At 67.7% G+C, this 44,210-nt stretch carries 41 protein-coding genes, 2 tRNA genes, 4 pseudogenes and 1 other annotated feature; of the genes and pseudogenes, 25 read left to right on the top strand and 22 right to left on the bottom strand.

Annotated elements, in window-relative coordinates; all coding sequences use genetic code 11:
- Positions 1 to 90 precede the first annotated feature (90 nt).
- The 3 genes and pseudogenes from ACDP63_RS17675 to trpA all read right to left on the bottom strand — a co-directional run.
- Positions 91 to 1,272 (bottom strand): annotated as a pseudogene (locus ACDP63_RS17675) (VOC family protein); the annotation flags it as partial.
- A gap of 13 nt (positions 1,273 to 1,285) precedes the next feature.
- Positions 1,286 to 1,903 (bottom strand): glutathione S-transferase family protein, encoded by a 618-nt coding sequence (locus tag ACDP63_RS17670; RefSeq protein ID WP_024845431.1) that lies wholly within the window; start codon positions 1,901 to 1,903, stop codon positions 1,286 to 1,288.
- 113 nt (positions 1,904 to 2,016) lie between these two features.
- Entirely contained in the window at positions 2,017 to 2,814 is a 798-nt protein-coding gene (trpA, locus tag ACDP63_RS17665; RefSeq protein WP_024845430.1) for a tryptophan synthase subunit alpha, read from the bottom strand.
- Positions 2,815 to 2,940: 126 nt separating this feature from the next.
- Between trpA and ychF the strand changes: the two genes are divergently transcribed.
- From ychF to ACDP63_RS17645, 4 genes are all read left to right on the top strand, one after another.
- Entirely contained in the window at positions 2,941 to 4,038 is a 1,098-nt protein-coding gene (gene ychF, locus ACDP63_RS17660) for a redox-regulated ATPase YchF (RefSeq protein WP_024845429.1), read from the top strand.
- Between the two features lie 165 nt (positions 4,039 to 4,203).
- A tRNA-Ser gene (locus ACDP63_RS17655) sits at positions 4,204 to 4,293 on the top strand.
- Between the two features lie 636 nt (positions 4,294 to 4,929).
- Positions 4,930 to 5,190 carry a hypothetical protein gene (locus ACDP63_RS17650; protein WP_024845428.1) on the top strand — a complete coding sequence of 87 codons (261 nt, stop codon included), beginning with the start codon at positions 4,930 to 4,932 and terminating at the stop codon, positions 5,188 to 5,190.
- 136 nt (positions 5,191 to 5,326) lie between these two features.
- Positions 5,327 to 5,710 (top strand): DoxX family protein, encoded by a 384-nt coding sequence (locus tag ACDP63_RS17645; protein WP_024845427.1) that lies wholly within the window; start codon positions 5,327 to 5,329, stop codon positions 5,708 to 5,710.
- 111 nt (positions 5,711 to 5,821) lie between these two features.
- Here ACDP63_RS17645 and ACDP63_RS17640 read toward each other — a convergent pair whose 3' ends face one another.
- Positions 5,822 to 5,968 (bottom strand): hypothetical protein, encoded by a 147-nt coding sequence (locus tag ACDP63_RS17640; RefSeq protein ID WP_167521793.1) that lies wholly within the window; start codon positions 5,966 to 5,968, stop codon positions 5,822 to 5,824.
- Between the two features lie 50 nt (positions 5,969 to 6,018).
- Between ACDP63_RS17640 and ACDP63_RS17635 the strand changes: the two genes are divergently transcribed.
- Entirely contained in the window at positions 6,019 to 6,207 is a 189-nt protein-coding gene (locus ACDP63_RS17635) for a hypothetical protein (protein WP_024845426.1), read from the top strand.
- A gap of 278 nt (positions 6,208 to 6,485) precedes the next feature.
- Positions 6,486 to 6,585: a sequence feature (AL1L pseudoknot), on the bottom strand.
- Here ACDP63_RS17635 and ACDP63_RS17630 read toward each other — a convergent pair.
- A pseudogene (locus tag ACDP63_RS17630) lies at positions 6,498 to 6,797 on the bottom strand (transposase); the annotation flags it as partial. (Overlaps the previous feature by 88 nt.)
- 460 nt (positions 6,798 to 7,257) lie before the next feature.
- Between ACDP63_RS17630 and ACDP63_RS17625 the strand changes: the two are divergent.
- From ACDP63_RS17625 to tnpC, 4 genes and pseudogenes are all read left to right on the top strand, one after another.
- Positions 7,258 to 8,487 (top strand): tyrosine-type recombinase/integrase, encoded by a 1,230-nt coding sequence (locus ACDP63_RS17625; protein ID WP_028710450.1) that lies wholly within the window; start codon positions 7,258 to 7,260, stop codon positions 8,485 to 8,487.
- Positions 8,481 to 9,170, top strand: coding sequence for a tyrosine-type recombinase/integrase (locus ACDP63_RS17620; RefSeq protein WP_409928373.1), 690 nt, complete (start codon positions 8,481 to 8,483; stop codon positions 9,168 to 9,170). Before ACDP63_RS17625 ends, ACDP63_RS17620 begins: the two co-directional genes overlap by 7 nt.
- Positions 9,171 to 9,391: 221 nt before the next feature.
- Complete coding sequence (locus ACDP63_RS17615; RefSeq protein WP_024846203.1) at positions 9,392 to 10,381, top strand: tyrosine-type recombinase/integrase; 990 nt, start codon at positions 9,392 to 9,394, stop codon at positions 10,379 to 10,381.
- Between the two features lie 228 nt (positions 10,382 to 10,609).
- A pseudogene (gene tnpC / locus ACDP63_RS17610) lies at positions 10,610 to 11,794 on the top strand (IS66 family transposase); the annotation flags it as partial.
- Between the two features lie 259 nt (positions 11,795 to 12,053).
- On the opposite strand, the pseudogene ACDP63_RS17605 reads toward tnpC, so the two are convergent.
- Together ACDP63_RS17605 and ACDP63_RS17600 are read right to left on the bottom strand one after the other, a co-directional pair.
- Positions 12,054 to 12,158 (bottom strand): annotated as a pseudogene (locus tag ACDP63_RS17605) (integrase); the annotation flags it as partial.
- 557 nt (positions 12,159 to 12,715) lie between these two features.
- Positions 12,716 to 12,791, bottom strand: a tRNA-Lys gene (locus ACDP63_RS17600).
- A gap of 97 nt (positions 12,792 to 12,888) precedes the next feature.
- On the opposite strand from ACDP63_RS17600, the gene dapF reads away from it, so the two are divergent.
- From dapF to ACDP63_RS17565, 7 genes are all read left to right on the top strand, one after another.
- On the top strand, positions 12,889 to 13,716 hold the full coding sequence (gene dapF, locus ACDP63_RS17595) for a diaminopimelate epimerase (protein ID WP_024845361.1): 828 nt from the start codon (positions 12,889 to 12,891) through the stop codon (positions 13,714 to 13,716).
- Positions 13,717 to 13,721: 5 nt separating this feature from the next.
- Positions 13,722 to 14,975, top strand: a complete 1,254-nt coding sequence (gene mtaB, locus ACDP63_RS17590; protein ID WP_114669334.1) for a tRNA (N(6)-L-threonylcarbamoyladenosine(37)-C(2))-methylthiotransferase MtaB — start codon at positions 13,722 to 13,724, stop codon at positions 14,973 to 14,975.
- A 228-nt stretch (positions 14,976 to 15,203) separates the two neighbouring features.
- Positions 15,204 to 16,121, top strand: a complete 918-nt coding sequence (locus ACDP63_RS17585) for a histone deacetylase family protein (RefSeq protein WP_024845363.1) — start codon at positions 15,204 to 15,206, stop codon at positions 16,119 to 16,121.
- Positions 16,118 to 16,360, top strand: coding sequence for an exodeoxyribonuclease VII small subunit (locus tag ACDP63_RS17580; RefSeq protein WP_024845364.1), 243 nt, complete (start codon positions 16,118 to 16,120; stop codon positions 16,358 to 16,360). The genes ACDP63_RS17585 and ACDP63_RS17580 overlap by 4 nt, the downstream gene beginning before the upstream one ends.
- Positions 16,360 to 17,223 carry a polyprenyl synthetase family protein gene (locus tag ACDP63_RS17575; protein WP_024845365.1) on the top strand — a complete coding sequence of 288 codons (864 nt, stop codon included), beginning with the start codon at positions 16,360 to 16,362 and terminating at the stop codon, positions 17,221 to 17,223. Before ACDP63_RS17580 ends, ACDP63_RS17575 begins: the two co-directional genes overlap by 1 nt.
- Positions 17,224 to 17,248: 25 nt before the next feature.
- Entirely contained in the window at positions 17,249 to 19,171 is a 1,923-nt protein-coding gene (dxs, locus tag ACDP63_RS17570) for a 1-deoxy-D-xylulose-5-phosphate synthase (RefSeq protein ID WP_024845366.1), read from the top strand.
- 9 nt (positions 19,172 to 19,180) lie between these two features.
- Positions 19,181 to 19,801: a COG3650 family protein gene (locus ACDP63_RS17565; protein ID WP_024845367.1), complete on the top strand. Its 621-nt coding sequence runs from the start codon at positions 19,181 to 19,183 to the stop codon at positions 19,799 to 19,801.
- On the opposite strand, the gene ACDP63_RS17560 is transcribed toward ACDP63_RS17565, so the two are convergent.
- Together ACDP63_RS17560 and ACDP63_RS17555 are read right to left on the bottom strand one after the other, a co-directional pair.
- Positions 19,798 to 20,661: an SDR family oxidoreductase gene (locus ACDP63_RS17560; protein WP_024845368.1), complete on the bottom strand. Its 864-nt coding sequence runs from the start codon at positions 20,659 to 20,661 to the stop codon at positions 19,798 to 19,800. The two genes, ACDP63_RS17565 and ACDP63_RS17560, sit on opposite strands and share 4 nt — an antisense overlap.
- Positions 20,658 to 21,644 carry an LLM class flavin-dependent oxidoreductase gene (locus ACDP63_RS17555; RefSeq protein WP_024845369.1) on the bottom strand — a complete coding sequence of 329 codons (987 nt, stop codon included), beginning with the start codon at positions 21,642 to 21,644 and terminating at the stop codon, positions 20,658 to 20,660. The genes ACDP63_RS17560 and ACDP63_RS17555 overlap by 4 nt, the downstream gene beginning before the upstream one ends.
- A 97-nt stretch (positions 21,645 to 21,741) precedes the next feature.
- Here ACDP63_RS17555 and ACDP63_RS17550 point away from each other — a divergent pair, with 97 nt between their 5' ends.
- The 3 genes from ACDP63_RS17550 to ACDP63_RS17540 all read left to right on the top strand — a co-directional run bounded on the left by ACDP63_RS17550 (position 21,742) and on the right by ACDP63_RS17540 (position 24,732).
- On the top strand, positions 21,742 to 23,226 hold the full coding sequence (locus ACDP63_RS17550; protein ID WP_024845370.1) for an AMP nucleosidase: 1,485 nt from the start codon (positions 21,742 to 21,744) through the stop codon (positions 23,224 to 23,226).
- 151 nt (positions 23,227 to 23,377) lie between these two features.
- Entirely contained in the window at positions 23,378 to 23,677 is a 300-nt protein-coding gene (locus ACDP63_RS17545) for an HU family DNA-binding protein (protein ID WP_024845371.1), read from the top strand.
- 134 nt (positions 23,678 to 23,811) lie between these two features.
- Positions 23,812 to 24,732: a DMT family transporter gene (locus ACDP63_RS17540; RefSeq protein ID WP_024845372.1), complete on the top strand. Its 921-nt coding sequence runs from the start codon at positions 23,812 to 23,814 to the stop codon at positions 24,730 to 24,732.
- Here the strand turns inward: ACDP63_RS17540 and ACDP63_RS17535 are convergent.
- The gene (locus ACDP63_RS17535; RefSeq protein WP_409928372.1) at positions 24,687 to 25,280 is read right to left on the bottom strand and encodes a glutathione S-transferase family protein; all 594 of its coding nucleotides are present in this window, start codon (positions 25,278 to 25,280) and stop codon (positions 24,687 to 24,689) included. The genes ACDP63_RS17540 and ACDP63_RS17535 overlap by 46 nt on opposite strands.
- A 60-nt stretch (positions 25,281 to 25,340) precedes the next feature.
- Between ACDP63_RS17535 and ACDP63_RS17530 the strand changes: the two genes are divergently transcribed.
- A complete protein-coding gene (locus ACDP63_RS17530) occupies positions 25,341 to 26,042 on the top strand; it encodes a helix-turn-helix transcriptional regulator (RefSeq protein ID WP_024845374.1) in 702 nt (233 codons plus the stop codon).
- On the opposite strand, the gene ACDP63_RS17525 is transcribed toward ACDP63_RS17530, so the two are convergent.
- Positions 26,020 to 27,423: an aminotransferase class V-fold PLP-dependent enzyme gene (locus tag ACDP63_RS17525; RefSeq protein ID WP_036748060.1), complete on the bottom strand. Its 1,404-nt coding sequence runs from the start codon at positions 27,421 to 27,423 to the stop codon at positions 26,020 to 26,022. The genes ACDP63_RS17530 and ACDP63_RS17525 overlap by 23 nt on opposite strands.
- Before the next feature lie 91 nt (positions 27,424 to 27,514).
- Between ACDP63_RS17525 and ACDP63_RS17520 the strand changes: the two genes are divergently transcribed.
- Genes ACDP63_RS17520 through pdeM form a run of 5 tightly spaced genes read left to right on the top strand, consistent with a single transcriptional unit; the run spans position 27,515 to position 33,625 of the window.
- Positions 27,515 to 27,988 (top strand): Lrp/AsnC family transcriptional regulator, encoded by a 474-nt coding sequence (locus ACDP63_RS17520; RefSeq protein WP_024845376.1) that lies wholly within the window; start codon positions 27,515 to 27,517, stop codon positions 27,986 to 27,988.
- A gap of 30 nt (positions 27,989 to 28,018) precedes the next feature.
- Entirely contained in the window at positions 28,019 to 29,008 is a 990-nt protein-coding gene (locus ACDP63_RS17515) for a ligase-associated DNA damage response exonuclease (protein WP_409928371.1), read from the top strand.
- A complete protein-coding gene (locus ACDP63_RS17510; RefSeq protein ID WP_024845378.1) occupies positions 29,005 to 30,549 on the top strand; it encodes a cisplatin damage response ATP-dependent DNA ligase in 1,545 nt (514 codons plus the stop codon). Before ACDP63_RS17515 ends, ACDP63_RS17510 begins: the two co-directional genes overlap by 4 nt.
- A complete protein-coding gene (locus tag ACDP63_RS17505; RefSeq protein ID WP_024845379.1) occupies positions 30,546 to 32,975 on the top strand; it encodes a ligase-associated DNA damage response DEXH box helicase in 2,430 nt (809 codons plus the stop codon). The genes ACDP63_RS17510 and ACDP63_RS17505 overlap by 4 nt, the downstream gene beginning before the upstream one ends.
- The gene (gene pdeM / locus ACDP63_RS17500) at positions 32,972 to 33,625 is read left to right on the top strand and encodes a ligase-associated DNA damage response endonuclease PdeM (RefSeq protein ID WP_024845380.1); all 654 of its coding nucleotides are present in this window, start codon (positions 32,972 to 32,974) and stop codon (positions 33,623 to 33,625) included. Before ACDP63_RS17505 ends, pdeM begins: the two co-directional genes overlap by 4 nt.
- 65 nt (positions 33,626 to 33,690) lie before the next feature.
- Here pdeM and ACDP63_RS17495 read toward each other — a convergent pair whose 3' ends face one another.
- The 11 genes from ACDP63_RS17495 to ACDP63_RS17445 all read right to left on the bottom strand — a co-directional run.
- Complete coding sequence (locus ACDP63_RS17495; protein ID WP_024845381.1) at positions 33,691 to 34,395, bottom strand: outer membrane protein; 705 nt, start codon at positions 34,393 to 34,395, stop codon at positions 33,691 to 33,693.
- Between the two features lie 207 nt (positions 34,396 to 34,602).
- A complete protein-coding gene (gene gyrB, locus ACDP63_RS17490; RefSeq protein ID WP_024845382.1) occupies positions 34,603 to 37,041 on the bottom strand; it encodes a DNA topoisomerase (ATP-hydrolyzing) subunit B in 2,439 nt (812 codons plus the stop codon).
- A gap of 252 nt (positions 37,042 to 37,293) precedes the next feature.
- Positions 37,294 to 37,629, bottom strand: a complete 336-nt coding sequence (locus ACDP63_RS17485) for a DUF1491 family protein (RefSeq protein WP_024845383.1) — start codon at positions 37,627 to 37,629, stop codon at positions 37,294 to 37,296.
- Positions 37,622 to 38,533, bottom strand: coding sequence for a GTPase Era (era, locus tag ACDP63_RS17480; protein ID WP_024845384.1), 912 nt, complete (start codon positions 38,531 to 38,533; stop codon positions 37,622 to 37,624). Before era ends, ACDP63_RS17485 begins: the two co-directional genes overlap by 8 nt.
- Positions 38,530 to 39,219, bottom strand: coding sequence for a ribonuclease III (rnc, locus tag ACDP63_RS17475; protein ID WP_024845385.1), 690 nt, complete (start codon positions 39,217 to 39,219; stop codon positions 38,530 to 38,532). Before rnc ends, era begins: the two co-directional genes overlap by 4 nt.
- Before the next feature lie 44 nt (positions 39,220 to 39,263).
- Complete coding sequence (lepB, locus tag ACDP63_RS17470) at positions 39,264 to 40,055, bottom strand: signal peptidase I (RefSeq protein WP_374327285.1); 792 nt, start codon at positions 40,053 to 40,055, stop codon at positions 39,264 to 39,266.
- Positions 40,056 to 40,113: 58 nt separating this feature from the next.
- The gene (gene acpS / locus ACDP63_RS17465) at positions 40,114 to 40,533 is read right to left on the bottom strand and encodes a holo-ACP synthase (protein WP_024845387.1); all 420 of its coding nucleotides are present in this window, start codon (positions 40,531 to 40,533) and stop codon (positions 40,114 to 40,116) included.
- 48 nt (positions 40,534 to 40,581) lie between these two features.
- Positions 40,582 to 41,316, bottom strand: coding sequence for a pyridoxine 5'-phosphate synthase (locus ACDP63_RS17460; RefSeq protein WP_024845388.1), 735 nt, complete (start codon positions 41,314 to 41,316; stop codon positions 40,582 to 40,584).
- A gap of 29 nt (positions 41,317 to 41,345) precedes the next feature.
- Entirely contained in the window at positions 41,346 to 42,167 is an 822-nt protein-coding gene (locus ACDP63_RS17455; RefSeq protein WP_024845389.1) for a 4-(cytidine 5'-diphospho)-2-C-methyl-D-erythritol kinase, read from the bottom strand.
- Positions 42,168 to 42,170: 3 nt separating this feature from the next.
- Positions 42,171 to 44,009, bottom strand: a complete 1,839-nt coding sequence (locus ACDP63_RS17450) for a tetratricopeptide repeat protein (RefSeq protein WP_024845390.1) — start codon at positions 44,007 to 44,009, stop codon at positions 42,171 to 42,173.
- Positions 44,010 to 44,105: 96 nt separating this feature from the next.
- Positions 44,106 to 44,210: 4Fe-4S dicluster domain-containing protein (locus tag ACDP63_RS17445; RefSeq protein WP_409928016.1), on the bottom strand; the 105-nt coding region annotated here is incomplete at its 5' end.

Below are 44,210 nucleotides of genomic sequence, written 5' to 3'. Positions count from 1 at the left end.
GTTCCTGGTCTTGTATGCGGGGGGTGTGGGTCTGCTCATGCCCTCCAGCTACCATACTGGATTCACAAGATGAATCCCTCACAGGATTTGTGCAACAGAGCCGATGAAGCCGGCAAAGGCCTCGACCTCGGCGCGGATGTCCTCTTGGTCATAGGTCACCGCGTCATAGCGGCGGAACCAGCGATTGATGCCTTCCTCGGTCGAGCGGCCGCGGACGCCCAGCAGCGTGGCGTTCGGCGCGATCCGATGCGCCAGCGGCATCAGGTCGGATTCGTTGCCGCCGGTGCCGTGCAGCAGGACGATGGTGCTGCCGTCCGGGTTTTCCGGCCGGTGGAAGCGGTGGATGAAATGCAACTCGCGCATCGGGCTCCTTTCCTCGCCCGGCAGGGCGAATTGCGGCAGGATCACGCGCAGGTCCTCGGCGCGGGCCGCGTCATGGGGCGGGACGAACAGCGTCTCGCCCAGGTGCTCGGCCGCCTCGTCCACGGTGAACCCGGGGGCGTCGGTGGCATATTCCAGCAGCGTTCCCGCCGGCTCGCGCACATAGAGCGACAGGAAATATTTCCGGTCATGCACGCTGGTCGCGTCGGTATCCTTCAGCGCCAGCCGCATCCGGCGCACGGCATCGGCGTCCGGCGCCCGGAAGGCGACGTGATCCAGGATGCCGGTACCGGGAATGCCCGGAAAGAAGCCGGTCGCATCGCGGATGTCGACGACATCCGTGTCCGATTCCATGCGCTGCGCCGCGCCCTCGGTCGAGCCGGGGCGATAGCCGAAGCGGGTCAGGAAATCCCGCGTCGCTGCGGGCTGTTCGGTCAGGATGGTGACGCCGCGCAGCCGCGTCGGCGCGATCGGATCGGGCAAGGGGGCCGTGGCGGGCAGGTCCGCCCCCACCAGCTTGACGATCACGCCGTCGGGATCCTTCAGCCGCAGCACCGTCTCGCCCCGCTCGCGCAGCGGCCCCTCGACCGGCACGCGCGCGGTCATGGCGCGGGTCAGCCAGTCGCCGATGCTGGCGGGCGGCACGGCCAGCGCGATTTCCGCCACCTGGCCATGGCCGACCCGGCCCGGCGCCCCGTCCTCCCAGACCAGGAAGGTGACGAGCGAGCCGGGCGAGCCGAGCGCGTCGCCATAGAACAGGTGCAATTGCTCGGCATCCTCGAAGCCGCCGGTGCGCTTGACCAGGCGCAGGCCCAGGAAGCCGGCGTAGAAATCGACATTGGCCTGCACCCGGCGGGTAATGCCGGTGACGTGATGGATGCCGGTGGGCATGATTTTTTCCCCTTTATGCGCCCTCTTCGCGGGCAAGGACGGTCTGCACGGCCGGATCGGCCGCGATGCGGTCATGCAGGGCCTGCACATTGGCCCAGCCATCGGTTCCCTCGGGCAGCAGCTTCGCCGCCCAACGCAGCATCGGAAAGGCATAGGCGTCGATCACCGAGCGGCGGCCCAGGATCCAGTCGCGGCCATCCAGATGCGCGTCCAGCAGCGCCAGCCGCTTGCGGACCAGCTTGCGCGCGGCCTCCTGCACCGCCTCGCGGTCGGCCTCATCGCGGCGGGTGGTATAGCGTTGCGGCGTGAACAGCGGGAAGAAGGCCGGATGCAGGTCGCCGGTGAAGAAGCTCGACCAGCGGTCGAGTTCCGCCTGCGCCCGCAGGCCGTCGCCGCCGGCCAGGTCGGCCTCGGGATGCTTGCGCGCCAGGTGGTGCAGGATCGCGCCCGCCTGGGTCAGGGTCCAGCCGTCATCCTCGCGCAGCACCGGCACGGCGCCGGCCGGGTTCACCGCCAGCAGTTCGGCCGAGCCGAATTCGACCGCCACCGCCTGATAGGGCGCGCGGGTCCATTCCAGCACGATATGGGGCGCGAGCGAGCAGGCGCCGGCATGGTAGAACAGGGTGGGCATGAAATCCTCCGTCTTGCGATGCGTCCAAGATAGCGCCGCGCCGCGTTTCCCCCACCGGCAAAGGCGGGAACGCGGCGTTCTGCATCATCGAACGCGCCGGGCGGAGGATCGGTTCAGGCGCTGTGCGCGCCCCGCGCCAGGTCGGCGACGAAGGCCAGGATCTCGGGCACCGGCCGGCCCTCGCCGATCAGCTTGACGATGGCCGAACCCACGACGCAGCCATCGGCCACGCCCGCCACCGCCTGCGCAGCCTCGGGGGTCGAGATGCCGAAGCCGACGACGACCGGCAGTTTCGCGCTGGCGCGGATGCGGGCCACCTCGGGCGCGACCTCGGCCGCGTTCGCCGCAGGACCGCCGGTGATGCCGGTGACGCTGACGTAATAGACGAAGCCCGAGGTGTTCTGCACCACGGCGGGCAGGCGGCGGTCATCGGTGGTCGGCGTCGCCAGGCGGATGAAGTTCAGGCCGGCCTCGCGCGCCGGCAGGCACAGCTCGGCATCCTCCTCGGGCGGCAGGTCCACGACGATCAGCCCGTCCACGCCGGCCGCGGCGGCCTCGGACAGGAAGCGGTCGACACCGCCCGCGCGGGCATAGATCGGGTTGTAATAGCCCATCAGCACAATGGGGGTGGCGTCGTCCTGGGCGCGAAAGGCGCGCACCATGTCCAGCACGCGGCTGACGCTGCCGCCCGCCGCCAGCGCCCGCTGGCCCGCCGCCTGGATGGTGGCGCCGTCGGCCATCGGGTCGGTGAAGGGCATGCCCAGCTCGATGATGTCCACGCCGGCGCCGGGCAGGCCGCGCATGATCTGCAGCGAGGTGTCGAAATCCGGGTCGCAGCCCATCATATAGGCGACGAAGGCCTTGCCGTCCGTCTTGGCCAGCCGCGCGAAAGTGTCGTCGATTCTGCTCATGCGCCCCGTTCCCTCATGGTCCGCCCAGCCCTAGCCCGGCTTGAGGGGCAAGATCAACGGCCCGCCACTGGACTTGCGCGTCATCGCCCCATAATAAGCGCGGAAATCCGGGAAAAGGGGTGCATCATGGGCTTTCGCATGGGGATCGTCGGCCTGCCGAACGTGGGCAAATCGACGCTGTTCAACGCGCTGACGAAAACCGCCGCCGCGCAGGCTGCGAACTTTCCCTTCTGCACCATCGAGCCGAATGTGGGCGAGGTCGCGGTGCCCGATCCGAGGCTGGACAAGCTGGCCGGGATCGCGGGCAGCAAGCAGATCATCCCGACCCGCATCACCTTCGTCGACATTGCCGGGCTGGTGAAGGGCGCGAGCAAGGGCGAAGGCTTGGGCAACCAGTTCCTGGCCAATATCCGCGAAGTGGACGCCATCGCCCATGTCCTGCGCTGTTTCGAGGATGGCGATGTCACCCATGTCGAGGGCCGCGTCGATCCCATCGCCGATGCCGAGACCATCGAGACCGAGCTGATGATCGCCGACCTGGAATCCATCGAGCGCCGGCTGGCCAATATCCAGCGCAAGCTGAAGGGCGGCGACAAGGAGGCGGTGGCGCAGGAAAAGCTGCTCAAGGCCGCGCAGGCGGCGCTGGAATCCGGCCGCCCCGCCCGCACCGTCGAAGTCGCGGACGAGGACCGGAAAGCCTGGGACATGCTGCAGCTGCTGACCGCCAAGCCGGTCCTGTTCGTCTGCAATGTCGAGGAAGACAAGGCCGCCACCGGCAACAGCCAGTCCGAGCGCGTGGCACAGATGGCGGCCGAGCAGGGTGCCGGCCATGTGGTGATCTCGGCCAGGATCGAGGAAGAGATCAGCCAGCTTCCCGCCGAGGAAGCGACGATGTTCCTCGAGGAGATGGGCCTGCACGAGGCCGGCCTCGACCGGCTGATCCGCGAGGGCTACAAGCTTCTGGGCCTGGAGACCTATTTCACCGTCGGTCCCAAGGAGGCCCGTGCCTGGACCATCCACAAGGGCACGCTGGCCCCGGCGGCGGCGGGCGTGATCCATGGCGATTTCGAGCGCGGCTTCATCCGCGCTGAGACCATCGCCTATGACGATTACGTGGCGTACAAAGGCGAGGCCGGCGCGCGCGAGGCCGGCAAGTTCCGCGTCGAGGGCAAGTCCTACGTGGTGCAGGACGGCGACGTGCTGCATTTCCTGTTCAACGCCTGACCGGAAGGATTCCCGGCCTCCCGGCCTTCTGGTCTTGCGGGGCCGGCAGGGTTTCGCGGGCGGCAGATGCCGTGAAAACCAGGGGAAGTTGCCCAGTTCCGCCATCTTGTCGCGGCTGCGAAATACCCCTTGTTTCCGCGGCTCCTGATCCATATACGAGGCGGCGGAGACGTGGCCGAGTGGTCGAAGGCACACCCCTGCTAAGGGTGCAGGCGGGAAACCGTCTCGAGGGTTCGAATCCCTTCGTCTCCGCCACACTCCATTGATATTTATAAGAAAAATTTCCATTCAAGCGATACAACCGCCATCACGCCCGCCTTTATATTTGCGGTTGGCTGCTACCGATTGCGGCCGTGAGTGATGCGGATAGGCCACGCCCTGGGATGGATTAGAGATGGGGCGCGACCATAACCAAGCCAAGGTCGCCATCCAGAACGCTCATCTTGGACACTGGTAGGGTGACAAAAAAAGCGGTAGCGACCGACATGCGCCCTCCTGCGATTTTCGCTATTCCGCAGTTCTCGGCCCTCGGGTCGTCAGAAAGGGCTCTCTGGCTGGGTCTTTGCGACGGCCAGGAATCGCAACGTGCTGCTATTCGGTTGCGATTTTTCCGTGTGAGGCTGCCGGGAAACGGAAGCTGCGACATTGCGACACCCGCGACATTCGCGACAAAGGGCGTGTTTGTCGCAGGTGTCGCGAATGTCGCAGGGGCGTCGATCCGGCATGGATCAAGAGCATTGCCCCGTGCCGATGCTGAGGCTGACCGTTGTCGCGAATGCGCGAGAGCACTCTGGACGGCGGATCTATTTACCGCCCCGCTACACATGGTATGTACAGCATGACACACGGCATGTCAACACATGCGTGTATTAATATACACAAGGAGTGTTTATGCCCGTTCTTGACAGGAAGGTCTGCAAGGCCGCCCGCATGCTCATTGATTGGAAGGCTGCTGACCTTGCGGCTGCGGCTGCCGTATCACATGACACGCTGCGCTCCTTCGAGAGTGGTCGCACAAAAGCTCTAAGCCGGGAGAACGAGGAAGCCATCCGCAAGGCCCTTGAGGCCCAGGGCGTGCAGTTCCTCGAAAGCGGGCAGGTCGCGGCGGGGCCTGGGGTGGCCATGAGGGCTGATGAGCCCGATACGGCTTGAAACCGTGCGGCTTTGCCTCGCAGCGCCCCTCGAAGATCAATGCGATTGCTTTGCGCTCCGCCTTTCATCCTGCTTGCATTCTGACGAAGGCGGCCATCCACTGTCCGCAGCATCAACCCAAAGATGAGGGACGGTAATGACTGACAAGCTTTCGGCGCTACAGCCCTATGCAATCGGGGCCCTGCGCATCGTCGCCGGACTGCTCTATTTCGAGCATGGAACCCAGAAGCTGTTCGGCATCCCCATCCCCGGCCCCGAGACCCTCGGCATGCTGTCGCTCGTCTCCGGGCTGCTGGAGGTTATCGGCGGCGCACTGATCATCCTCGGCCTGTTCACCCGGCCGGTGGCATTCGTCCTGTCCGGGCACATGGCCTTCGCCTATTGGATGGCGCATGCCCCGAAGAGCGTATTCCCCGTGGCCAACGGCGGCGATGCAGCCATCCTGTTCTGCTTCGTTTTCCTGTTGCTCGTGACCACCGGTGCCGGGGCGCTGTCCATAGACCGGATCACGGGCCGCTGAGAAGCTCTGCTGAAGCATCCCGTCTCCGGCGCGATTAGACGCGCTGGGGGCGCAACGCCATAACCCAAGGCGGGATCAACCAGGCCGCAGCAACCCCTGTCAGTGGAGCGTTCAGACCACGCCCGCGGTGATGACCGCCAACGCGACGGGCGTCAGCGGCGGGAAGGCGAACACTGAAAGCAAGGTATTCCCCGACACCGAAGCTTCGAAATCCCCCAGATCCGTTGAAAATGTCTCGCCCTTCCGCTGCCTGCACATCACACCAGCCGTGGGGCAGGATCGGGCAGAGTTCGGAGAGGGATGAAACGATGGAAAGCAACGACAAACGTGGTGAGGCGCTCCGGGCGTTCGTGATGGACTTGCTCCTGAGTTCGCCGTTGCTGCGGCCGGGGCGCGAGCATGAGACTGCCCGATCCTACCAGGACAAGGCGGCCGTCTCGCACCCCGAGGTGGCGCGCGTTCTTCGCGAGGCCGCTGACCGCTTGCTCCATGGGTGACACTGCCGCGATCCATCCCCGCTACCATGCATTGGCGCTGGCCCCCTCGAAAGCGGCAGCCAAGGCACCATCCTGCTGCCCTTAATTTCGTGTAGCCTGTAAGCTACATACAATCATGATCGAGATCCGCCAGACAGACACCTTCCGGGAATGGCTGCTTGCCCTTCGCGATACACGGGCCAAGCAGAAGATTGCCAGCCGCATCCAGCGGCTGCGGTTCGGAAACCCCTGAGACGTGAAGCCGGTTGGCGCTGGCGTGAGCGAGATGCGTATCAACGAGGGGCCCGGCTATCGACCCCATGTTCACCACGCTGATCGTCGATGAACCCGACCATCACTTCGACCGGCGGTCGAGTATCCGCCATCGCAAAATACGCGCTCGCCTTACGAAGGATCTCATTCGCCTGACGCAACTCGCGGTTCTCCCGCTCCAGCGCCTTCATCTTCTCGGCCATATCGGTCGGAATGCCCGCGCGCTTGCCGCTGTCGACCTCGGCCTTCTTGACCCACTCGTTCAGGGTCTGGGGCGCGCAACCGATCTTCGCGGAAATCGACAGGACCGCCTGCCAGCGCGATCCATGCTGCCCCTCAGCCGAACCAGCTGTCTGCGTGGCGGCGGTTGGCCAAGCAGGGCAAGCTGGTGCTGCCAGCTATAGCACCTGACGCGCCGGTTTTTGCACCGCTGGTGGTTTGCGATCCGGCGCCAGCACCCCCTTCCTGCGACAGGCGGCCGGCTGAAGAGCAGATCCGGATCGTAATCGGCGAGGTGAGGCTCGAGCTGGCCGCGGACACGCCTGCGGTTCGGCTGGCCGAGATCGTTCGTGCTCTTGGAGCCGCCGGATGCTGATGCCGTCTCAGGGCATGCGGATCCTGGTGGCGACCAAGCCGGTGGACTTCAGGAACTATGCGGCGACCATGATTATGCGGAGTTGGCGTTGCCGATCGATAGATTAGGGCTTTTTTACAGATACCTAAGTAGCCCGAGAGCAGGCTTTCGCTCCGCATAACTATGCTCCCTCGCGATGGTTCAATATCGTGAGGAGAGCAAAGATGGATGCCAATAATCGTAATCACTGGTTCCTCGATCCGGGACCGTTGTCGTCGTGGATCGATCAGTTCGCGGCCGACCTTGCCGCTCAGAGATATACGCCGCTGACGATTGAAGGCTACACGGCCTCGGCGCGTCATTTTGCGGCTTGGCTTGGTAGCGCAGGTATCGCGATCGATGATATTGGTGACGATGTCGTTCGTCGCTTTGCCGAACATCGGTGTCGATGTCCTGGTGGGCGGCGATGGCTGCGTGTTTCACCAAAGTATTCGCGCCGCGCCGGGCGGTTCGTTGTTTTCCTGCAAAGGAAAGGTGTCGCGCGACCATCCGTGAAGGTCGCCTCGTCATATCCCCTGCTTGACGATTATCGGAACTGGTTGCGCATCCACCGGGGACTGTCGGAACGGACGATCGCCCGCCATCTTCGCCACCTGCATAAGTTGTTGCCGGAACTCGGCACGGCGACCCACGACTATGATGCCGCCCTCGTCCGCAATGTTGTCCGCGAGTGGCGCGAGCGAACCGGACCGGCGGACCTGCGGACCATAACGAGCACCTTGCGCAGCTATCTCCGTTTCCTCGCGGGTGCCGGCCTCTGTCGCCCCAACCTCGATCACGCCATCCCGCCGGTCGTGCAATGGCGCCTTTCGTCTTTGCCGCGGTATCTTGCTGCCGCCGATCTCGAACGCGTCGTTGCATCCTGCGATCAACTTACCAGGGGGCGCCTACGGGACCGTGCGATCCTGCTCCTGCTCGCACGCCTGGGGCTGCGGGCCGGGGATGTCGCTGGACTCAGACTCAGCGATCTCGATTGGACGTCTGGCATGCTGCGCTTGAGTGGCAAAGCGCGCCGGCAGGTTCGGTTGCCGCTCCCGCAGGACGTCGGCGATGCGATCCTCGCCTACATCGAGCTGGAACGGCCGCGCGTGGATCAGGAGGCGGTCTTTCTCATGATGGTCGCACCCTACCGATCATTCTCGCAGTCCAGCCACGTCTCCACGATCGTAGCACTGGCGCTGAAGCGGGCGGGCATTTCCGATGCTCCGTCGACCGGAGCCAGCCTGCTGCGCCACTCCGCGGCGACCTCGATGCTGCGCTCGGGCGCCACGCTCGAGGCTGTCGGCACGGTGCTGCGTCACCGTTCGCTCGATATGACCGCGCATTACGCCAAGGTCGACATTGCGATGCTGGAGCAGATTGCCCAGCCCTGGCCGGGAGAGCTGGCATGCTGAGTCAGCTCCTCACCGATCATGCAGCGCTGCACCGTGCACTGGGATTCAAGTTCCGGACCCCGGGCATCCTCCTGCGCAACTTTGTCGCCTTCGCCGAGCATCGCGGGGAGCGTGTCGTCACGACGGCGACCGTGCGCGAGTGGGCACTGCAGGCACCATCGCCCGAGCAACGACGCAACCGTCTGCTGACAGTGCGCCGCTTCGCGATCGCGCTGCATGCCGAAGATCCGCGCCACGAGGTGCCCTCGGCTGACCTCTTCGGCCGCGCCAGTCACCGGCGCCGCACACCCTATATCTACGATCCCAGGGATATCCGACGGTTGATCGATGCCGCGCATCGCCTTGGTCCCGACGGTTCGATCCGACCGATCACCTACGCCACGATGTTCGGGCTGATCGCGGCGACCGGCATGCGCGTTTCGGAGGCGCTTGCCATTCGGCTGCCGGACGTGATCGACGATGGGCTGATCATTGCCCAGACCAAGTTCAAAAAGAGCCGGTTGCTGCCGCTCCATTCAACGACCCGGCGCGCATTGGACGGATACCTCGCCACTCGCCTGAAGGCCTCGAGCCAGAGCGATGCACTCTTCATTTCGCATCAGGGAACGCCGCCCGCCTATCCGACAGTGATAACTGTCTTCCTGCAAATCATTCGATCGATCGGCTTGCGCGGCGCTCCATGATCGCAAGGACCACGTCTCCACGATCTTCGCCACACATTCGCCGTTCGCTCTCTCGAACGCTGTGCGCACGATGCCCAGGCGGTAGCACGGCATATCACCGCCCTGAGCACCTATCTGGGGCACGCCCATGTGACCGATACTTACTGGTATCTTGAGGCGACGCCCGAGCTGATGGCGCACATGGCGGCAGCCGGCGAGGCCTTGCATCGGGAAGTGCCGGCATGACCCAACTCGCCCCGCATCTCACCGCGTTCCTTCGCGAACACCTTCCCCGCGAACGACGCGCCAGCGTGCATACCTGCGATGCCTATGCCTATAGCTTCCAGCTGCTGGTGACGTTCGCCGCGCGACGATTGCGCAAGAGGCCTTGCCTGCTGCAGATCGAGGATCTCGACGTGCCGATGATCCTTGCCTTCCTCGAACATGTCGAGGAGGCGCGCGGCAACAAGGCCCGTTCGCGCAACGCAAGGCTGGCGGCCGTGAAGTCCTTCTTCCGCTATCTCGAGCACCGCGTCCCCGCGGTTCTCGATCAGGCCCTTCGGGTGCACGCCATTCCCATGAAGAAGGTCGACGAGGCGCTGGTCGCTTCCCTTTCGCGCGCCGAAGTTCAAGCGCTGCTCGACGCACCGGACCGGCGGACACCATCGGGCATTCGCGATCGGGCCATGCTGCATCTCGCCTTCGCCGGCGGGCTGCGCGTTTCCGAACTTGTTGGTCTCGCCCTCGACCAGTTCGACGGACGGTCGCCGGCCAGCATCCATATTATCGGGAAGGGACGGCGGGAGCGCGTGCTGCCGCTCTGGCAGGAGACCGCCGCCGCGATCCGGGCCTGGGTCGCGGTCAGACCCAAGGATGGCGACACCGCGCTCTTCCTCAACAAGGCCGGCCGGGCGATGACGCGCGCCGGCTTCGAATATATCCTGACAAAGCACGCCGCGGTTGCGGCGAAGGTCGTGCCCTCGCTTGCCGCCAAGCCAATATCGCCTCATGTTCTGCGTCATAGCTGCGCGATGCACATGCTTCAGGCCACCCGGGATATCCGCAAGGTAGCGCTGTGGCTCGGTCATGCCACTCTCCAGAGCACCGAGATCTACTTGCGCGCTGACCCGGCCGAAAAACTCGAGATGATCGACGCTTTGGCGCCGCTCGGCATCAAGCCAGGCAAATTCCGCCCGCCGGACAAATTGATCGCGATGCTCGCTGCGCGATAGCGTATTGTTATGTGGAGTCGACAGATGTCGTGAGGCCCGGAAATGCGCCCGTCAGCGTCCGCGACTCCGCATAATCATGATCGCCGCATAGTTACGATTATGTGGTGCACCACATAACCGCAAGGGGCATGACGGGTTAGCGGCGCTGGCGCAGTCGATGCTGGCGGAAGACCCCTTCACCGGCACGATCTTCGTGTTCCGCTCGAAGCGCGCCGACCGGCTGGCTGCGGTGAGATGCACCACATCGGCGAAGACCGGACCGAGCGGCTGGACATCGTGCCGGCACAGCTGCGGGTCATCGTCACCGTCCGGCCCAAATATGCGTGCCGCCGATGTGGCGAGGGGGTGTCTCAGGCACCGGCGCCCGCACACCTGATCGAGGGCGGCCTGCCCACCGAGGGCGCCCTCGCATATGTCCTGGTCAGCAAATACGCGGACCATCTGCCATTGTATCGCCAGAGCCAGATCCTCGCCCGGGCCGGGGTCGAGCTGCATCGCAGCACGCTGGCCGATTGGGTCGGCAGCGCCGCCTTCCACCTCGGTCCGGTGGTCGATCGACTGGCCGAGCACCTGAAGACGTCGACCAAGCTGTTCATGGACGAGACACCGGCCCCTGTGCTCGACCCCGGCCGGGGGCGGACGAAGACGGGCTATCTCTGGGCCCTGGCGCGCGATGACCGCTCATGGGGCGGGGGAGATCCGCCTGGTGTGGTCTTCACCTATGCGCCGGACCGTGGGGGCGAGAATGCAGAGCGCATTCTGCAGGGCTTTGACGGCATCCTGCAGCTGGATGGCTATACCGGCTACAACCGCCTGACGCGCCCATCCCGGACAGGCGGCGCGCCGATCACCGTCGCCCATTGCTGGGCGCATGCCCGGCGCAAGCTGAAGGAAATCGTTGATCGCGACGGCTCCCAGATCGCAGCCGAGGGGCTGCGCCGGATCGCCGAGCTTTACCGGATCGAGGCCGAGATCCGCGGCATGGGCCCCGGCCAACGCCTGTCGGCCCGCCAAGCGCGCAGTGCGCCGCTGGTCGCCGCCTTCGGCGAGTGGCTGCAGCCGCAGTGTCGGCGCATATCGATGAAGTCGCGCCTCGGCGAGAAGCTGGCCTATATCCACCGCCACTGGGACGGGTTGCAGACCTTCCTGCGCGACGGCCGTGTCGAGATCGACTCCAACAGCGTCGAGAACCTAATTCGACCGATCGCTCTGACCCGCAAGAATGCACTCTTCGCCGGTCATGACGAGGGCGGAAGATCCTGGGCATGCATCGCATCCCTGATCGCCACCGCGAAGATCAACGGCGTCGAGCCCTTTGCCTATCTGAAGGCAACCTTGCAGGCCGTGGCCGCCGGTCACCCGCAGGCAAGAATCGACGATCTGCTGCCTTGGAACTTCAAGCCAGCAAGCTAAAAGCGTGTGGGGCGTAGCCGCCGCTTACTTTCCTCCTCGACCGGCATCGCTTTCGATGCCGATTGCCTGCCAGCCCAACTTCTTCGCCGCAATGAGCGTGGTGCTGGAGCCGGCCAACGGGTCTCGGATGGAAACCGGTACGATAGTGCCTCGTGATGAGTCGAACGGTAGCTTCCGGAAAGCCGCACTGCGGCACTGGGGCGATCCCGACCGGCGACCATGGGCCAGTCGACAGATTTCCAACCGGCCAGCTTCCGGACTACAGGTCTATCCCCTCTGACAGTGTCAACGCATTGTCAAAGTCGACGCCGAGGTATCGAACTGTACTGTCCATTTTGGTGTGGCCCTTCAGAAGCTGAATGGCAAAATGATCTGCACATTACTGGACCGATTGTGTCCATCGTGCTGACCGGCAAGCGCCGCTCACGCCGTGTCGCCGAATATGTGGCATCTGAACTCGATTCGACTGTCGATGAGCTCTGGCCCGGCGTCTATTCGAATGGGGAGGACCGAGCGTGACCTGACTTCCCATTAAAACAACGGAACTTTCGAGGTGGCCATCGCCGTTCGGAAAAGAAAACGGGGCTAGACGTTTGCACCGCCGAACCCCGTCACGGATCTCAGAAAGACCCAGTACTGCTTTCTGAATCCTTCTTTTTCCTGAAAACGTCAACCCTCTGCGGGTGATCCGCAGCGAGTGTCGACTCGTTGCCCTTTGTGACGTCGGGGCGAGATAGCTTGCTGCACCTCGGTTGAACGGCTACCTCAGACTGGTGCTGCGAAGGCTCTGCCACGTTTGCCGCAGCCGACTGCCGCACCGAACTATAAGATTCCGCTGCGATGGACAGAAGATCTGTCAAAAATGGACAAAAAGCTGTCACAAATGGACAACTCGCATGTCACCTGACACAGGAAGTTCAGTGGTGAGCCCGACAGGATTCGAACCTGTGACCCACTGATTAAAAGTCAGTTGCTCTACCAACTGAGCTACGGGCCCATCGCACGGGGGGCTAACTACGGTCGGCGGCTGACAGGGTCAAGCGGAAAAATCACCGCCTCTGGCAGAATCTTTCCGGCAGGAGTATGTCACCGCCATGGAACACCAGCAAAACCCCGGCCAGAGCGTCCCTCTGCCCTTCATGAAGATGCACGGGCTCGGCAACGACTTCGTGGTGATCGACAGCCGCCGCTCCGGCGCGCTGCCCGATGCCGCGACCGTGGCCGCGATCGCGGACCGCCATCGCGGTGTCGGTTTCGACCAGATGGCCGTCATCCTGCCCGGCGAGAATGCCGATGCGCGGCTGGTGTTCTTCAACGCCGACGGCTCGGTCTCGGCCGCCTGCGGCAATGCCACGCGCTGCGTCGCGCGCTTCCTGATGGACGAATCGGGCGCCTCGGCCCTGCGGCTCGCCACCGACCATGCGGTGCTTGCGGCCGAGGATGCCGGGGACCGGCTGACGCGGGTCAACATGGGCGCGCCGGTGCTGGGCTGGGCCGGGATCCCGCTGGCCGAGGATGTCGATACGCTGCACCTGCCGATTCCAGGCGATCCGGTGGCGACGGGGATGGGCAATCCGCACATGACCTTCTTCGTGCCCGATGTGGCGGCGGTGGACCTGGAACGCTTCGGGCCCGCGCATGAGCATCATCCGCTTTATCCGCAGCGGACCAATGTCGAGCTGGTGCAGGTCGTCTCGCCGGACGAGATCGTGCTGCGCATCTGGGAACGCGGCACCGGCATCACCCTGGCCTCGGGGTCGTGCTCATGCGCGGCGGTGGTGGCGGCGGCGCGGCGCGGGCTGACCGGGCGGCGGGTCAAGGTCAACGTGCCGGGCGGGCAGCTGGAGATCGACTGGCGTGAGGACGGGGTCTGGATGACCGGGCCGACGGCGCATGTCTTCGACGGGGTCTGGCGCGGATGAAGGATCTGAAGCCCCCGGTTTTCGCCACCCTCGGCTGCCGGCTGAACGCCTATGAGACCGAGGCCATGCGCGAGATGGCCGAGGCCGCCGGGCTGCAGGGCGCGGTGATCGTGAACACCTGTGCGGTGACGGCCGAGGCGGTGCGCAAGGCCCGGCAGGAGATCCGCCGGCTGGCGCGCGAGAACCCCGGCGCCCCGGTCATCGTCACCGGCTGCGCCGCCCAGACCGAGCCCGAGACCTTCGCCGCCATGGCCGAGGTCAGCCGCGTCATCGGCAACCACGAAAAGATGCAGCCGGCAACCTGGGCCGCGATGCAGGCCCCCGACCTGATCGGCGAGACCGAGCGGGTGCAGGTCGACGACATCATGTCGGTGCGCGAGACGGCGGGCCACCTGATCGACGGCTTCGGCCGGCATCGGGCCTATGTGCAGGTGCAGAACGGCTGCGATCATCGCTGCACCTTCTGCATCATTCCTTACGGCAGGGGCAATTCGCGCTCGGTGCCGGCGGGGGTGGTGGTGGACCAGATCAAGCGGCTGCGGGATCGCGGCTTCAACGAGGTGGTGCTGACCGGGGTGGACCTGACCTCGTGGGGCGCCGATCTGCCGGGGCAGCCGCGGCTGGGCGATCTGGTCATGCGTATCCTGCGGCTGGTGCCGGATCTGCCGCGGCTGCGCATCAGCTCGATCGATTCGATCGAGGCGGACGAAAACCTGATGCTGGCCATCGCCACCGAGCCGCGGCTGATGCCGCATCTGCACCTGTCGCTGCAGGCCGGCGACGACATGATCCTGAAGCGGATGAAGCGCCGCCACCTGCGCGACGACGCCATCCGTTTCTGCGAGGCGGCGCGCAAGCTGCGGCCCGGCATCGTCTTCGGCGCCGACATCATCGCCGGCTTCCCGACCGAGACCGAGGCGATGTTTGAAAACAGCCTGAAGCTGGTCGAGGATTGCGGGCTGACCTTCCTGCATGTGTTTCCCTATTCGGCGCGGAAGGGCACGCCGGCGGCGCGGATGCCGCGCGTGCCCGGCCCGGCGATCAGGGAGCGCGCGGCGCGGCTGCGGGCGGCGGGCGATGCGGCGCTGGCCCGGCATCTTGAGGCCGAGCTCGGCGCGCTGCGCATGGTGCTGACCGAGGGGCCGCGGCTGGGCCGGACGGAGCATTTCACCGAGGTCGCCGTCGACCGCGACATGCCCGAGGGCACGCTGGTGGAGCTGCGCATCGCCGGCCATGACGGGCAGCGGCTGAGGGCCTGAGGGCGGCCGTTTCAGCGTGGCCGCGGGGGGCTGTCTGCCCCCCCGTCCACCGGCCTGCGGCCGCCGGACTCCCCCCGAGGATATTTGACCAAGAAAGAAGCCGGGGCGGGGTGCCGCCATTGCGGGTGCGGGCCTGGCGGGCATTTGCCCTGTCCGGGGGCGGGATTTTCGGCAAGCTGCGGAACATTTCCTTGCCGGGCGGGGCGGCTGTCCATAATCCTTGGGCCGATGACCTTGCTTTATACGCATCCCTCGGGCTTTTCGCATGTGACGCCGCCCAGCCATCCCGAGCAGGTGGCCCGGCTGGATGCCGTGTTGGCCGCGCTGGAGGGGATGGACCTGGAGCGGCGCGAGGCGCCCGAGGCGGCGGAGAGGGACATCCTGCGCGCCCATCCGGCCGGGTACCTGGCGCTTTTGCGGCGGAAGCTGCCGGCCGAGGGCTGGAGCATGCTCGATTCGGACACTTATCTGGCGCCGGGCAGCCTGGAGGCGGCGCGCCATGCCGCCGGCGGGGTCTGCGCCGCCGTGGATGCGGTGCTGGCGGGCGAGGCGCCCAATGCCTTCGTCGCCATGCGCCCGCCGGGCCATCATGCCGAGCGCATGAAGGCCATGGGGTTCTGCATCCTGTCCTCGGTCGCCATCGCCGCCCTGCGGGCGCTGGACCATCACGGGCTGGACCGGGTGGCGGTGCTGGATTTCGACGTGCATCACGGCAACGGCACCCAGGACGTGCTGTGGGACGAGAAGCGGGCGTTCTTCGCCTCGACCCACCAGGTGCCGCTTTATCCCGGCACCGGCGCGGCCTCGGAGCGGGGTGCGCATGGCCAGATCGTCAACATGCCGCTGGCGCCGGGCAGCGGCGGGGACGAGGCGCGCGCGGCCTGGCGGGCGATCTGCGACCGGGTCGCGGCCTGGCGGCCGCAGCTGGTGCTGGTCTCGGCCGGGTTCGACGCCCATGCCGACGACCCCCTTGCCGCGCTGATGTGGCGCGAGGCGGATTTCACCGCCATCACCCGGATGATCTGCGACACGGCGGCGGGGTGTTCGGCCCCGGTGGTATCGGCGCTGGAAGGCGGTTATGATCTGGCCGCTCTGGGCCGCTCGGCGCGCGCCCATGTCGATGTGCTGAGGGAGACTGCCGCGTGACCGGGACCGAGATCGAGAACATGTCCTTCGAGGAGGCGATGAAAGAGCTGGAGGCGACGGTCGGCCGTCTGGAGCATGGCGAGGCCACGCTGGAGGAATCGATCAAGCTCTACGAGCGCGGTGCGGCCCTGCGGGCGCATTGCGACAAGCGCCTGCGCGAGGCCGAGGAGCGGGTGGAAAAGATCACTTTGGCGGCCAACGGCCAGCCCGACGGGACCGTTCCGGCCGAGGGGCTGTGATGCGGGACCGCCTTGCCGAGGTGAAGGCGCAGGTCCAGGCCGCGCTGGACGAGGTCATGGCCGGCCTGCCCGAGGGCGAGCTGACCGATGCCATGCGCTATGCCTGCACCGGCGGCAAGCGCATCCGCGCCTTCCTGGTCATGGAATCGGCGCGGCTGTTCGGCTTGCCCGACGCAGCATCGCTGCCGGTCGCGGCGGCGGTCGAGGCGCTGCATGCCTATAGCCTGGTCCATGACGATCTGCCCTCGATGGACGACGACGACCTGCGCCGCGGCCTGCCCACCGTGCATGTGCAATGGTCCGAGGCCACCGCCATCCTGGCCGGCGACGCGCTGCAAAGCCTGGCTTTTGGCCTTTTGACCGAGCCGCTGGTCGGCCCGCCCGAGGCGCGGCTGGCGTTGGTGTGCGGCCTGTCCGATGCGGCGGGCGGGCGCGGCATGGTCTGGGGCCAGGCGCTGGACATCGCCGCCGAGACCGCCGCCGAGCCCTTGGACCTTGCCGCCATCACCCGGCTGCAGCAGGCCAAGACCGGGGCGCTGATCCAGTTCGCCGCCACCGCCGGCGCGGTCATGGCGGGCGAGGATCCCGGCCCGCTGGCGGAATATGCCCGCAACCTGGGCCTGGCCTTCCAGATCCAGGACGACATTCTCGACGTGACCGGCACCGAGGCCGAGACGGGCAAGCGCACCGGCAAGGACGGCGCCGCCAACAAGGCGACCTTCGTCTCGCTGCTGGGGCTGGAGGGCGCGCGGGACAAGGCGCGCGCGCTGGTCCGAGATGCCGAAGCCGCCCTTGATGCCTATGGCGAGGGCGCAGGAAACTTGCGGCAGCTCGCGCGTTTCGTTATCGAACGCGACGCCTGACAGCCCGCCCGGAGAGGGGCAAGCCATGACCGATGAAACTTCCCACCGCCCCGCGACGCCGATCCTGGACCGGGTTCACCTGCCGTCCGACCTCAAGGATCTGACCGATCGCGAGCTGCGGCAGCTTGCCGACGAGCTGCGGGCCGAGACGGTCAGCGCCGTTTCCGTCACCGGCGGCCATCTGGGCGCCGGGCTGGGCGTGGTCGAACTGACCGTGGCGCTGCACGCGGTCTTTGACGCACCGCGCGACAAGATCATCTGGGACGTGGGCCATCAATGCTATCCGCACAAGATCCTGACCGGGCGCCGCGACCGCATCCGCACCCTGCGGATGGAGGGCGGGCTTTCCGGTTTCACCAAGCGTTCGGAAAGTGCCTATGACCCGTTCGGCGCCGGGCACAGCTCGACCTCGATCAGCGCGGCGCTGGGCTTTGCCATGGCGCGCGAACTGGGCGGCGATCCGGGCGATGCCGTCGCGGTGATCGGCGACGGCGCGATGAGCGCGGGCATGGCCTTCGAGGCGCTGAACAATGCCGGCGACCTGGGCAAGCGGCTGTTCGTGGTCTTGAACGACAACGAGATGTCCATCGCGCCGCCCACCGGGGCGCTGTCGCGCTATCTGACCCGGCTTTACGCCGAGGGGCCGTTCCAGGATCTCAAGGCCGTCGCCAAGGGCGCGGTCGGCTTCCTGCCGCCCAGCCTGCAAGAGGGGGCGCGGCGGGCCAAGGAGATGCTCAAGGGCATGACCGTCGGCGGCACGCTGTTCGAGGAACTGGGGTTTTCCTATATCGGCCCGGTCGATGGCCACGACCTCGACCAGCTTCTGCCGCTTCTGCGCACGGTCAAGGCGCGGGCGACGGGGCCGGTGCTGCTGCATGTCGTGACCCGCAAGGGCAAGGGCTACGGCCCGGCCGAGCGCGCCGCCGACAAGGGCCATGCCACGGCGAAATTCGACGTTCACACCGGCGCGCAGGCCAAGGCGAAATCGAACGCACCCAGCTATACCTCGGTCTTTGCCCGTGCGCTGGTCGATCAGGCCAGCCGCGACGCCCGCATTGTCGCCGTCACCGCCGCCATGCCGGACGGCACCGGGCTGAATCTGTTCGCCGAGCGTTTCCCGCGCCGCTGCTTCGACGTGGGCATTGCCGAGCAGCATGCCGTGACCTTTTCGGCCGGGCTGGCGGCGGGGGGGATGAAGCCGTTCTGCGCGCTTTATTCGACCTTCCTGCAGCGCGGCTACGACCAGGTGGTGCATGACGTGGCGATCCAGCGCCTGCCGGTGCGCTTTGCCATCGACCGCGCCGGTCTGGTCGGTGCCGATGGCGCCACCCATGCCGGCGCCTATGACATCGCCTTCCTCGCGAACCTGCCCGGCATGGTGGTCATGGCCGCCGCGGACGAGGCGGAACTGGTCCATATGGTCGCCACCGCGGCGGCCCATGACGAAGGCCCCATCGCCTTCCGCTATCCGCGCGGCGAGGGCACCGGCGTCGAGATGCCCGAACGCGGCGAGGTGCTGGAAATCGGCAAGGGCCGGGTGGTGGCCGAGGGCAAGCGCGTCGCCATCCTGTCCTTCGGCACCCGGCTGGCCGAGGTCATGCGGGCGCGCGAGGCGCTGCTGGCGCGCGGGATCACGCCCACGGTGGTCGATGCCCGCTTTGCCAAGCCGCTGGACCGCAACCTGATCCTGCGCCTGGCCCGCACGCATGAGGCGCTGATCACCATCGAGGAGGGCGCGGTCGGCGGCTTCGGCAGCCTGGTCGCGCAGCTTCTGTCGGACGAGGGCGTCTTCGACGGCGGGCTGCGTTTCCGCCAGATGGTGTTGCCCGATACATTCATCGACCATGCCAGCCCCGAGGCCATGTATCGCTGCGCCCGCATGTCCGCCCCCGACATCGAGGCCAAGGTGCTGGAGGTTCTGGGCGTGGCGCTGGCGAAACGTGCCTGAGAGGTGACAATGCTGCGTATCCTTCTGACCGGCCTCGCCCTTGCCGCGCCTCTTGCGGTGCAGGCGCAGGATTATCTGCCGCACCTGTTCGACGTCACCGTGGTCGAGACCTGGGACAAGCTGAACGTGCGCGAGGCACCGCACGGGCAGGCCAAGATCATCGGCCGGCTCGCCTCGACCGCCAAGGGGGTCGAGCTGCTGGACCGCGATGCCTCGGGCAAGTGGGGCCTCGTAAACGTGGGCGAGACGACGGGCTGGGTGGCGTTGCGCTTTCTCAAGCCGCAGGCGACGGTCTGGAAGCCCGCCGAACTGCCGCTGGCGCTGCATTGCAGCGGAACCGAGCCCTTCTGGTCGGTCAAGACGGTGCAGAAGGGGTTGGTCTTCAGCGAACCCGATGCGCCCGAGCGCCAGCTTTCGCTGCGCAAGGTCATGGATCGCGGCATCGAGGGCGAGCCCACGCGCGGCATCATCGCCGGCGACGGCAAGGGCCGGCTTACGGCCTTCCTGCGGCCCGAACAATGCTCGGACGGCATGTCGGACCGCGGCTATGCCTTGGCCGTCGCGGTGATTCTGGACGGGCAGGAGCAGCCGTCGCGCATGCTGACGGGCTGCTGCTCGATTGCGCCCTAAGCCTCGGTTCCCTCGGCGCGGGCCAGCGCGGCCAACCCGGCGCGATAGTCGGGATAGCGCAAGGTCACGCCCAACTCGCGCTTGATGCGGTCGTTCGAGACGCGCTTGTTCTCGGCATAGAAGCTGCGCGCCATGGGCGTCATCTCGGCGCTCGCGTAATCCTCGGCGGGCGGCAGGGGCAGGCCCAGCAGTTTGGCGGCGTGGCCGATCACCGCCTCGGGCGGGGCCGGGTCGTCGTCGCAGACATTGTAGATCGCGCCCGGCCGCGGCGCGCGGATCGAGGCCAGCAACACCTGGGCGATGTCCTCGGCATGGATGCGCGAGAAGACCTGGCCGGGTTTGACGATGCGCCGCGCCGTGCCCTCGCGCACCTTGGCAAAGGGGCCGCGCCCCGGCCCATAGATGCCGGCCAGGCGGAAGATGTGCAGCGGCAGGCCGTGTTCGGCGGCGAGCCGCTGCCAGCCCTGCTCGGCCGCGACCCGCTCGCGCCCGCGCCGGGTCGAGGGGGTGCAGGGCGTGTCCTCGTCCACCCAGCCGCCGTCGCGGTCGCCATAGACGCCGGTGGTCGAGAGATAGCCCAGCCAGCGTGGGCGGCCGGCGGCGATCTCGGCGCCGAAGGCTGCCAGCACCGGGTCCGCGCCCCGGTCCGGCCCGACCGAGACCAGGATCGCGTCGGCCTGGGCGATGGCCTTGCGCACGGCATCCTCTTGCCCCGGCCAGCGCAGCGGCTGGGCCCCGGCCTGCGCCACGCGATCGGTGTCGCTGCGGGTGGTGCCGGTGACCTGCCAGCCCTCGGCCAGCAGCAGGGGGGTCAGGAAGCCGGCGGAATAGCCGTGGCCGAAAACCAGCATCCTCGTCATGCACGCCCCCGCAGGATCTCGGCCGCCATGGCGAAGGAGCGGTGCCGCGCGGCCTGGTCGTAGATATTGCCGACCAGGATCAACTCGTCGGGCTGGTGGCGGGCGATCAGCCGGTCCAGCTCGGCCGCGACAGTTTCGGGGCTGCCGACGGCGCTGATGGCCAGCGCGGCGTTGACCGTGGGCAGGATGCGCACCGGGATCGCTTCCAGCACGTCGTCGACCGGCGGCGGCAGCAGGCCCGGCATGCCCAGCCGCAGCCGGGCGAAGCTGATCTGCTGGCTGCTGCGCAGGTGCTGCGCCTCGGCATCGCTGTCGGCGACGATGACGTTCACCGCCAGCATGAAGCGTGGCGCCTGGCCGAACTCGGTGGGCTGGAACCGCTCGCGGTAAAGCCGCAGCGCCTCCTCGAGGTCGCCGGGGGCGAAATGGCTGGCGAAGGCATAGGGCAGGCCAAGCGCCGAGGCGAGGCTGGCGCCGTAAAGCGACGAGCCGAGGATCCAGACCGGGACATTCGTGCCCTGGCCCGGATGGGCCGCGACCGGGGCGCCGGGACGCGGCGGGCCGAGATAGTGCATCAGCTCGACCACGTCGTTGGGAAAATCCTGGTTGCCCTGCAAGGACCGGCGCAATGCGTGCATCACCGCCCCGTCGCCGCCCGGCGCGCGGCCCAGGCCCAGGTCGATGCGCGGCCCGTGGATCGTCGCCAGGGTGCCGAACTGCTCGGCGATGGCCAGCGGCGCGTGGTTGGGCAGCATGACGCCGCCGGCGCCGATGCGGATCGTCCTGGTATGATCCGCCACATGGCCGATCAGCACCGAGGTGGCGGCGCTGGCGATGCCCGGCATGTTGTGATGTTCCGCCAGCCAGAAGCGGCTGTAGCCCCAACCCTCGGCGGCCTGCGCCAATGCCACGGAATTGGCGATGGCCTGGCGCGCGTCCGAACCCTCGGCCACCCCGGCCAGATCGAGAATGGAAAATTCCATGCGCATCACTCCTTTGCCCATCCCAGATAAGGCGTCCGGTGCCGGCTTGCCAGCCCGCCGCCGCGCTGGCACTCTCCGCCGAAACTGGAGAGCGCGCATGATGACCGACAGCCGGAGACTTCCCATCGAGACGCCCGAGCCCGCCGAGCGCGTCTATTTCGACGACCCGGCCGCCGCCGTGGCCCGGCTGATCGCGCTTTACGAGCGTGCCTCGCATTTCCTGCTGGACCATTTCCTGGCCACGCTGAAGGGCGGCCGGCCGGCGGCGCGCTATCGCGCCTTCTACCCCGAATTGCGCATGACCGTGCCGATCCATTCCAAGACGGATTCGCGCCTGTCCTTCGGCCATGTCGCGCTGCCGGGCACCTATTCGACCTCGATCACCCGGCCGGACCTGTTCCGCGGCTACCTGACCGAGCAGATCGGGCTCTTGATGAAGAACCACGGCGTGCCGGTGGCGATCGGCGACAGCGGCACGCCGATGCCGGTGCATTTCGCCGTGGCGACGCAAAGCGACCTGAACGTGCCGCAGGAAGGCGTGCTGGACTATTCGCTGCGCGACGTCTTCGACGTGCCGGACCTGAACACGATGGACGACGACATCGTCAACGGCACCGCCGGGCCGAACCCGGACGGCAGCCACCCGCTGTCGCCCTTTACCGCGCAGCGCGTCGATTACTCGCTGGCGCGGCTGGCGCATTACACCGCGACCCTGCCCGAGCATTTCCAGAATTTCGTGATGTTCACGAACTACCAGTTCTACGTGGACGAGTTCGAGCTTTTCGCCCGCCGCGCGCTGGCCGATCCGCATTCGGGCTATACCGAGTTCGTCGCGCCCGGCAACCAGGTTCTGGAACGGCCCGAGGACATCATCGCCACCGGCGCCAAGATGCCGCAGATGCCGGCCTATCACCTCAAGCGCCCGGATGGCGACGGCATCACGCTGGTCAATATCGGTGTCGGCCCCTCGAACGCCAAGACCGCGACCGACCATATCGCCGTGCTGCGCCCGCATGCCTGGCTGATGGTCGGCCATTGCGCCGGGCTGCGCAACAGCCAGAGCCTGGGCGATTTCGTGCTGGCCCATGCCTATCTGCGCGAGGATCACGTGCTGGACGACGACCTGCCGGTCTGGGTGCCGATCCCGGCCCTGGCCGAGGTGCAGGTCGCCCTGCAAGAGGCGGTGGCCGAGGTCACGCAGCTGGAAGGCTATGAGCTCAAGCGCATCATGCGCACCGGCACGGTGGCCACCATCGACAACCGCAACTGGGAACTGCGCGACCAGTCCGGTCCGGTGCAGCGGCTGTCGCAATCGCGCGCCATCGCGCTGGATATGGAAAGCGCCACCATCGCTGCGAACGGGTTCCGCTTCCGCGTGCCCTATGGCACGCTCCTGTGCGTCTCGGACAAGCCGCTGCATGGCGAGTTGAAGCTGCCCGGCATGGCCACGGATTTCTATCGCACCCAGGTCGCGAACCACTTGCTGATCGGCATCCGGGCCATGGAAAAGCTGCGCGAGACGCCCCTGGAACGCATCCACTCGCGCAAGTTGCGCTCGTTCAACGAGACCGCCTTTCTCTAGAATGGTCCCTGGGTGGCGAATTTCGCAGCGTTTGCTGGGGAAAGTCGCCGAAAAAGCTTGATCTGCGCTTAAAAAGCTTGTGTAGCGGCAAGCGTGCCGCCAAGGTGGCGTCCGAAAATTTCCCGAACGGGGAACAACGAGGAGACAGAATATGGCCCAGGCCGCTTCGAAACCGATGACCAAGACCCAGCTCGTCGCCACGCTGGCCGATGAAATGGGCAGCGACAAGAAGACCGCCGCGGCGGCCCTGGACGCGCTTTCGGCCGTCGTGTCGCGCACGGTCGCCGAAGGTGGTGCCGTCACCCTGCCGGGCATCGGCAAGGTTGCCTGCCGCACCCGCCCCGAGCGTCAGGTCCGCAATCCGCAGACCCAGGAAATGATGACCAAGCCCGCCGACAAGGTGGTCAAGGTCACCATCGCCAAGGCGCTGAAGGACAGCGTGAACGCCTGATCCCGGCTTTTTGCCGCATAAGGGGCCGCGCATGACCTGCGCGGCTTCTGTCATTTCCGGGCCTTGCCTGGATCGTGGCCCTTGCGCCCGCCGGCCCATCTGCTAGCCCATGGGGGCAAGGGCAGGGGGGCGACATGGATTTCAGGGCGATTCTGATGGGTTTCGGCTTTGCGGTCCTTTGGGCCTCGGCCTTCACCTCGACGCGCATGATCGTCACGGCCGCCCCGCCGCTGACCGCGCTGGTGATCCGGTTCGGCCTCTCTGCCATGGTGGCGATCCCGCTGGCCCGCGCCATGGGCCAGAGCTGGCGCCTGAGCCGGGCCGAATGGCGCACGGTGATCCTGTTCGGCCTGTGCCAGAACGCGCTTTACCTGGGGTTCAGCTGGGTTGCCATGCAATATGTCGAGGCGTCGGTCTCGGCCATCATCGCCTCGATGATGCCGCTGGTCGTCGCCTTCCTGGGCTGGCTGCTTTACGGCGAACGGCTGCGCTCCATCGCCGTGGCCGGGCTGGTCGCGGGCGTGGCCGGCGTCACGCTGATCATGGGGGTGCGGCTTCAGCACGGGCTGGACGTGCCGGGGGTGATCCTGTGCCTGATCGGCATGGTGGCGCTGACCTTCGCCACGCTGGCGGCGCGCGGGGCCGGGGGCAGCCGCAACATGATGATGCTGGTCGGCCTGCAAATGGCCGTCGGTGCCGCCCTGCTGCTGGTCCCGGCGGTGCTGATGGAATGGGGCCGCCCGGTGGAATGGAGCGCCGGCCTGCTCTGGGCCTTTGCCTATACGGTGATCGCGCCCGGCATCGGCGCGACCTGGCTGTGGTTCCGGCTGGTCAACCGCATCGGCGCGGTTCGGGCGGCGACCTTTCATTTCCTGTCGCCGATCTTCGGCGTCGCCATTGCCGCCGCGCTTCTGGGCGAGCGGTTCGGCACCTCGGACGTGGTCGGCGCGCTGATCGTGGCGGCGGGCATCCTGATGGTGCAGCTGGCCAAGCTGCCCGCGGCGGCGCCTCAGCCGTCGATCCCTGCCGCCCGCGCCATCGAGGGGCGGGACTGAATCCGCTGCGCCCATGCGTCGATGGCGGGGGTTCGCGGCATGTCCGTGCCAAAGAACAGCAAGGGGCTGGCGATCAGCAGGTCGGCGGCCGAGAAGCGGTCGCCCAGCAGCCAGGGCTGCTGGCCCAGCACTTCGTCCAGCTGCCGGATCGCGGTGTCGTAATCGCGGAAGGTCACCATCAGGGCCGGATGCTCGATCTTGAAGAAGTTCAGGATCGCCACCGGCTCCAGAACCCCCTGATACCAGCTGAGCCAGCTCAGATACTGGCCGCGCCCCGGATCGCCCGGCAGCGGACCCAGCCCCGCCTCGGGGAACATATCGGTCAGATACAGCATGATGGCGCCCCGTTCGCGCACGTGATCCGCGCCATTGACCAGATAGGGCACCTTGCCCTCGGGATGCGGGTTCGCCGGGTCGCGCCCGCCCGAGCCGTCCTGACGCGGGATCGTCACCTGGCGGATCTCGACCTTGTCGAGGATGCCCAGCTCCGCCAGCAGCACGAGGATGGTCGAGGAGCGGCTTTTCGGGGCGTGGTATAGGGTCAGCATCTTGGCCTCCTGCATTGATGGGGGCAGAATGGCGCAGGCCCCCTGACAGAAGGTGACAGCATGTCCCGCACCGACCGGCTGATGCGCCTGATGGACGCGCTGCGCCGCCTGCCCGCGCCGGTGACGGCCGCGCGGCTGGCCGAGGAGACCGGCGTCTCCCTCCGCCAGCTCTATCGCGACATCGCCACGCTGCGCGCCGGCGGCGCGCTGATCGACGGCGAGGCGGGGCTGGGCTATACGCTGACCGAAGACCCCGCCCTGCCGCCGCAAAGCTTTTCGCGGCTGGAGATCGAGGCGCTGCTGCTCGCCATCTCGGGCCTGCGCACGCTGGGCGATCCCGAACTGACCCGCGCGGGCGAGGATGCCATGGCCCGCATCATCGCCACCCTGCCCGAAAGCCAGGGCCGCCATGCCATGCACACCACCATGCGGCTGTTTCGCGAGCCGGCGCAGCGTCCCAGCCCGCAGGTGGACATGGCGCTGCTGCGCCAGGCCCTGTGGGAAGAGCGCAGCCTGGTCATCGACTATCTGGACCTGCAGGGCCGGGCCAGCACGCGCGAGATCTGGCCGCTGGGCATGTCCTACAGCGACAATCACATGATGTTGCTGGCGCATTGCCGGCTGCGGCAGGATTTCCGCACCTTCCACATCCCGCGCATCCAGGCCATGCGGCCGGGCGGCGAAAGCTTCCGGCCGCGCCGCGTGGCCCTGGTGCGGGAATACGTCTTGCGGCCCTGCGCTACGCGGCTGCAACCGGGGTGAAGATCGCGGTCGCCCGGTCGCAGCGGTAATGCGCCAGGTGATCGGCGGCGTGTTCGGCCAACTCGCAGACGGCGTCCAGGATCGCCTCGATTTCGGCACGCGGGGCGGCCCAGCACAGGTTCAGCCGCACGAAGCCGGGCTTCTCGATCTCGTCCCCGGCCAGGATCGCGGCGCGCAGCCGGGCCGAGGTCTCGGGGCCCAGCCCCAGCAGGTGATGGACATAGGGCCCGGCGCAGGCGCAGCCGCCGCGCGCCTGCACGCCGTAAAGGTCCGACAGCATCCGCGTCGCCAGTTGCTGATGGACAAAGCCGCCCCGCCCGTCGCGGATGCGGAAGCTGAAAAACGGCAGGCGCGGCGCGTCCAGGTTGCCCAGCAACTCGATCCTCGGATGGTTCCGCAGCCGCGCCATCCCCAGCGCCAGCCATTCGGCATGGCGCGCGTCGATGCGTTCCTCTCCCACGGCGGCCTTGGTCAGGAAGACCAGCGCGGCGCGGATGTCGCCGATCACGTTCGGGGTGCCGCCTTCCTCGCGCGCCTCCAGCGACAGGGCATAGTCGTGGCCCTCGGGCGAGACGAAACGCACCGTGCCGCCGCCGGGCAGGGTGGGGCGGTCCGCCAGCACCGCGTCGCGGCGCAGGATCAGGACGCCCGAGGCGCCCGGCCCGCCGATGAACTTGTGCGGCGAGATCACCACCGCATCCATGCCCAGCCGCATGTCGATGGGCAGATAGGGCGCGCCGCCGGCATGGTCCCAGACCACCTTGGCCCCAGCCGCCTTCAGGATGCGCGTGACCTCGGCCACGTCGGTCAGCGTGCCGGTGACATTCGAGGTGGCCGAGAAGCTGCCGATCACCGGCCCTTCGGCGCGGTCCAGCGCCGCGCGCAGCGCCGCGAGGTCCGGCCCGCCGGTGGCGGCTTCGGGGATGGTCACGACCTCGGCGCCGCTTTCGCGCCAGGGCAGGATGTTCGAGTGATGCTCGTAAGGCCCGATCAGCACCGTGGCCCCCGGCCCAGCGCCCAGCAGGTCCACCAGCCGGTTGATGGCCTGCGTCGCACCCGAGCCGGTAAAGATCACCGCATGTTCGGCGCCGGCATGGGTGCAGAATCCGATCACCTCGCGCGCGGCGCGGCGCATCCGGGTCATGATGCCGCCGCAATGGCTGGCCTCGGTATGGCTGTTGGCATACCAGGGCAGGACATTCTCCATCACCCAGTCCTCGATGGGCCGCAGCGCCCGGCCCGAGGCAATGTAATCGGCATAGATCATCCGCCGCGGCCCGAAGGGGCCGTCGATCACCGCGTCGCGGCCGATCACGCCGTCATGGATTACCTGCATCGGGTCGTCGCCCAGCCGGGCAAGGTAGCTGTCGAAAGGCGGCATCGGATTCCTCGTCTTTATGCGCGAATCTTGACCCGCAACGGCCGAGGAATCATTCTGAATGTCTGCCAATATGCCGGATTTTGGTTGTCAAATGAACGATAAAACTCTCATTATTGATGAAATCGACAACCGCCTGCTGGCGCTGCTGCAGCGCGATGCCAGCCTGTCCCAGCGCGAGCTGGCCGAGCGGGTGGGCCTGTCGCAGAACGCCTGCTGGCGGCGCTTGCAGCGGCTGACCGAGGCCGGGGTGCTGCAAGGCAGCCGCGCGGTCATCGACGCCACGGCGCTGGGGCTGGGGCTGACGGTGTTCATCATGATCCGCACCCGCCATCACGACGACGCCTGGGCGCGGCGCTTTCGCGCCCGGATCGAGTCGTTGCCGCAGATCACCGAGTTCCACCGCATCGGCGGCGAATGGGACTACATGGCCAAGGCGGTGGTGGGCGGCATGGCGGGCTATGACGCGCTTTACAAGCGGCTGATCGCCGACATGGATCTGGAACGCGTCACCGGCGTTTTCTCGATGGAGACGATCTTCGAGGGCCGGCCGCTGTCTCCGGCTTGATTTTCACGAAATGTTCTACATCTTCGGGTCATGCGCGCCGATTCCATCCTGTTCCCGACCGAAGCCGGCCTTTTCTGCCCCGAGGGCGGCTTTCACATCGACCCGCTGAAGCCGGTCGAGCGCGCGCTGATCACCCACGGCCATTCTGACCATGCCCGCTTCGGCCATGGCGCGGTCATGGCCACGGCCGAAACGCTGGAGATCATGCGGCTGCGCATGGGCGACGGCTTTGCCGGCGCGACCCAGCTGGCCGAGGGGGAAACCCGCATCGGCGGCGTCACGGTGGGATTCCACCCGGCCGGGCATGTGCTGGGCTCAAGCCAGATTGCCGTCGAGGCGGGGGGCTGCCGCATCGTCGTCTCGGGCGATTACGCGCGCCAGCCGAACCCGACCTGCGCACCCTTCCAGCCGGTGCCCTGCGACGTCTTCGTGACCGAGGCGACCTTCGGCCTGCCGGTGTTCCGCTTTCCCGACCCGGCGGCGCAGGTGGAAAAGCTGCTCTCCAGCATGGCCGAGTTTCCCGACCGCCCGCATCTGATCGGCGCCTATGCGCTGGGCAAGGCGCAGCATGTCATCGCGCTGCTGCGCGAGGCCGGCTATGACGCGCCCGTCGCCATCCATGGCGCGCTGAAGCTGCTTTGCGATTTCTATGCGGCCCGCGGCGTCGATCTGGGCACGCTGGTGCCGGCCACCGCCGAGGATGTGGCGGCGCAGCTGGTGATCGCGCCGCCCTCGGCCTTTGCCAGCCCCTGGGTGCAGCGGTTCCGCGACCCGGTGATCGGCTTCGCCTCGGGCTGGATGGCGGTGCGCGCCCGTGCCCGCCAGCGCGGGGTGGAACTGCCGCTGGTCGTCAGCGACCATGTGGACTGGCCGGCGCTGACCGGCACGCTGGCGGAACTGGCGCCCGCCGAGGTCTGGGTCACGCATAGCGCCGAGGACGGCGTGATCCGCTGGTGCGAATTGGCGCAGATCCCGGCCCGGCCGCTGCGGCTGGTGGGTTACGAGGACGAGGCGGAATGAAGGCCTTTGCCGCCCTGCTGGAACGGCTGGCCTTCACGCCGGCGCGCAATGCCAAGCTGCAGCTTTTGCAGCATTATCTGGAACGCACCCCGGACCCCGATCGCGGCTGGGCCCTGGCGGCGCTGACCGGCGATCTGGAACTGCGCCGGGTCACGCCCTCGCTTCTGCGCGGGCTGGCGGCCGAGCGGGTCGACGACCAGCTTCTGGCGCTGAGCTATGATTTCGTCGGCGACCTGGCCGAAACCATCGCGCTGATCTGGCCCGAGGGGGCCGAGGACGACCCCTCGCTGGCCCAGGCGGTGGCATTGTTGCAGGGCACCGGCAAGGCGGCGCTGCCCGGCGCCATTGCTGGCATGCTGGATCGGCTGGGCCCGGCCGAGCGGCTGGCCTTCCTGAAGCTCGCCACCGGCAACCTGCGCGTCGGCGTCTCGGCCCGCATGGCGCGGATGGCGCTGGCGGGCATGGGCACGCCCTCGGTCCCCGAGATCGAGGAGATCTGGCACGGGCTCGCGCCACCCTATGCGGCCCTGTTCGGCTGGCTGGGCGGCGGGGCGCGGCCGGACAGCGCGGCGCTGGCGCCGTTCCGCCCGGTGATGCTGTCCACGCCGACCGATCTGGACGAGTTGCGGGCGCTGGATCCCGGCGAGTATTTTGCGGAATGGAAATGGGACGGCATCCGCGTGCAGGCGGTCAGCGAAGGCGGCATGCGGCGGCTGTATTCCCGCACCGGCGAGGACATCTCGCATGCCTTTCCCGACGTCATCGAGGCGATGGAGTTCGAGGGCAGCGCGGATGGCGAGCTGATCGTGCGCCGCGAGGGCGCGGTCGCGCCCTTCGGCGAGCTGCAGAAGCGGCTGAACCGCAAGACCGTCGGCAAGGGGTTGCTGGCCAGCCATCCGGCGGGCTTGCGGCTTTACGACCTGCTGCTGTGGGAGGGCCGCGACCTGCGCGCCGAGCCGCTGGAGATGCGCCGCGCGGTGCTGGAGGCGGTGGATTTCGGCACCCGCATCGACATTTCGCCGCTGCTGGATTTCGCCTCGTGGGAGGATCTGGCCGCGCTGCGCGCCGACCCGCCCGCCGCCGTCATCGAGGGGGTGATGATCAAGCGCCGTGACAGCGCCTATGTCGCCGGCCGGCCGCGCGGACCCTGGTTCAAGTGGAAGCGCGACCCGATGGTGGTCGATGCGGTGCTGATCTACGCGCAGCGGGGTCATGGCAAGCGCTCGGGCTTTCATTCCGACTTCACCTTCGGCCTGTGGGATGGCGGCGAGCTGGTGCCGGTCGGCAAGGCCTATTTCGGCTTTACCGATGCCGAGCTGCGCGAGCTGGACCGTTTCGTGCGCCAGAACACCGTCGAGCGTTACGGGCCCGTCCGGGCGCTGGCGCCGAAACTGGTGGTCGAGGTGGCCTTCGAGGGGCTGAACCGCTCGACCCGGCACCGTTCGGGCGTGGCGATGCGCTTTCCCCGCATCAGCCGCATCCGCTGGGACAAGCCGGCGGCCGAGGCGGACCACTTGGAAACGCTCGAGGCGATGCTGTGATCCTGCCGCCCGAGTTCCAGGACTGGTTCGCCCGCCAGGGCTGGCAGCCGCATCCGCATCAGCTGGCGCTGCTGGCGGCGACCGGCGACAGCCTGCTGATCGCGCCGACCGGCGGCGGCAAGACGCTGGCGGGGTTCCTGCCCTCGCTGGTGGAGCTGGCGCAGGCGGCGCGGCCGGATGGGTATTTGGAAAACAGAGAAGGCCGAAAGGGTCTGCATACGCTCTATGTCTCGCCGCTGAAGGCGCTGACCGCCGATATCGGCCGCAACCTGGCGCGGCCGGTGGCGGAGCTGGGGCTGGGGGTGCGGGTCGAGGACCGGACGGGCGATACCGGGCAGAGCCAGCGCCGCCGCCAGCGCGTCGATCCGCCGGAAATCCTGCTGACCACGCCCGAGAGCCTGGCGCTGATGCTGAGCTATCCCGAGGCGCCGGCGATCTTCGGCGGCTTGCGCCGGGTGGTGCTGGACGAATTGCATGCCTTGGCGGAAAGCAAGCGCGGCGACCAGCTGATGCTGGGGCTGGCCCGGCTGCGGCAGCTTGCGCCCGGGTTGCGGGTGACGGGGCTGTCGGCGACGGTCGAGGATCCGCAGGCTTTGGCGGGGTTCATGGCCGGGGCCGCGCCGGTGACGGTGGTCGAGGCCGATCCCGGCCCCGATCCCGACATCGCCATGCTGCCCACCGCCCGGCCCGCGCCCTGGTCGGGCGGCGGCGGGCATCATGCCATCCCCGAGGTGCTGGCGGCGATCCGCGAAGCCCGCACCACCATCATCTTCATCAACACCCGCGCCCAGGCCGAGCTGTTCTTCCAGGCGCTCTGGGCCCAGAATGACGAGAACCTGCCCATCGGCTTGCACCATGGCAGTCTGGCGCGCGAGCAGCGGGCCCGGGTCGAGGCGGCCATGGCGGCGGGCGAGTTGCGCGCCGTGGTCGCGACCGGCAGCCTGGACCTGGGCATCGACTGGGGCGCCGTCGATCTGGTGATCCAGGTCGGCGCGCCCAAGAACGTCAAGCGGCTGGTGCAGCGCATCGGCCGGGCGAACCATCGCTACAACGCGCCCTCGAAGGCGCGGATCGTGCCGGCGAACCGCTTCGAGCAGATCGAATGCGTCGCGGCGCTGGAGGCGGTGCGCGAACGCGACCTCGATGGCGATCCGCGCGGACCGGGGCCCTTGGACGTGCTGTGCCAGCATATCGGGCTTACCGCCTGCGCCGCGCCCTTCGACGCCGATGCGCTTTATGCCGAGGTGGTGACGGCCGGCCCCTATCGCGGCCTGACGCGGCCGGATTTCGATGCCTGCCTGGATTTCGCCGCGACCGGAGGCTATGCCTTGCGTGCCTATGACCGCTGGCAGCGGCTGATGCTGCGGGACGGGTTGTGGCAGCTGCGCGATCCGCGGGCGGCGAAACTGCTGCGGATGAATGTCGGCACCATCGTCGAGGCCGAGATGATGAAGGTCAGGCTGCGCGGCCGCGGCGGCGCGCCCTTGGGCGAGGTCGAGGAGGGTTTTGCCGCCAGCCTGACCCCCGGCGACAGCTTCCTGATCGGCGGCCGGGTGGTGCGCATGGACGCGATGCGCGAGATGGTGATCGAGGTCACGCCCGACCCCACCCGGCCGCCCAAGATCGCGGTCTATTCCGGCGTCAAGCTGGCCATGTCCACGCAGCTTTCGCATCGCGTGCTGGCGCTGATCGGCGATCCGGCGCGGCACGGTGCCTTGCCGGCGCAGACGCGGGAATGGCTGGGCTTGCAGGCCGCGGTCTCGGCCCTGCCGGAGCCGGGGCTGCTGCTGTCGGAAAGCTTTCCCCATGCCGGGCTGTGGCATTTCGCGCTTTACGGCTTTGCCGGGCGCAATGCCCTGCAGACGCTGGGCCTCTTGCTGACCCGCGAGATGGAGGAGGAGGGGCTGGGCCCCTTGGGCTTCCTGTCCACCGATTACGCGCTGCTCATCTGGTCGCTGGACGCGGTGCGCGATCCCGCGCCGCTCTTGGACCGGGCGCGGTTGCGGGCGGGCCTGGGCGACTGGCTGGGCGGGAATGCGGTGATGAAGCGCAGCTTTCGCAATGTCGCCACCGTCGCCGGGCTGATCCAGCGCAACATGCCGGGGCAGCGGAAATCCGGGCGGCAGGCGACGTTTTCCAGCGACATCCTTTACGACACCTTGCGCAAATACGATCCCGGCCACCTGCTGCTGCGCATCACCGCCGAGGAGGCCGGGCGGGGGCTTGTCGATTTCGGCCGGATCGAGGAAATGCTGGACCGCTCGCCCCGGCGCGAGCACCGGATGCTGGATCGCGTCTCGCCCATGGCCGCGCCCTTGCTGCTGGAGGTCGGCCGGGTGCCGATCCGCGGCGAGGGCCGCGAGCGGCTGGCGCAGATCGAGGCCGAGGCGCTGATGGCCGAGGCCGGGCTGGAAGGGATCGCATGAGCGGATACGCCTTTGATTTCCATGGGCTGCGTCTGGAGGCGCGGGCCTCTGGCGCGCTGTGGTGGCCGGAAGGCGCGGTGCTGGTCGTGGCCGACCTGCACCTGGGCAAGTCCGAGCGCATGGCCCGGCGCGGCGGCCCGCTGTTGCCGCCCTATGAGGGGTTGGCGACGCTGGAGCGGCTGGCGGATGAGGTTGCGGCGCTGGACCCGCGGGCGGTGATCAGCCTGGGCGACGGTTTCGACGACCTGGCGGCGGCCGAGGCGCTGGACCCGCTGGTCGCGGCCGCCCTGTCGCGGCTGGCGCAGGGGCGGGACTGGGTCTGGATCGGCGGCAACCATGACCCCGGCGCGCCGGCGGGCCTGCCGGGCCGGGCGGCGGACAGCCTGCGGCTGGGCCGGGTCGCGTTGCGGCACCAGGCGGGGCAGGGGCCGGACATATCGGGCCATTTCCACCCCGCCGTGCGGCTGGCCGGAGAGCGGCGGCGCGCCTTCCTGCTGGGCGGTGATCACCTGTTGCTGCCGGCCTTCGGCGCCTATACCGGCGGGCTTTTACAGGACGATCCGGCGCTGGCGGCGCTGGTGCCGCAGGGGCTGGCCATAGCCTGCGGCGCCCGCGCCATCCCGCTGCCGCTGGGCCGCCGGCGGTCGTGAGAAACGAAAAAGAGCCGCCCCAGGGTGACCCTTTCCCGTCCGCGGAGCCGGATCAAGCGTCCGGGTCAGAATTTGAAGTTCAGACCCAGCTTCAGGTTGTGATAGTCGGGAGTGGCATTGGTGTCGAAAGTGCCGTCCGATAGGTTTTCCGTGCCGAAATTTGCATATTCGTATTCGCCGGTCAGCGACATGCGGTCGGTAAGCTTCTTTTCGGCACCCAGGCCGACGACATAGCCGGTTTTCGAGTATTCGTCGCGGATGGCGGCGCCATTGCCGGTGATCGAATACTCGACCTTGGCGCGGGCCACGCCGGCGATCCCGTAAAGCAGGACGTCGCTGTTCAGCACATAGCCGGTCTTCAGCCGCAGGGCGAGCAGGTTCTTGACCTTGGATTCGGCGTCATGGCCGGCGGTCGAGAAGCTGTCCTTCACGTTGCCGGCTTCGAAGCCCAGTTCCGGGCCGATGACCCAGCGGTCGCGCTGCCAGCGATAGCCCAGGCGGACGCCGGCATTGGCGCCGCCCAGCTCCAGCTTGTCGACGGTGGTGCCGTTAACGCCGACAGCATCGTCGCCTGCGAAAGCATAGCCCAGCGTCAGGCCGGCATAGCCGCCCGCCCATTCACCGGCGGGGGCTTCGACGATCGGGGCAGTGACGTCGTTGTCAACGATCGGCGGTGTAAAACCTCCCGCATTCCCGGCCAAGGTTGTGCCAAGGGTCAGCGACGCCGCGACCGCAACGGTGAGGGGAGCTTTTACAGAAACAGCGCACATGTCCAAATCTCCTATGCGTGACGCCCGGGAAGTCCAAAATCCCCGGCATCAAAATCGTTCAACAACTAGGCTTGCGGTCGGAGGGCCGCAAGCGGCGCCTGAAAGCGCCGCCGCTTTATGGCGCAGCTCGCGACATGATAGCAACAATAAAACCAAAGATCGTGTCAAATCTGGTGATTCTGCGACATCATGGAATGTCGTTAAGCCTCATATGTCCAGATTCTCCACGCTCAGGGCATTCTGCTGGATGAAATCGCGGCGCGGTTCGACCACATCGCCCATCAGCTTGGTGAAGATGTCGTCGGCCTCGGACAGATCCTCGATACGCACCTGCAGCATGGTCCGCGCCGCCGGGTCCAGCGTGGTTTCCCACAGCTGCTCGGGGTTCATCTCGCCCAGGCCCTTGTAGCGTTGCAGCGACAGGCCCTTTTCGCCCTCCAGGAAGATGGCCTGCAGCAGGCTCATCGGGCCGTGGATCGGGATGCCGCGATCCTTGCGGATCAGCTGCGCGGTCTGGCCATAGACCTCGTGCAGCGCATCGGTCATGGCGCCCAGCCGCCGGCTTTCGGCGCTGCGCAGCATCGGGCCGTCCAGGGTGCGGCTTTCCTCGACGCCCCGTAGCAGCCGGGTCAGGCGGATGCCGGCATCCTGGGTCGGGCGGCCGGTCCAGCCGCGCTCGTATTCCTCGGCGATCAGGTCCAGCCGCTGGGCCACGGCATTGGCCACGCCCTGCGCATCGGTATCGACCCGGCCCTGCACCAGCGCGCCGGCGATGGCGGCCTGCTCGGTGATATGGGGCGGGTAATGCGTCGGATAGGCGCGCAGGATGCGGCGCACGGTGCGCGCCTCCTCGACCACGCGGGCCAAGTCGGCGCCGGTCAGGGTCTCGCCATGGCCAAGCCGCAGGCTGGCGCCGTCGATGCCCTGTTCGATCAGGTAATCCTCAAGCGCCGCCTCGTCCTTCAGATAGACCTCGGAGCGGCCGCGGCTGACCTTGTAGAGCGGCGGCTGGGCGATATAGAGATGCCCGGCCTCGATCAGATCCGGCATCTGCCGGAAGAAGAAGGTCAGCAGAAGCGTGCGAATATGCGCGCCGTCCACGTCGGCATCGGTCATGATGACGATCTTGTGATAGCGCAGCTTGTCCAGGTTGAACTCGTCGCGCCCGATTCCGGTCCCCAGCGCGGTGATCAGCGTGCCGATCTGGTCGCTGCTGAGCATCCGGTCGAAGCGCGCCCGTTCCACGTTCAGGATCTTGCCGCGCAGGGGCAGCACCGCCTGGTTCTGGCGCGAGCGGCCCTGCTTGGCCGAGCCGCCGGCCGAGTCGCCCTCGACGATGAACAACTCGGACAGCGCCGGATCCTTTTCCTGGCAATCCGCCAGCTTGCCGGGCAGGCTGGCCACGTCCATCGCCGTCTTGCGCCGGGTCAGCTCGCGCGCCTTGCGCGCCGCCTCGCGGGCCAGCGCGGCTTCGATGATCTTGCCCAGGATCGACTTGGCCTCGGCGGGGTTTTCCTCGAACCATTCGGCCAGCTTCTCGCCCACCAGCCCCTCGACCGCCGGACGCACCTCGGATGAGACCAGCTTGTCCTTGGTCTGGCTGGAGAATTTCGGGTCCGGCACCTTGACCGACAACACGCAGGTCAGCCCCTCGCGCGCGTCGTCGCCGGTGAAATCGACCTTTTCCTTGCGCGCCTGGGCATTGGTCTGCGCGTAATTGTTGATGACGCGGGTCAGCGCGCCGCGGAAGCCGGCCAGATGCGTGCCGCCGTCGCGCTGCGGGATGTTGTTGGTGAATGGCAGCACGGTCTCGTGATAGCTGTCGTTCCACCACATCGCCACCTCGATGCCGATGCCGCCGCGCTCGCCGGTGATGAAGATCGGCTCGGGCATGACCGGGGTCTTCGAGCGGTCGATGAACTTCACGAATTCCCGCACGCCGCCTTCGTAGTAAAGCTCGGTCCGCAGCGGTTCGGCATGGCGCTCATCCTCCAGGATGATGCGCACGCCCGAGTTCAGGAAGGCCAGTTCCCGCAGCCGGTTCTCCAGTACCTTGTAGCTGAAGTCGCGATTCGAGAAGGTGCCGTCCGCCCGGTCTTCCCTCGACGAGGCCAGGAAGCGCACCTCGGTGCCCTTTTCGCCCGGCTCGGCATCGCCGACCACGCGCAGGTGCTCGACGGTGTCGCCGTTCTCGAAGCGGGCGTAATGTTCTTTGCCGTTGCGCCAGATGCGCAGCTCCAGCCAGTCCGACAACGCGTTGACGACCGAAACGCCGACCCCGTGCAACCCGCCCGAGACCTTGTAGCTGTTCTGGTCGAACTTGCCGCCGGCATGCAGCTGGGTCATGATGACCTCGGCCGCCGAGACGCCCTCGGTCGGGTGCATGTCCACCGGAATGCCGCGGCCGTTGTCGCGCACCGAGACGCTGCTGTCGGCGTGGATCTTGACCCGCACGAAATCGGCATGACCGGCCAGCGCCTCGTCGATGCCGTTGTCCACGACCTCATAGACCATGTGATGCAGGCCCGAGCCGTCGTCGGTATCGCCGATATACATGCCGGGGCGCTTGCGCACCGCTTCCAGGCCCTTGAGAACCTTGATGGAATCGGCGCCGTAATCGGAGGTCTGGGGGGCGGGTTCGGTCATTGTCTTCTTATCCTGCCTTGGACCCGCATCTTATAGTGTGCGCGGCAGGGAATGTCACGGGAAAGCCACAAGATTTAGCGGCTTCCCACCTGCCGGCGCCCCGCCATGCCCGCCACGCCGCACGCCCGGCCGTCCCGCGGGAAACCCCCGGCTTCTTCGTTCCCCAAATACCCATGCCGGCGGCGCGGCCAGGCCCATGCCGGGCCGATCTCTCCCGGCTTTCGCCGTTTTCCAGGTACTCATGCCGGCGGCTCAAGCCAGCCCGTCCTCGTCCAGCAGGGTGCGGGTGTCGGGGCTCTCGATCTCGATCACCCACAGGTCGGGGTCGCGGGCGATGTTGCGGGCGATCTCGGCGTCGATCTCGGGCTCCCCGGCCTCGTTCAGCCGCAGCCAGAGCCGCCGGTCGGTCTCGAAATCCCATTCCCGGACCCAGAGGCTGGCGCGGCGGTCCAGCGTGGCGCATTTCACCATGACGCTGCCGGCGGTGTCGTCGCCATGCCGGGTGACATAGGCCGGGATGCCGGCCAGACCCAGCCGGCGCAGATAGGCCGCGACCCAGATGCCGGCGGCCAGCCGCGGCTCAGGCATCGCCGTCGCGGAAGTCGAGGCCCATCTCGTTGTAGCGCTCGGCCTCGTCCAGCCAGTTCTCGCGCACCTTCACCTGCAGGAACAGGTGGACGGGGCGGCCCATGAACTCGGCCAGCTCGGCCCGTGCCGCCTGGCCGACGGCCTTAATCGTCTCGCCGCCCTTGCCCAGCACGATGCCCTTGTGGCCGGGGCGGGCGACATAGACGATCTGGTCGACGCGGGCAGAACCGTCCTTGCGCTCCTCCCATTTCTCGGTTTCCACCGTCAGCTGATAGGGAATTTCCTCGTGCAGGCGCAGGGTCAGCTTTTCGCGGGTGATCTCGGCGGCGATCATGCGCATCGGCAGGTCGGCCACCTGGTCCTCGGGGTAAAGCCAGGGGCCCTCGGGCACCTGCCCGGCCAGCCATTCCAGCAGGTCGTTGCAGCCATGGCCTTTTTCGGCCGAGATCATGAAGGTGCGGGTAAAGTCGAAACCCGCATTCAGCTGTTGCGACAGCGCCAGCAGCGCCTCGGATTTCACCCGGTCGATCTTGTTGATGACCAGCGCCACCGGAGTATTCCCGGCATGGTCGCGCAGGTTGTCAATGATCGCCTGCGCGCCGTCGGTCAGCCCGCGATGCGCCTCGATCAAGAGCAGGATCACATCGGCATCGGCCGCGCCCCCCCAGGCTGCCTTGACCATGCTGCGATCCAGCCGCCGGCGCGGGCGAAAGATGCCGGGCGTATCGACGAACACGATCTGGCTGTCGCCCTGCATGGCGATGCCGCGGATGCGGGCGCGGGTGGTCTGCACCTTGTGGGTCACGATCGAGACCTTGGCCCCGACCATGCGGTTCAGCAGGGTGGATTTGCCGGCATTCGGCTCGCCGATCAGGGCGACGAAGCCCGCGCGTGTCTGGGTCATGGTGTTCTTTCGATCTGTTCCAGCATTGCCGCGGCGGCGGCCTGTTCGATGCTGCGCTTGGTGCCCCTGCCGCTGGCAGCGGCCTCGCGGCCGTCGTCCAGCCGGACGGTGATCTGGAATTCCGGCGCATGGTCGGGGCCGCTGCGCGCGGTCTGGACATAGCGCGGCGGGCTCATGCCCTGCGCCTGTGCCCATTCCTGAAGCGCGGTCTTGGCGTCGCGGGCGTCGGTCTGGACATTGGCCAGCCGCCCGGCCCAAAGGGCCAGGACGACCCCGCGCGCCACCTCGAAGCCGGCGTCGAGATAGACGGCGGCGATCACCGCCTCCATCGCATCGGCCAGCAGCGCCTCCTTGCGCCGTCCGCCCGACAGCATCTCGGAGCGGCCGAGCTTCAGCACCTCGCCCAGCCCGATCTCGCGGGCGACCGCGGCGCAGGTCTCGCCCTTGACGAGCGCGTTGTAGCGCGGGGCAAGCTGGCCCTCGGTCGCGGCGTGGTCGGCGGCGAACAGCGCCTCGGCGATGGTCAGGCCCAGCACGCGGTCGCCCAGGAATTCCAGCCGCTGGTTGTCGGGCCGGGTGGCGCTGGCGATCGAGCCGTGGGTCAGGGCGCGGCGCAGCAGGTCGGGGCGCGAGAATTCGTGCCCCAGCCGTTCCGAGAATGCGCGCAGGTCTGCGGAAATCTTCATGTCGCGATCCTGCCACGGCGCGGGGCGCCGCGGCAATTCTTCCCTTAGTCCACGGCCTTCAGGAACCGGTCCGGCCGCCAGGTCCAGAAATACAGCAGCGACTTGCCGGCCGAGGAGAACATGATCCGGTCGGCGCGCCCGATCAGGTATTCCGCCGGCACCATGCCGACGCCGCCCACCGCCGCCGGCCAGCGCGAGTCGCCGGAATTGTCGCGGTTGTCGCCCAGGAAGAAGTAGTTCCCCTCGGGCACGGTGAACTCGGCCGTATTGTCGCCCGGCCCGTTGTCGAAGATGTTCAGCACATCATGGGTGACGCCGTTCGGCAGCGTCTCGGCATGGCGGTCCTTTTCGCAGGCGCCGCCCTCGGGCACCGGCTCGTTGCGGCATTTCGGCAGGCTTTGCTGCGGGCCCTGCGGGGCATAGGGTTCGGTGAAGGTGCCGGCGGGCTCTTGCGGCACCTCCTGCCCGTTGATCCACAGCACGCCATCCCTCATCTGGATGCGGTCGCCGGGCAGACCGATCACCCGCTTGATGAAATCGTCGCCCCGCGTCGGGTGGCGGAAGACCACGACATCGCCGCGCTCGGGTTCCGAGCCGAGGATACGGCCCGAGATCGGGCAGAGCGCGAAGGGGCAGGAGACCCGCGAATAGCCATAGGCCATCTTGTTCACGAACAGGAAATCGCCGATCAGCAGCGTGTCCTTCATGCTGCCCGAGGGAATCCAGAACGGCTGGAAGAACAGGGTGCGGAACACGCCCGCGATCACCAGCGCCCAGAAGATGGTCTTGACGGTTTCCCAGATGCCGCCATCCTTGCGGGCTTCGCTTTCGGCCATTGATGCCATTCCCTTCATCGGCAAGTCGCGCGTTCATGGGACGCGGCGGGCGGCAAAGTCAAGCCGTGCCGGCTCCGCCGCCATCTGGAAGCGCCTCGATCACCACGAAGGCCTGGGCCCAGGGATGATCGTCGGTCAGCGTCACATGCACCTGCGCGCGGTGGCCGGGCGGCGTCATCGCCGCCAGCCTTTCGGCCGCCCAGCCGGTCAGTTCCATGGCCGGCTGGCCGGTCGCCAGGTTCCTGACCGCCATGTCCTTCCAGCTGATGCCCATGGCGAGCCCGGTCCCCAGCGCCTTGGAGCAGGCCTCCTTGGCCGCCCAACGCTTGGCCAGCGTCGCCGCCTCCTGCCGGCGCCGCGCGGCGAGCGCCAGTTCGCGTTCGGTAAAGACCCGCCGGCGGAAGCGGTCGCCGTGGCGCTCCAGCACCCCGGCGATGCGGTCGATGTTGCAAAGGTCCGAGCCTATGCCGAGAATCATGCGCCTGGTTGGTCCTGTAGTGACATGGGTATTTGGAAAACGGTGAAATCAGCCGCGGGCCGCGTCCATGCGCCGGCGCATCTCGCGGATCGCCGGGCCAAGGCCGAGAAAGACCGATTCGGCGATCAGGAAATGGCCGATGTTCAACTCGCGCAGTTCCGGGATGGCGGCGATGGGGCCGACGGTGTCGAAGGTCAGGCCATGGCCGGCATGGACTTCGAGCCCCAGCAGATGCGCCTGGGCCGCCGCCTTGCGCAGGGCTTCCAGTTCCAGGTCGCGTTCGGACAGCCGTCTTTCGGTGTCGAGGTCGCAATAGGCGCCGGTATGCAGTTCCACCACCGCGGCGCCGATGCGGGCGGCGGCCTCGATCTGTTTCTGTTCGTGGCCGATGAAGAGCGAGATCCGGCAGCCCGCCTCGCGCAGGGGCGCGATGAAATCGGCGAGGAAAGCCTCGTTGCCGGCCACGTCGAGCCCGCCCTCGGTCGTGCGCTCCTCGCGCTTTTCGGGGACGATGCAGACGGCATGCGGGCGGTGGCGCAGCGCGATGGCCTGCATTTCCGCCGTCGCGGCCATTTCCAGGTTCAGCGGCGATTTCAGCGCCGCCATCAGCCGGTCGATATCCGCGTCCGAGATATGGCGGCGATCCTCGCGCAGATGGGCGGTGATGCCGTCGGCGCCGGCCTCCTCGGCCAGTTTTGCCGCGCGTACCGGGTCGGGCCAGGGCGTGCCGCGGGCGTTGCGGATGGTGGCGACGTGGTCGATGTTGACGCCGAGGCGCAGCATGGTTTTCCCCTTGTGGATTTTGAGGCAGGTTAGAGTTTTGCCGGCGCAAGTCCAGATGCCGCCACCCACCAGCCGGGATTGGCGCCGGCGATGCGGGCGCGGGCGGCCTGGGCCGCGGCGGCGCTGGCGAAAAGTCCGAAGCAGGTCGCGCCCGAGCCCGACATGCGGGCAAGTGCCGCGCCCTCGGCACGGATCGCGGCGAGGCAATGGGCGATCTCGGGCATCAGGGCGATGGCCGGCGTCTCGAGGTCGTTGCGGCAGCCGTGCAGGAAGGCGACCAGGGTGCCGGCGTCGGGAAAATCCGGCAGCGGCTCGGGCAGGGGCGGGTTCTCGCGCTGCGCCAAGGCCTTGAATACCGCGGGCGTGGCCAGGCCGCAGCCGGGATTGACCAGCAGCACATGCAGATCCGGCAGGGGCGGCAGCGGCGTCAGGATCTCGCCCAGCCCCTGCATCCGCACCGGCCGGCTGGCGAGGCAGGCGGGCAGGTCGGCGCCCAGCACCTCCGGCCGCTCGGGGCGGGCGTCGAGCGCGCGCAGCACTGCCGCCGCATCGGCCGAGCCGCCGCCGATGCCCGAGGCCAGCGGCAGGTTCTTTTCCAGGGTGATCCGCGCCTCGCGCCCGGCCAGCCGCGCTGCGCGCAGGCAAAGGTTGTCCGGCTCGGCCGCGAGACCCTGCGCGAAGGGGCCGGTCAGGCTGAGCGACAGGGGACCGGGCGCCACCGTGACCCGGTCGCCTAGGTCCAGGAACACCACCAGCGAATCGAGCAGGTGATAGCCGTCCGGGCGGCGGCCGGTCACATGCAGGCACAGGTTCAGCTTGGCGGGCGCGGCCTCGTGCCGGGGCAGGGGCATGGCTCAGTCGGCCCTGGCCGGTTCCGGGGCGCGGCTCTCGGGGCGGCGGCCGCCGGCGGCCCTTTCCTCGTCCAGCACCGCATCGAGGCCGCGTTCCAGCTTGGTGCGGATGCGCTGGGCATCGGCCTCGGTTTCCGGCTTCAGCGACAGGGCGCGGTGCCATTGGATCTCGGCCTCGCGCTTGCGGCCGACCATCCAGTAGATGTCGCCCATGTGGTCGTTGACCAGCGAATCGCTGGCCATCGCCGCCACCGCGCGCTCCATCGGCGCCACCGCCTCCTGGTAGCGGCCGAGGCGGAAATAGGCCCAGGCCAGCGAATCGAGGATATAGCCGTCGTCCGGGCGCAGCTCGACCGCGCGCTGGATCAGTTCCAGCGCCTCGTCCAGCTTTTCGTTGCGGTCCACCAGGCTGTAGCCCAGGTAGTTCAGCACCTGCGGCGAATCGGGGCGGATCTTCAGCGCGGCGCGGAAATCCGCCTCGGCCCTGGGGAACTGGCCCGAGCGCTCCAGCGCGATGCCGCGGGCGTAAAGCGGAAACCAGCGCGCCTCTGGGCTCTTGTCGCCGAGCAGTTCCAGCGCCTTGTCATAGGCCGGGACGGCGGGGGCGAACTTGTCCTGCTGGCGCAGCATGTCGCCCAGCGCGATCCAGCCCTGGGCCAGTTCGGGATGGGCGGCGGTCAGCGCCAGCGCGGCCTTTTCGGCATCCTCCAGCCGCTCGGCGCGGGCCAGGGCGTCGATGCGCGACAATTCGGCGACCGGGCGCATGTCGCCCAGTTCGCGCAGGGCCTCGAATTCGCGCTCGGCCAGGTCGAACTGGCCGAAGCCCTGCAAGAGCTGCGCCGCCAGAAGCCGCGCCTCGCCCAGGTCGGGGGCGAGGTATTCGGCCAGCCGGGCATGGATCAGCGCCAGCGGATCGGGCTCGTCGCTGGTGGCCAGGACCGAGCCGAATGTCAGAAACAGCTGCGCCATGCCGTCGGCCGGCCCGCGTGCGGAATCGAAGGGCAGAGTCTCGCCCCGCGCCATGCGGTCGCGCAGGGCGACCAGGTAGGGTTCCTCGGCAAAGCCGGGCGTCGCCTCGATCATGGCGATGGCGTCGCGGTTGCGTTCCAGTTGCGACAGCACCTGGGCACGGGCGATGACGCCCAGGATATGCGCGCCGGTGACGGGATCGGCGAGCAGCAGCTCGGCGCCCTCGAAATCGCCGACACGCGCCTTGGCCAGCGCCAGGTGATAGTTCACCATCGGCGCCGCGCCGCGCAATTCGGCCATTTTCTTGAAGGCGGTCAGCGATTCGCCGGCCTTTCCGGCGCCCAGCAGCGCCCAGGCCCGCATCATGCCGTCGATCAGCATGCCGCCGCCGGGCGTGCCGGCATCGCCTTGGGGCGAGGGGGCGGTGTCGATGGCTTCGATCAGCGCGTCCCAGCGCCCGGCGCGCGCGAGTTCGGCGCGCTGCACCAGCCGCGCCAGTTCCGTGGCGCGGCCCTGGCCGGACATGGTGCCGGAAAGGGCGGTGGCGCGCTCCATCTCGCCGGCCGAGATCAGTGCGACCAGCGCGCTGTCCTGCAGGAAGGGATCGCTGTCGTCATGGGCCAGCGCCTGGAGGTAATAGCGGGCGGCCACGGGATAGTCGTTCTGGATCGCGGCCATGCGCGCGGCCAGATAGGGGCCCGAAAGGCCGCGAATCTCGGGCGCCGCATCCGCGGGGCGCTGCGCCGGGCGCTCGCCGTTCGGGGGCTCGGGCTTTTCGGCCTGGGCAAGCGCGGGTGCGGCCATGGCGGCGCCTTGCGGCATCGGCGCGGCGATCAGCGCGATCAGCGCCAGCGGGATCAGTCTTGTCGTCACGGCTTGGGCCCATGTCTCGGCGATTTGCGCAGGCGACCCTAGCCGCCGCCGCGCCGATGGGCAACGCTGCGGCGGGCCGGGCCGGCGCCTGGGCGATCACATATTCGGGTAGTTCGGCCCGTCTCCGCCCTGTGGGGTTGTCCAGTTGATGTTCTGGGAGGGATCCTTGATGTCGCAGGTCTTGCAATGGACGCAGTTCTG

Source organism: Paracoccus sp. P2 (assembly GCF_046335115.1).
Classification (GTDB): domain Bacteria; phylum Pseudomonadota; class Alphaproteobacteria; order Rhodobacterales; family Rhodobacteraceae; genus Paracoccus; species Paracoccus pantotrophus.
The sequence above is the reverse complement of the archived record's forward strand: the minus strand, read 5'-3'. Positions and strand labels throughout refer to the sequence as shown.

Coding starts and splice junctions, on each gene's coding strand:
- ACDP63_RS17530 (WP_024845374.1), top strand. CDS start 25,341: ATGTCCCGCACCGACCGGCTGATGCGCCTGATGGACGCGCTGCGCCGC.
- ACDP63_RS17585 (WP_024845363.1), top strand. CDS start 15,204: ATGACCTTGCTTTATACGCATCCCTCGGGCTTTTCGCATGTGACGCCG.
- ACDP63_RS17455 (WP_024845389.1), bottom strand. CDS start 42,167: ATGCCCCTGCCCCGGCACGAGGCCGCGCCCGCCAAGCTGAACCTGTGC.
- ACDP63_RS17560 (WP_024845368.1), bottom strand. CDS start 20,661: ATGACGAGGATGCTGGTTTTCGGCCACGGCTATTCCGCCGGCTTCCTG.
- dxs (WP_024845366.1), top strand. CDS start 17,249: ATGACCGATGAAACTTCCCACCGCCCCGCGACGCCGATCCTGGACCGG.
- ACDP63_RS17540 (WP_024845372.1), top strand. CDS start 23,812: ATGGATTTCAGGGCGATTCTGATGGGTTTCGGCTTTGCGGTCCTTTGG.
- ACDP63_RS17550 (WP_024845370.1), top strand. CDS start 21,742: ATGATGACCGACAGCCGGAGACTTCCCATCGAGACGCCCGAGCCCGCC.
- ACDP63_RS17535 (WP_409928372.1), bottom strand. CDS start 25,280: ATGCTGACCCTATACCACGCCCCGAAAAGCCGCTCCTCGACCATCCTC.
- ACDP63_RS17670 (WP_024845431.1), bottom strand. CDS start 1,903: ATGCCCACCCTGTTCTACCATGCCGGCGCCTGCTCGCTCGCGCCCCAT.
- pdeM (WP_024845380.1), top strand. CDS start 32,972: ATGAGCGGATACGCCTTTGATTTCCATGGGCTGCGTCTGGAGGCGCGG.
- trpA (WP_024845430.1), bottom strand. CDS start 2,814: ATGAGCAGAATCGACGACACTTTCGCGCGGCTGGCCAAGACGGACGGC.
- ACDP63_RS17575 (WP_024845365.1), top strand. CDS start 16,360: ATGCGGGACCGCCTTGCCGAGGTGAAGGCGCAGGTCCAGGCCGCGCTG.
- ACDP63_RS17565 (WP_024845367.1), top strand. CDS start 19,181: ATGCTGCGTATCCTTCTGACCGGCCTCGCCCTTGCCGCGCCTCTTGCG.
- ACDP63_RS17645 (WP_024845427.1), top strand. CDS start 5,327: ATGACTGACAAGCTTTCGGCGCTACAGCCCTATGCAATCGGGGCCCTG.
- ACDP63_RS17510 (WP_024845378.1), top strand. CDS start 29,005: ATGAAGGCCTTTGCCGCCCTGCTGGAACGGCTGGCCTTCACGCCGGCG.
- ACDP63_RS17545 (WP_024845371.1), top strand. CDS start 23,378: ATGGCCCAGGCCGCTTCGAAACCGATGACCAAGACCCAGCTCGTCGCC.
- era (WP_024845384.1), bottom strand. CDS start 38,533: ATGACCCAGACACGCGCGGGCTTCGTCGCCCTGATCGGCGAGCCGAAT.
- ACDP63_RS17625 (WP_028710450.1), top strand. CDS start 7,258: ATGGATGCCAATAATCGTAATCACTGGTTCCTCGATCCGGGACCGTTG.
- acpS (WP_024845387.1), bottom strand. CDS start 40,533: ATGATTCTCGGCATAGGCTCGGACCTTTGCAACATCGACCGCATCGCC.
- gyrB (WP_024845382.1), bottom strand. CDS start 37,041: ATGACCGAACCCGCCCCCCAGACCTCCGATTACGGCGCCGATTCCATC.
- ACDP63_RS17485 (WP_024845383.1), bottom strand. CDS start 37,629: ATGCCTGAGCCGCGGCTGGCCGCCGGCATCTGGGTCGCGGCCTATCTG.
- ychF (WP_024845429.1), top strand. CDS start 2,941: ATGGGCTTTCGCATGGGGATCGTCGGCCTGCCGAACGTGGGCAAATCG.
- ACDP63_RS17615 (WP_024846203.1), top strand. CDS start 9,392: ATGACCCAACTCGCCCCGCATCTCACCGCGTTCCTTCGCGAACACCTT.
- ACDP63_RS17460 (WP_024845388.1), bottom strand. CDS start 41,316: ATGCTGCGCCTCGGCGTCAACATCGACCACGTCGCCACCATCCGCAAC.
- dapF (WP_024845361.1), top strand. CDS start 12,889: ATGGAACACCAGCAAAACCCCGGCCAGAGCGTCCCTCTGCCCTTCATG.
- ACDP63_RS17555 (WP_024845369.1), bottom strand. CDS start 21,644: ATGGAATTTTCCATTCTCGATCTGGCCGGGGTGGCCGAGGGTTCGGAC.
- ACDP63_RS17495 (WP_024845381.1), bottom strand. CDS start 34,395: ATGTGCGCTGTTTCTGTAAAAGCTCCCCTCACCGTTGCGGTCGCGGCG.
- ACDP63_RS17650 (WP_024845428.1), top strand. CDS start 4,930: ATGCCCGTTCTTGACAGGAAGGTCTGCAAGGCCGCCCGCATGCTCATT.
- lepB (WP_374327285.1), bottom strand. CDS start 40,055: ATGGCCGAAAGCGAAGCCCGCAAGGATGGCGGCATCTGGGAAACCGTC.
- ACDP63_RS17525 (WP_036748060.1), bottom strand. CDS start 27,423: ATGCCGCCTTTCGACAGCTACCTTGCCCGGCTGGGCGACGACCCGATG.
- rnc (WP_024845385.1), bottom strand. CDS start 39,219: ATGAAGATTTCCGCAGACCTGCGCGCATTCTCGGAACGGCTGGGGCAC.
- ACDP63_RS17620 (WP_409928373.1), top strand. CDS start 8,481: ATGCTGAGTCAGCTCCTCACCGATCATGCAGCGCTGCACCGTGCACTG.
- ACDP63_RS17640 (WP_167521793.1), bottom strand. CDS start 5,968: ATGTGCAGGCAGCGGAAGGGCGAGACATTTTCAACGGATCTGGGGGAT.
- ACDP63_RS17520 (WP_024845376.1), top strand. CDS start 27,515: ATGAACGATAAAACTCTCATTATTGATGAAATCGACAACCGCCTGCTG.
- ACDP63_RS17635 (WP_024845426.1), top strand. CDS start 6,019: ATGGAAAGCAACGACAAACGTGGTGAGGCGCTCCGGGCGTTCGTGATG.
- ACDP63_RS17515 (WP_409928371.1), top strand. CDS start 28,019: ATGCGCGCCGATTCCATCCTGTTCCCGACCGAAGCCGGCCTTTTCTGC.